This window comes from Stenotrophomonas sp. Sm2128 (assembly GCF_030985535.1).
Classification (GTDB): domain Bacteria; phylum Pseudomonadota; class Gammaproteobacteria; order Xanthomonadales; family Xanthomonadaceae; genus Stenotrophomonas; species Stenotrophomonas maltophilia.
Genome location: NZ_JAPTFQ010000019.1, coordinates 1 through 52,359 on the forward strand (window position 1 = coordinate 1; position 52,359 = coordinate 52,359).

The 52,359-nt window shown below is 66.8% G+C and carries 59 protein-coding genes, 9 tRNA genes and 1 riboswitch (1 of these 69 only partly in view); of the genes, 20 read left to right on the forward strand and 48 right to left on the reverse strand.

The features are described 5' to 3' along the window. Positions 1–98: 98 nt before the first annotated feature. A complete protein-coding gene (locus O0K41_RS07650) occupies positions 99–464 on the reverse strand; it encodes a DUF6164 family protein (protein WP_005412913.1) in 366 nt (121 codons plus the stop codon). Positions 465–534: 70 nt separating this feature from the next. On the opposite strand from O0K41_RS07650, the gene O0K41_RS07655 reads away from it, so the two are divergent. Further along, complete coding sequence (locus O0K41_RS07655) at positions 535–969, forward strand: FKBP-type peptidyl-prolyl cis-trans isomerase (protein ID WP_005408986.1); 435 nt, start codon at positions 535–537, stop codon at positions 967–969. Then, on the forward strand, positions 956–2,203 hold the full coding sequence (locus tag O0K41_RS07660; protein WP_088436363.1) for a TIGR03862 family flavoprotein: 1,248 nt from the start codon (positions 956–958) through the stop codon (positions 2,201–2,203). The genes O0K41_RS07655 and O0K41_RS07660 overlap by 14 nt, the downstream gene beginning before the upstream one ends. A gap of 52 nt (positions 2,204–2,255) precedes the next feature. Here the strand turns inward: O0K41_RS07660 and O0K41_RS07665 are convergent, their stop codons facing one another. The 4 genes from O0K41_RS07665 to O0K41_RS07680 all read right to left on the reverse strand — a co-directional run bounded on the left by O0K41_RS07665 (position 2,256) and on the right by O0K41_RS07680 (position 6,385). Beyond that, entirely contained in the window at positions 2,256–2,717 is a 462-nt protein-coding gene (locus tag O0K41_RS07665; protein WP_164223042.1) for a GNAT family N-acetyltransferase, read from the reverse strand. 126 nt (positions 2,718–2,843) lie between these two features. After that, positions 2,844–4,466, reverse strand: a complete 1,623-nt coding sequence (locus O0K41_RS07670; protein ID WP_109813829.1) for an FMN-binding glutamate synthase family protein — start codon at positions 4,464–4,466, stop codon at positions 2,844–2,846. A 55-nt stretch (positions 4,467–4,521) separates the two neighbouring features. Next, positions 4,522–5,808, reverse strand: coding sequence for a nucleotide sugar dehydrogenase (locus O0K41_RS07675; protein ID WP_005408982.1), 1,287 nt, complete (start codon positions 5,806–5,808; stop codon positions 4,522–4,524). A 142-nt stretch (positions 5,809–5,950) separates the two neighbouring features. Beyond that, a complete protein-coding gene (locus O0K41_RS07680) occupies positions 5,951–6,385 on the reverse strand; it encodes a BLUF domain-containing protein (protein WP_005408981.1) in 435 nt (144 codons plus the stop codon). A gap of 128 nt (positions 6,386–6,513) precedes the next feature. On the opposite strand from O0K41_RS07680, the gene O0K41_RS07685 reads away from it, so the two are divergent. Then, positions 6,514–6,600 (forward strand) — tRNA-Leu (locus O0K41_RS07685). A 23-nt stretch (positions 6,601–6,623) separates the two neighbouring features. On the opposite strand, the gene hemN is transcribed toward O0K41_RS07685, so the two are convergent. Further along, positions 6,624–8,033 (reverse strand): oxygen-independent coproporphyrinogen III oxidase, encoded by a 1,410-nt coding sequence (hemN, locus tag O0K41_RS07690; RefSeq protein WP_088436365.1) that lies wholly within the window; start codon positions 8,031–8,033, stop codon positions 6,624–6,626. A gap of 44 nt (positions 8,034–8,077) precedes the next feature. Then, entirely contained in the window at positions 8,078–8,515 is a 438-nt protein-coding gene (locus O0K41_RS07695) for a group III truncated hemoglobin (RefSeq protein ID WP_049449144.1), read from the reverse strand. Between the two features lie 178 nt (positions 8,516–8,693). Here O0K41_RS07695 and O0K41_RS07700 point away from each other — a divergent pair, with 178 nt between their 5' ends. Together O0K41_RS07700 and O0K41_RS07705 are read left to right on the forward strand one after the other, a co-directional pair. Continuing rightward, positions 8,694–8,981, forward strand: a complete 288-nt coding sequence (locus O0K41_RS07700; RefSeq protein WP_005408925.1) for a hypothetical protein — start codon at positions 8,694–8,696, stop codon at positions 8,979–8,981. Continuing rightward, entirely contained in the window at positions 8,978–10,021 is a 1,044-nt protein-coding gene (locus O0K41_RS07705; protein ID WP_108270446.1) for a 4Fe-4S dicluster domain-containing protein, read from the forward strand. The genes O0K41_RS07700 and O0K41_RS07705 overlap by 4 nt, the downstream gene beginning before the upstream one ends. 1 nt (position 10,022) lies before the next feature. Here O0K41_RS07705 and O0K41_RS07710 read toward each other — a convergent pair whose 3' ends face one another. Both O0K41_RS07710 and O0K41_RS07715 read right to left on the reverse strand, forming a co-directional pair. Continuing rightward, entirely contained in the window at positions 10,023–10,259 is a 237-nt protein-coding gene (locus O0K41_RS07710; protein ID WP_005408923.1) for a hypothetical protein, read from the reverse strand. Positions 10,260–10,611: 352 nt separating this feature from the next. After that, positions 10,612–10,821, reverse strand: a complete 210-nt coding sequence (locus tag O0K41_RS07715) for a hypothetical protein (RefSeq protein ID WP_005408922.1) — start codon at positions 10,819–10,821, stop codon at positions 10,612–10,614. A 111-nt stretch (positions 10,822–10,932) separates the two neighbouring features. Between O0K41_RS07715 and O0K41_RS07720 the strand changes: the two genes are divergently transcribed. Continuing rightward, the gene (locus O0K41_RS07720; protein WP_005408921.1) at positions 10,933–11,334 is read left to right on the forward strand and encodes a transcriptional regulator; all 402 of its coding nucleotides are present in this window, start codon (positions 10,933–10,935) and stop codon (positions 11,332–11,334) included. Between the two features lie 22 nt (positions 11,335–11,356). Next, positions 11,357–11,420, forward strand: a riboswitch (Fluoride riboswitch). A gap of 82 nt (positions 11,421–11,502) precedes the next feature. After that, the gene (gene crcB / locus O0K41_RS07725) at positions 11,503–11,895 is read left to right on the forward strand and encodes a fluoride efflux transporter CrcB (protein ID WP_005412844.1); all 393 of its coding nucleotides are present in this window, start codon (positions 11,503–11,505) and stop codon (positions 11,893–11,895) included. Between the two features lie 3 nt (positions 11,896–11,898). Here the strand turns inward: crcB and O0K41_RS07730 are convergent, their stop codons facing one another. Continuing rightward, positions 11,899–12,732 (reverse strand): AraC family transcriptional regulator, encoded by an 834-nt coding sequence (locus tag O0K41_RS07730; RefSeq protein ID WP_024956612.1) that lies wholly within the window; start codon positions 12,730–12,732, stop codon positions 11,899–11,901. 134 nt (positions 12,733–12,866) lie between these two features. On the opposite strand from O0K41_RS07730, the gene O0K41_RS07735 reads away from it, so the two are divergent. Beyond that, complete coding sequence (locus O0K41_RS07735; protein WP_164223036.1) at positions 12,867–13,361, forward strand: DUF6265 family protein; 495 nt, start codon at positions 12,867–12,869, stop codon at positions 13,359–13,361. A 58-nt stretch (positions 13,362–13,419) separates the two neighbouring features. On the opposite strand, the gene O0K41_RS07740 is transcribed toward O0K41_RS07735, so the two are convergent. Continuing rightward, a complete protein-coding gene (locus O0K41_RS07740; RefSeq protein ID WP_164223033.1) occupies positions 13,420–13,830 on the reverse strand; it encodes an SRPBCC family protein in 411 nt (136 codons plus the stop codon). A gap of 20 nt (positions 13,831–13,850) precedes the next feature. Beyond that, on the reverse strand, positions 13,851–14,870 hold the full coding sequence (locus O0K41_RS07745; protein WP_164223028.1) for an aldo/keto reductase: 1,020 nt from the start codon (positions 14,868–14,870) through the stop codon (positions 13,851–13,853). A 103-nt stretch (positions 14,871–14,973) separates the two neighbouring features. On the opposite strand from O0K41_RS07745, the gene O0K41_RS07750 reads away from it, so the two are divergent. Beyond that, positions 14,974–15,891: a LysR family transcriptional regulator gene (locus O0K41_RS07750; RefSeq protein ID WP_049449135.1), complete on the forward strand. Its 918-nt coding sequence runs from the start codon at positions 14,974–14,976 to the stop codon at positions 15,889–15,891. A gap of 10 nt (positions 15,892–15,901) precedes the next feature. Here O0K41_RS07750 and O0K41_RS07755 read toward each other — a convergent pair whose 3' ends face one another. Then, the gene (locus O0K41_RS07755) at positions 15,902–16,420 is read right to left on the reverse strand and encodes an ATP-binding protein (protein WP_123958401.1); all 519 of its coding nucleotides are present in this window, start codon (positions 16,418–16,420) and stop codon (positions 15,902–15,904) included. 261 nt (positions 16,421–16,681) lie between these two features. On the opposite strand from O0K41_RS07755, the gene O0K41_RS07760 reads away from it, so the two are divergent. Then, positions 16,682–17,758 carry a hypothetical protein gene (locus O0K41_RS07760; protein WP_108270450.1) on the forward strand — a complete coding sequence of 359 codons (1,077 nt, stop codon included), beginning with the start codon at positions 16,682–16,684 and terminating at the stop codon, positions 17,756–17,758. A gap of 259 nt (positions 17,759–18,017) precedes the next feature. Here O0K41_RS07760 and O0K41_RS07765 read toward each other — a convergent pair whose 3' ends face one another. Then, a complete protein-coding gene (locus tag O0K41_RS07765) occupies positions 18,018–18,287 on the reverse strand; it encodes a hypothetical protein (RefSeq protein ID WP_005408911.1) in 270 nt (89 codons plus the stop codon). A 124-nt stretch (positions 18,288–18,411) separates the two neighbouring features. Next, positions 18,412–19,116: a winged helix-turn-helix domain-containing protein gene (locus O0K41_RS07770; protein WP_049449167.1), complete on the reverse strand. Its 705-nt coding sequence runs from the start codon at positions 19,114–19,116 to the stop codon at positions 18,412–18,414. Positions 19,117–19,219: 103 nt separating this feature from the next. Between O0K41_RS07770 and O0K41_RS07775 the strand changes: the two genes are divergently transcribed. Beyond that, positions 19,220–19,861 (forward strand): flavin reductase, encoded by a 642-nt coding sequence (locus O0K41_RS07775; protein ID WP_164223025.1) that lies wholly within the window; start codon positions 19,220–19,222, stop codon positions 19,859–19,861. Positions 19,862–19,871: 10 nt separating this feature from the next. Here O0K41_RS07775 and O0K41_RS07780 read toward each other — a convergent pair whose 3' ends face one another. The 3 genes from O0K41_RS07780 to O0K41_RS07790 all read right to left on the reverse strand — a co-directional run bounded on the left by O0K41_RS07780 (position 19,872) and on the right by O0K41_RS07790 (position 21,581). After that, a complete protein-coding gene (locus O0K41_RS07780) occupies positions 19,872–20,417 on the reverse strand; it encodes a DUF4124 domain-containing protein (RefSeq protein WP_049449127.1) in 546 nt (181 codons plus the stop codon). A gap of 74 nt (positions 20,418–20,491) precedes the next feature. Further along, positions 20,492–21,040 carry a GNAT family N-acetyltransferase gene (locus O0K41_RS07785; RefSeq protein WP_049449125.1) on the reverse strand — a complete coding sequence of 183 codons (549 nt, stop codon included), beginning with the start codon at positions 21,038–21,040 and terminating at the stop codon, positions 20,492–20,494. A 43-nt stretch (positions 21,041–21,083) separates the two neighbouring features. After that, positions 21,084–21,581: a GNAT family N-acetyltransferase gene (locus O0K41_RS07790; RefSeq protein ID WP_049449123.1), complete on the reverse strand. Its 498-nt coding sequence runs from the start codon at positions 21,579–21,581 to the stop codon at positions 21,084–21,086. Positions 21,582–21,688: 107 nt separating this feature from the next. Here O0K41_RS07790 and O0K41_RS07795 point away from each other — a divergent pair, with 107 nt between their 5' ends. Further along, positions 21,689–22,093 (forward strand): NUDIX domain-containing protein, encoded by a 405-nt coding sequence (locus tag O0K41_RS07795; protein WP_049449121.1) that lies wholly within the window; start codon positions 21,689–21,691, stop codon positions 22,091–22,093. Between the two features lie 49 nt (positions 22,094–22,142). Here O0K41_RS07795 and O0K41_RS07800 read toward each other — a convergent pair whose 3' ends face one another. From O0K41_RS07800 to O0K41_RS07815, 4 genes are all read right to left on the reverse strand, one after another. Next, positions 22,143–22,496 (reverse strand): nuclear transport factor 2 family protein, encoded by a 354-nt coding sequence (locus O0K41_RS07800; protein ID WP_049449119.1) that lies wholly within the window; start codon positions 22,494–22,496, stop codon positions 22,143–22,145. Positions 22,497–22,600: 104 nt separating this feature from the next. Further along, positions 22,601–22,674: transfer RNA gene (locus tag O0K41_RS07805), tRNA-Cys, on the reverse strand. Positions 22,675–22,741: 67 nt separating this feature from the next. After that, positions 22,742–22,817, reverse strand: a tRNA-Gly gene (locus tag O0K41_RS07810). Between the two features lie 142 nt (positions 22,818–22,959). Further along, positions 22,960–23,035 (reverse strand) — tRNA-Gly (locus tag O0K41_RS07815). Between the two features lie 130 nt (positions 23,036–23,165). Here O0K41_RS07815 and O0K41_RS07820 point away from each other — a divergent pair. Further along, on the forward strand, positions 23,166–23,567 hold the full coding sequence (locus O0K41_RS07820) for a hypothetical protein (protein ID WP_088436351.1): 402 nt from the start codon (positions 23,166–23,168) through the stop codon (positions 23,565–23,567). Then, positions 23,560–24,009 carry a hypothetical protein gene (locus O0K41_RS07825; protein ID WP_005408902.1) on the forward strand — a complete coding sequence of 150 codons (450 nt, stop codon included), beginning with the start codon at positions 23,560–23,562 and terminating at the stop codon, positions 24,007–24,009. The genes O0K41_RS07820 and O0K41_RS07825 overlap by 8 nt, the downstream gene beginning before the upstream one ends. 2 nt (positions 24,010–24,011) lie before the next feature. Here O0K41_RS07825 and O0K41_RS07830 read toward each other — a convergent pair whose 3' ends face one another. The 19 genes from O0K41_RS07830 to O0K41_RS07920 form a co-directional block, all read right to left on the reverse strand. Beyond that, positions 24,012–24,932, reverse strand: coding sequence for an HlyD family efflux transporter periplasmic adaptor subunit (locus tag O0K41_RS07830; RefSeq protein ID WP_088436350.1), 921 nt, complete (start codon positions 24,930–24,932; stop codon positions 24,012–24,014). Further along, entirely contained in the window at positions 24,929–25,657 is a 729-nt protein-coding gene (locus tag O0K41_RS07835) for an ABC transporter ATP-binding protein (protein ID WP_049402552.1), read from the reverse strand. Before O0K41_RS07835 ends, O0K41_RS07830 begins: the two co-directional genes overlap by 4 nt. Before the next feature lie 10 nt (positions 25,658–25,667). Then, entirely contained in the window at positions 25,668–26,807 is a 1,140-nt protein-coding gene (locus O0K41_RS07840) for an ABC transporter permease (RefSeq protein ID WP_005412828.1), read from the reverse strand. Next, positions 26,804–28,267, reverse strand: coding sequence for a TolC family protein (locus O0K41_RS07845; protein WP_164222325.1), 1,464 nt, complete (start codon positions 28,265–28,267; stop codon positions 26,804–26,806). Before O0K41_RS07845 ends, O0K41_RS07840 begins: the two co-directional genes overlap by 4 nt. 369 nt (positions 28,268–28,636) lie before the next feature. After that, positions 28,637–28,712 (reverse strand) — tRNA-Gly (locus tag O0K41_RS07850). A 115-nt stretch (positions 28,713–28,827) separates the two neighbouring features. Further along, entirely contained in the window at positions 28,828–29,934 is a 1,107-nt protein-coding gene (locus tag O0K41_RS07855; RefSeq protein ID WP_108270459.1) for an NAD(P)/FAD-dependent oxidoreductase, read from the reverse strand. 138 nt (positions 29,935–30,072) lie between these two features. Beyond that, positions 30,073–30,148 (reverse strand) — tRNA-Gly (locus tag O0K41_RS07860). A 474-nt stretch (positions 30,149–30,622) separates the two neighbouring features. Continuing rightward, positions 30,623–31,249 carry a CDP-diacylglycerol--glycerol-3-phosphate 3-phosphatidyltransferase gene (pgsA, locus tag O0K41_RS07865; RefSeq protein WP_012510614.1) on the reverse strand — a complete coding sequence of 209 codons (627 nt, stop codon included), beginning with the start codon at positions 31,247–31,249 and terminating at the stop codon, positions 30,623–30,625. Positions 31,250–31,267: 18 nt separating this feature from the next. Next, positions 31,268–33,112, reverse strand: coding sequence for an excinuclease ABC subunit UvrC (gene uvrC / locus O0K41_RS07870; protein ID WP_164222323.1), 1,845 nt, complete (start codon positions 33,110–33,112; stop codon positions 31,268–31,270). Then, positions 33,109–34,521, reverse strand: a complete 1,413-nt coding sequence (locus tag O0K41_RS07875) for a hypothetical protein (protein WP_005412824.1) — start codon at positions 34,519–34,521, stop codon at positions 33,109–33,111. Before O0K41_RS07875 ends, uvrC begins: the two co-directional genes overlap by 4 nt. Beyond that, positions 34,518–35,006, reverse strand: a complete 489-nt coding sequence (locus O0K41_RS07880) for a low molecular weight protein-tyrosine-phosphatase (protein ID WP_164222321.1) — start codon at positions 35,004–35,006, stop codon at positions 34,518–34,520. Before O0K41_RS07880 ends, O0K41_RS07875 begins: the two co-directional genes overlap by 4 nt. After that, entirely contained in the window at positions 35,003–35,776 is a 774-nt protein-coding gene (gene kdsB, locus O0K41_RS07885) for a 3-deoxy-manno-octulosonate cytidylyltransferase (protein ID WP_164222319.1), read from the reverse strand. The genes O0K41_RS07880 and kdsB overlap by 4 nt, the downstream gene beginning before the upstream one ends. 74 nt (positions 35,777–35,850) lie before the next feature. Then, positions 35,851–36,870, reverse strand: coding sequence for a tetraacyldisaccharide 4'-kinase (gene lpxK, locus O0K41_RS07890; protein WP_164222317.1), 1,020 nt, complete (start codon positions 36,868–36,870; stop codon positions 35,851–35,853). Continuing rightward, positions 36,870–38,618 (reverse strand): lipid A export permease/ATP-binding protein MsbA, encoded by a 1,749-nt coding sequence (gene msbA, locus O0K41_RS07895; RefSeq protein WP_033833869.1) that lies wholly within the window; start codon positions 38,616–38,618, stop codon positions 36,870–36,872. The genes lpxK and msbA overlap by 1 nt, the downstream gene beginning before the upstream one ends. After that, positions 38,615–39,037 carry a biopolymer transporter ExbD gene (locus O0K41_RS07900; protein ID WP_004152323.1) on the reverse strand — a complete coding sequence of 141 codons (423 nt, stop codon included), beginning with the start codon at positions 39,035–39,037 and terminating at the stop codon, positions 38,615–38,617. The genes msbA and O0K41_RS07900 overlap by 4 nt, the downstream gene beginning before the upstream one ends. A 3-nt stretch (positions 39,038–39,040) precedes the next feature. Beyond that, the gene (locus tag O0K41_RS07905; RefSeq protein WP_005412819.1) at positions 39,041–39,703 is read right to left on the reverse strand and encodes a MotA/TolQ/ExbB proton channel family protein; all 663 of its coding nucleotides are present in this window, start codon (positions 39,701–39,703) and stop codon (positions 39,041–39,043) included. Positions 39,704–39,706: 3 nt separating this feature from the next. Beyond that, complete coding sequence (locus tag O0K41_RS07910) at positions 39,707–42,106, reverse strand: DNA internalization-related competence protein ComEC/Rec2 (protein ID WP_164222316.1); 2,400 nt, start codon at positions 42,104–42,106, stop codon at positions 39,707–39,709. Between the two features lie 59 nt (positions 42,107–42,165). Further along, complete coding sequence (locus O0K41_RS07915; protein WP_005408871.1) at positions 42,166–43,509, reverse strand: HAMP domain-containing sensor histidine kinase; 1,344 nt, start codon at positions 43,507–43,509, stop codon at positions 42,166–42,168. Between the two features lies 1 nt (position 43,510). Beyond that, a complete protein-coding gene (locus O0K41_RS07920; RefSeq protein ID WP_099480980.1) occupies positions 43,511–44,182 on the reverse strand; it encodes a response regulator transcription factor in 672 nt (223 codons plus the stop codon). Positions 44,183–44,327: 145 nt separating this feature from the next. Between O0K41_RS07920 and O0K41_RS07925 the strand changes: the two genes are divergently transcribed. Beyond that, the gene (locus tag O0K41_RS07925; RefSeq protein ID WP_164222314.1) at positions 44,328–45,095 is read left to right on the forward strand and encodes a MipA/OmpV family protein; all 768 of its coding nucleotides are present in this window, start codon (positions 44,328–44,330) and stop codon (positions 45,093–45,095) included. Between the two features lie 30 nt (positions 45,096–45,125). Beyond that, complete coding sequence (locus tag O0K41_RS07930) at positions 45,126–45,410, forward strand: hypothetical protein (RefSeq protein ID WP_005408868.1); 285 nt, start codon at positions 45,126–45,128, stop codon at positions 45,408–45,410. 42 nt (positions 45,411–45,452) lie between these two features. Here O0K41_RS07930 and O0K41_RS07935 read toward each other — a convergent pair whose 3' ends face one another. Then, complete coding sequence (locus O0K41_RS07935) at positions 45,453–45,593, reverse strand: hypothetical protein (protein ID WP_005408867.1); 141 nt, start codon at positions 45,591–45,593, stop codon at positions 45,453–45,455. A 162-nt stretch (positions 45,594–45,755) separates the two neighbouring features. On the opposite strand from O0K41_RS07935, the gene O0K41_RS07940 reads away from it, so the two are divergent. From O0K41_RS07940 to O0K41_RS07950, 3 genes are all read left to right on the forward strand, one after another. Then, complete coding sequence (locus tag O0K41_RS07940; protein ID WP_088436338.1) at positions 45,756–46,325, forward strand: TlpA disulfide reductase family protein; 570 nt, start codon at positions 45,756–45,758, stop codon at positions 46,323–46,325. Between the two features lie 112 nt (positions 46,326–46,437). Beyond that, a complete protein-coding gene (locus O0K41_RS07945) occupies positions 46,438–46,626 on the forward strand; it encodes a hypothetical protein (RefSeq protein ID WP_005408865.1) in 189 nt (62 codons plus the stop codon). Positions 46,627–46,883: 257 nt separating this feature from the next. Continuing rightward, positions 46,884–47,216, forward strand: coding sequence for a hypothetical protein (locus O0K41_RS07950; protein ID WP_123958394.1), 333 nt, complete (start codon positions 46,884–46,886; stop codon positions 47,214–47,216). A 94-nt stretch (positions 47,217–47,310) separates the two neighbouring features. Here O0K41_RS07950 and O0K41_RS07955 read toward each other — a convergent pair. The 3 genes from O0K41_RS07955 to uvrB form a co-directional block, all read right to left on the reverse strand. After that, positions 47,311–47,385, reverse strand: a tRNA-Val gene (locus tag O0K41_RS07955). Positions 47,386–47,483: 98 nt separating this feature from the next. After that, a tRNA-Val gene (locus tag O0K41_RS07960) sits at positions 47,484–47,558 on the reverse strand. Positions 47,559–47,665: 107 nt separating this feature from the next. Continuing rightward, on the reverse strand, positions 47,666–49,690 hold the full coding sequence (uvrB, locus tag O0K41_RS07965) for an excinuclease ABC subunit UvrB (protein WP_164222312.1): 2,025 nt from the start codon (positions 49,688–49,690) through the stop codon (positions 47,666–47,668). A gap of 129 nt (positions 49,691–49,819) precedes the next feature. Here uvrB and O0K41_RS07970 point away from each other — a divergent pair, with 129 nt between their 5' ends. Continuing rightward, positions 49,820–50,356, forward strand: a complete 537-nt coding sequence (locus O0K41_RS07970; protein WP_262091504.1) for a GspH/FimT family pseudopilin — start codon at positions 49,820–49,822, stop codon at positions 50,354–50,356. 48 nt (positions 50,357–50,404) lie between these two features. Here the strand turns inward: O0K41_RS07970 and O0K41_RS07975 are convergent. From O0K41_RS07975 to O0K41_RS07985, 3 genes are all read right to left on the reverse strand, one after another. After that, a tRNA-Asn gene (locus O0K41_RS07975) sits at positions 50,405–50,481 on the reverse strand. A 47-nt stretch (positions 50,482–50,528) separates the two neighbouring features. After that, positions 50,529–50,954 (reverse strand): type IV pilin protein, encoded by a 426-nt coding sequence (locus O0K41_RS07980; RefSeq protein ID WP_005408861.1) that lies wholly within the window; start codon positions 50,952–50,954, stop codon positions 50,529–50,531. Between the two features lie 13 nt (positions 50,955–50,967). Beyond that, positions 50,968–52,359: the final stretch of a PilC/PilY family type IV pilus protein gene (locus O0K41_RS07985; protein ID WP_049451346.1), read on the reverse strand. Its footprint extends 2,430 nt past the window's final position; the window shows 1,392 of its 3,822 coding nt (coding positions 2,431–3,822); its start codon lies off the right edge, out of view; its stop codon occupies positions 50,968–50,970.

A 52,359-nucleotide genomic window follows, 5' to 3' on the forward strand; every position in this document is an offset into this window, starting at 1 on the left:
TGTCCACACCGCCCCGCCCTCCCACTGAAGCCCGGCTTTTGACGTTGCTGTTGCCGTTGCGTCTGCGGGTGCCGGGTGCAACCCGGCCAGAAGCCCCATTACCCCCGCAACAGCACGAACGGCAGCAGCACCAGCGCCGCCGCACCGGCCATCCCCAGCAGCACCAGCACCACGTAGACCGGCCGCCGCCGGAACAGGCTGCCGAAGGTCTCCGCCGTGCCATCACGCAATGCCTGCTCACGCTCGGCACGGATGCGCGGCCCGCGTTCGGCCTGGTATTCCGCCATCAGCGCCTTCGCTCGTGGATGATCAGCGTCCTCGCGCAGCCACAGGCCACCATTGGAGATGCCCCAGGGGCTGGGTTCGGTGCGATACCAGGCGATGTCGTGCTGGTCGAGCAGCGTGCAGACATCGGCATATTCGTCGTCGCCGACATTGCGCAGATTGAGCAGGAGTTTTGCCATGCCCCCATGATACCCGGCGCCGATGCGCTACCCTTGCCGCCCTCGCCCTGCGCCCTTCCGGAGACGCCCGATGCGCCGCCTGCTGCTTCCCCTGCTGCTGTCCCTCGCCGCCGCTGGCTGCACAACCGAACCGTCCGGCCCACCGCCCGGCGGCACCCTGACCACCTTCGAGCGCATCGATACCGTGCCCGGCACCGGCACCGAAGCCGTTGCCGGCAGCAAGGTCACCGTCCACTACACCGGCTGGATCTACGACAACCGCACCGAAACCAAGCACGGCAAGACCTTCGACAGCTCCTTCAAGCACGGCGAACCGTTCACCTTCGCACTCGGCGCCGGCCAGGTCATCCGCGGCTGGGATGAGGGCGTGGCTGGCATGAAGGTCGGCGGCAAGCGCACCCTGATGATCCCGCCGGATTACGGCTACGGCGACCGCCGGGTTGGCCCGATTCCGGCCGGTTCGTCGCTGGTGTTCGATGTCGAGCTGCTCGATGTCAAACCGTAATGCCGCACCGCTTCCGCGGGTCGCCGTCATCGGCGGCGGCCCGGCCGGCCTGTTCGCCGCCGAGCGCCTGCGCGCCGCCGGTCTGGAGGTGGACCTGTACGAGGCCAAGGGTTCGCCCGGCCGCAAGTTCCTGATCGCCGGCAAGGGCGGGCTCAACCTTACCCATTCCGATCCGCGTCCGCTGTTCGACAGCCGCTACCGCGAGCAGTCCACGACCGTGGGCCGCTGGCTGGATGGCTTCGATGCGCAGGCATTGCGCGACTGGGCCGGCGGTTTTGGCGTGGAGACCTATGTGGGCAGCTCCGGCCGCGTGTTCCCGGTCGACCGCAAGGCCGCGCCGCTGCTGCGTGGCTGGGTGCGCCGGCTGAAGGAACAGGGCGTGCGCCTGCATGCCAACCACCGTTGGATCGGCTGGAGCAACGACGGCGCGCTGCGCTTCGCCACCGAAGCCGGCGAGATCGATGTCCACGCCGATGCCGCCGTGTTGGCGATGGGCGGCGGCAGCTGGCCGCAGCTGGGCAGCGACGGCGCCTGGGTTGCACCACTGCAGGCCCGTGGCGTGGACATCGCGCCACTGCAGTCAGCCAACTGCGGCTTCGACGTGGACTGGACCCCGTTCTTCGCCCAGCGCAATGCCGGTGCACCGTTGAAGCCGGTGGTCGCGCACTGGATCGACCTGGCCGGACAGCCACAGTCGCTGCAGGGCGAATGCGTGGCCAGCGAGTACGGCATCGAAGGCAGCCTGATCTATGCGTTGGCGGCGGACCTGCGCGAGACCATCAACCGCGATGGCCACGCGATGCTGTGGCTGGATCTGGTGCCGGGCCGCGACGAGGCGCGCCTGCTGGCCGATCTGTCACGCCCGCGCAAGGGCCGCAGCTTCGGCGAGCACCTGCGTCGCCAGGCGGGCCTTGATGCGGTGAAGGCCGCACTGGTGTTCGAGATTCTGGGTAAGGAAGCCGGCAACGACCTGCCTGCCGTGGCGGCTACGCTCAAGCGCCTGCCGCTGCGCCTGCTGCGTCCCCGGCCGATGGCCGAGGTGATCAGCACCGCCGGCGGCGTGCGCCTGGATGCGCTGGATGATGGCCTGATGCTGCGGGCCGTGCCCGGCGTGTTCTGCGCCGGCGAGATGCTGGACTGGGAGGCGCCGACAGGTGGCTACCTGTTGACCGCGTGCTACGCCAGTGGCCTGCGCGCCGCCGAGGGCGTGATCGGGTGGCTGGCCGGGCGGTGACGCCTGCATTGTAGAGTCGAGCCATCCTCGACTGCCTTACAGTCCCCGGCGCTCACCATGGCCTGCGCATGCTCACCGAAGCCAGCGCCACGCCGCTGGGATGCGGGTAGACCTCTTCGCGCACGCTGATGAATCCCTGCCGTTGGTAGAACGGCACCGCGTTGAGCGAGGCCGACAGCACCACCTCACGCTCACGATCGGCCATTGCCAGCAGGCGCTGCATCAGCGCCTGGCCGATTCCCTGGCCGCCACGATCAGGATCAACGAACAACGCGTCGACTTCATTGGCATCGGCATCGAACACACCGAAGCCAAGAAGGCCGCCCTGCCCATCCTCGGCCACCACGCAGCCACCCTGCCCCAGCAACCGCGCGTACTGCGACGGCGGTGGCGAGGCCGACCAGGGCGCAATCACTTCGGGCGGATAATGGCTGCTGCAGGTCCCGCGCACGCAACGCGTGCGCAACGCCCACAGCGTGGCCACGTCATCCGTGGTGCCGGTCCTGAACCGCATGGCATCTCCTTGCAGCGTCGAGCCATGCTCGACGGTTCTTCGTTCCAACATCGCGATGAGAGAAGCAGCCGAGCATGGGCTCGGCCCTTGCCTAGGCGAGGGCGACACGGTATCTACAGCAACACCTTATCGCGACTTGCTGGCGCGCAGCGCCTGGATCTTCGGCGGCGGCTGGAAGGAATCGCTGCGCGCATCGGCCCAGAACGCATGGAACACGGCGTGATCCGGTACCTTGTGCAGCAGCTCGCCCGGTTCAAGGTAACGGTACAGCGAGGCCAGCGAACGGATCTCAACAGGCGAAACCCGACGCAGGATATGCTCCGGGCCCAGTTCCGCCGGGTCGTTCAGGCCCGCAGCACACAGCAGTTCCTTCAAGGCATGCAGCGTGTGCTCGTGGTAGCTGTACACACGGGTGGCCTTGTCCGGTGCATCCAGATGCTTCCAGCGCGCCGGGTCCTGGGTCGCGATGCCGGTGGGGCACTTGTCGGTATGGCAACTCAACGACTGGATGCAGCCCAGCGCGAACATGAAGCCGCGGCCGGCATTACACCAGTCGGCACCCAGCGCGATGGTGCGCGCGATGTCGAACGCACTGGTGATCTTGCCGGCTGCACCGATGCGGATGCGCTCGCGCAGATCGAGGCCGACCAGGGTGTTGTGCACCAGCAGCAGCGCTTCGTGCATCGGCACGCCGACATGGTCGACGAACTCGGCCGGCGCCGCGCCGGTGCCCCCTTCGGCACCGTCCACCACGATGAAATCCGGTAGCAACCCGGTTTCCTGCATCGCCTTGGCAATGCCGAACCACTCCCACGGGTGGCCGATCGCCAGCTTGAAACCGACCGGCTTGCCACCGGACAGCTCGCGCAGGCGGGCGACGAACTGCAGCAGCTCGACCGGTGTCGAGAACGCCGAGTGACGCGACGGCGACACGCAGTCCACGCCCATCGGCACGCCACGGGTCACCGAGATTTCGGCAGTCACCTTCGGCGCTGGCAGCACGCCGCCATGACCCGGCTTGGCACCCTGCGACAGCTTGATCTCGATCATCCTGACCTGGTCATGGGCGGCATTGGCAACGAAGCGTTCCTCGCTGAAACCACCCTTCTCGTCGCGGCAACCGAAGTAGCCCGAGCCGATTTCCCAGACCAGATCGCCGCCCATCTCACGGTGATAGGGCGAGATCGAACCTTCGCCGGTGTCGTGGTAGAAACCACCACGCCGTGCGCCTTCGTTCAGTGCGCGGATGGCATTGGCCGACAGTGAACCGAAGCTCATCGCCGAGATGTTGAACACGCTGGCCGAATAGGGCTTGGCACAGTTCGGACCGATCAGCACGCGGAAGTCATGCTTGGCGATGGCGGTCGGCGCCAGTGAATGGTTGATCCATTCGTAGTCCACCGCATAGGTGCTGCGCAGGGTGCCGAACGGTACCGTGTCCATCTCGTTCTTGGCGCGCTGGTAGATCAGTGCACGTTGCTGGCGCGAGAACGGCACGTCCTCCAGGTCACTCTGCACGAAGTACTGGCGGATCTCCGGGCCGATCGATTCCAGCCCGTAGCGGAAGTGCGCCATCACCGGATAGTTGCGGCGCAGCGTGCTGCGTTTCTGAAGCAGGTCCCAGGTCCCCAATGCCACCATCGCGGCAGTCAGGCCGACGCCCCAGTACCAGGCCGGCCAGATCGTGGCCAGCCACAGGCATATCGGGAACATCAGGATGGCGAGCAGGTAGACGATGTACCGGTGCATGGCTTTCCTCGGTTGCAACTGTTCCCGAGTCTACCGCGCCGCTCGCTGCCAAGGCTTACAAACGATCGTCAACCACGTTGCGCGGCCAGGCCGATTTGACGTCGTAGACCAGGCCGCCTGGCGCCAGCAGCGCCCGGATTGCGTCTTCATCCATTGCCTTGAAACGGGCGTGGGCCACCGCCAGCACCACCGCGTCGTAGCGCCCTGCCCCGGGTTCGGCCAGCCAATCCAGGCCCTCGCCGGTCAATGCCGCCGGGCCGACCCACGGGTCGCTCACCTCCACCTGCGCCCCCGCATCGCGCAGGCGCTGGGCCAGTTCCAGCGCGCGGCTGTTGCGCAGGTCGGGGCAATCCTCCTTGAAGGTCACGCCCAGCACCAGGATGCGTGCCTCCGCCGGTGCACGGCCACGCTCGGCCAGCATCGCCAGCACGCGCGCCGCCACGTGCTCGCCGACGCGGTTGTTGACCTGCCTCGCGGTGTGGATCAGGTCCGGGTGGTAGCCCACGCTTTCGGACTTGTGCAGCAGATAGTACGGATCGACGCCGATGCAGTGACCGCCAACTAGGCCTGGCCGGAACGGCAGGAAATTCCACTTGCTGCCAGCGGCGTCCAGTACGTCCTGGGTATCGATGCCGAGCCGGTCGAAGATCAGCGCCAGCTCGTTGACCAGCGCGATGTTGACGTCGCGCTGGATGTTCTCGACCACCTTGGCTGCTTCGGCCACGCGCATCGACGGCGCCGGGAACGTACCGGCGTCGATGATGCGCTGGTAGAGACCATCGATCACCGCAGCGACTTCCGGGGTCGAACCAGACGTGATCTTGCGGATGTCGGCCAGGCGCCGCTGGCGGTCACCTGGACTGACCCGTTCCGGGCTGTAGCCGCAATAGAAGTCTTCGTTGAATCCCAGGCCCGAACCCTGTTCCAGCAGCGGCACGCACACTTCCTCGGTGGTGCCGGGGTACACCGTGGACTCGTAGATCACCAGATCGCCGGCGCGAAGATGACTGGCAATCAGCCGTGTCGCCGAACGCAGGGGCTCCAGGTCGGGCTGCTCGTATGCATCGATCGGGGTCGGCACGGTGACGATATAGACGTTGCAGGCATCGAGCAGCGAAGGATCGCTGCCGTACTGCAGATGCGTGGCTTCGGCCAGCTCGTCGGCCTCCATCTCCAGCGTGTGATCGCGGCCACCGCGCAGCTCCGCGATGCGGCCGGCATCGATGTCAAAGCCCAGTGTCGGCCAGTGCCGGCCAAACGCCACCGCCAATGGCAGGCCGACGTAACCCAGGCCGATCACGGCGAAACGCGGCGTCACCGCCGCCGCAACGGGCACGCTCATCGGCATGTCCCGTGCACCGGGTGAAACCGGATGCGTGCCGCCATGGCTTGGGCCAACCCACTCATTCGCTGTACCACTCCGGGAAACCCGCACCAGAAAGGCTACAGCCTACCGGCCCCGATACCCCGCCGCCAAGGCGGGCTCAGGAACCCAGCGCGACCGCGGCGGGTTCCAGCTCGCCGTCGGCACCGGTCCAGGCCTGCAGCAGGCGCTCGAAACCACCGCTGCCAAGCAGGAAACCCGGCCACGCCGCGTCAACGATCTGGGTCAGCAGGTCCGCATCGATCCGCCGCGTACCCATCGACCAGCGCGGGAACGCACGCTGCACCACCGGCGCGCGGCACAACAGCCTCATCTGCGCGTGGCTGCGTGCATTGAAGATGCGCTGGAACACCGAATCGATGCCATCTTCGGGGCCTTCCAGATACTGCAGGAAGCGGCTGCCGTCGAACATCAGGACACCGGTGACACCGGCTACACGATTGAATGCCGTGGCGTCGGCCAGCAGGCGATCAAGATCGGTTGTCCGCAGATCGGCGCGGGCCTCACTGGCATAGGCAATCGCGTGCAGCGACATCGGGTGGCTCCCCCCCTGGGAACGGTGGCTGGGACTATGACATGAACAGGGATAACAGTTAAGCACGTCGCTCTCGCGCAATCCGGCTGCAGCGACACGGGTAGGCTACAATCGGCGCCGCGCTGCAGGCCCGGATGGCGAAACTGGTAGACGCATCGGACTTAAAATCCGCCGGGGGCAACCCCATGCCGGTTCGATCCCGGCTCCGGGCACCACACGCACGCAGCACATCCCGCTTTCAGATCGCCCGCGAGTAACGTGGCTGCTCATGTGCGGCACGCAGATACGGGTCGAAGCACATTGCCAGCAACCGCAGCAACGGTCGCCCGGGTTCGCTCGCACGCACCACGCCATCGCGGTATTCGGCCAGGCCATCCTCCTGCAGCCGCTGTACCGAACGCAGGTCCTCGGCGAAGTACTGCTGGAAATCCACGCCGTGGCGCTGCCCCAGCACCGCACCATCCACCTCGCCCTGGCACATCAGCTGCTGGATCAGCTCCGCGCGCAACTGGTCGTCGGCACTCAGCGCGACACCGCGCCAGACCGGCAACTGCCCCTGGTCCACCGCGTCCTCCCAGGACGCCAGGTCACGTGGATTCTGGCTGTAGGTGGCGCCGATATGGCTGATCGCACTTACGCCCAGGCCGAGCAGATCGGTATCGGCGTGGGTGGTGTAACCCATGAAGTTGCGATGCAGCTGGCCGGCACGCTGCGCGCGTGACAGATCCTCTTCCGGCAATGCGAAATGATCCATGCCGATGTACTGGTAGCCAGCCGCGGAGAGCTTCTCCACCGCCAGGCCCAGCAGCGCCAGCTTGTCTTCCGGCGACGGCAACCGGCTTTCGTCGATCTGCCTCTGTGCCCGGAACAGATGCGGCAGGTGCGCGTAGCCATACACCGCCAGGCGGTCCGGGCGCAGCGCCAGCACCCGTTCGAGGGTGCGGCCGAATCCTTCCAGGCTCTGCCCGGGCAGGCCGTAGATCAGGTCGACGTTGACCGAACGCATGCCGCTGTCGCGGCAGGCGCGCAGGATGTCCAGTGTCTGCTGCACGCCCTGTATGCGGTTGATCGATTCCTGCACCTGCGGGTCGAAATCCTGCACGCCCAGGCTGGCCCGGTTGAAGCCCAGGCGCGCCAGCATGGCCACGTCACGGGTGTCGATGAAGCGTGGATCGAGTTCGATCGAGAAATCGCGCTGCGGTGAATCGCTGAAATCGAAGCGCCGGCGCAACCCTTCCACCAGTGTGGTCATCGCCTCGGCATCGAGGAAGTTCGGCGTACCACCGCCCAGATGCAGCTGGATGACCTCGCGACCGTCCTCGAACTGTGGTGCCAGCAGATCGGCCTCGGCCAGCACGCGCGACACATAGCTGTGGCCACGGCCGCGATCGCGGGTGATCACCCGGTTGCAGCCGCAGTAGAAGCACGGGCTGGAACAGAACGGCACATGCACGTACAACGACAGCGCGCGGGCCAGCTGGTTGCTGTCGGCGATCGCCTGGCGCAGCGCCGGCGCGTCGAACCCATCATGGAAATGCGGCGCGGTCGGGTACGAGGTGTAGCGCGGGCCCGGCCGGTCGTGCCGGCGCAGAAGGTCGGGGTCGAAGGTCCAGGCCAGGCCACCAGCGGCGGGAGAGAACGTGTCCATGGCGCCAGCATCGCGCCGGGCGGCCTGCGCCGCCTTGACCCAGATCAATCCTTGGCGGGCATCGCCAGCACCGGCAGGCCGACCTGCGGCCATCGCAGCATCTGGTAGCGCTTCCAGAAGGTGTCACCGATGCGCGCGGCCACGTCGTTGGCCAGCTCCTCCATCGGCGGGTTGTCGCATTCGGCGGTGGTGATCCGGAACAGCACCAGCCAGCGGTCGAACAGATCCTTGTCCAGCTCGATGGCCATGTGCTTGGACATCGGCGAACCCTTGAAGCGCCGGGTGCCGCGCAGCATCGCCGACCAGAAGTCGACCAGCTGGGCCAGATGCTCCGGCCAGTCGTGGACGTGGGCCTCGAACACCGGCCCCAATCGCTCCTCCTCGCGCACGCGGGCGTAGAAGTCGTGGACCAAGCGGGTCACTTCCTGCTCGGTGCACAGCTCGGGCGAGGCGACAGGAAGGACAGGCGGCGTTGCGTTCATCGGGGTACCCAAAGCGTGCCGGCAGTGTGCCGCAGCCGGCCGGCACCACCGTTGATCCAGATCAATGTCGGCGCAGTCCGCTGCACCTAGGCTGGCACGCTTGCAGGAAGCATGCCCTGCGGATGCCGCGCCAACCCAGGCGAGTATACGCGCCGCCCACTTTTCGATCCGGGACAGCATGAACAGACCCTCTCCCAACCGTCGCCAGCAGTTGATCCAGCAATGGGGCGCGATCCTCTGGCCCAGCTTCATCGCTGCCGGCCTGGCCAGCGTGGTGTTCTTCGCCTTCGTCGACCCGCTGCGGTTGCAGGCCATCAGTTTCCCGGGCACGCAGATCAGCCGTGAAATGGGCTACACGGCCGGCTTCTTCATGTTCTGGACGGTGACGGCGCTGTCCAGCGCGATCACCTGGTACTTGCAGCGACCGATGCCCAGCGGCGACGACGACGAGCTGCCGCTGGGATGAGTACGACCTGCACACCGAGACCACGGCACTGGCGCGGCACGCTCAGCGCCGCCTTGCTGGTGCTGTTCTACACATTGCCATGGCTGCGCTGGGACGGCCGCCAGGCCTTGCTGCTGGATATCAACGCCCGCCGCTTCGATCTGTTCGGCTGGACGCTGTGGCCGGGAGACGTCGGGGTGCTGGTCGGCCTGCTGGCGGTGCTCGCGGTGGGGCTGGCACTGCTCACCCACCTCGCCGGGCGCATCTGGTGCGGCCACGCCTGCCCGCAGACACTGTGGCGCCGTGCCTTCGACTGGATCGCCGACGGCGTGGCCCGCGCGCTTCCGGCACGCGTTGCGCGCGCGGCCACACAGCTGGCCTGGGGGCTGCTCTCGCTGTGGACCGGCATCACCTTCGTGGGCCTGTTCAGCCCGATCGCCGAGCTGGTGATCGCAGCGCCGCGCGCCGGCTGGAGCGGCTGGGAAACGTTCTGGGTGCTGTTCTATGCCGCCGCCACCTGGGCAAACGCCAGCTTCCTGCGCGAGCAGGTCTGCCGTTCGCTGTGCCCGTTCGCACGCATGCAGCCGCTGCTGACCGATCCACATACGCCGCGCATGCTGTACGACGCCCGCCGCGGCGAGCCACGCGGACCTCGCCCATCCGGACTGGGCGGCGTGCTGGGCCGTGGCCGCGGCCTGCTCGACCCGACCACTGCACAGGACTACGTGTTCCGCGCCGCGCATCCGCTGCTGGCCGGACCGATGCCGACCTTCGGCGCCGACCGTCTTGGCGACTGCACCGATTGCGCGGCCTGCATCAGCGCCTGCCCGATGCAGTTGGACATCCGCCAGGGGCCGCAGGCCGACTGCCTGGCCTGCGGCGCCTGTCTGGAAGCCTGCGCACAGCAACAGCACCGGGCCGGGTTCGGTCCGGGGCTGGTGCGCTACTGCAGTCCGCAGGCGATGGCCGGACAACCGAAGCGCTGGTGGCGACCCCGGACCCTGGCCCTGCTGTCTTTGCTGCTGGCGCTGCTTGCCTGCGGCGCCTGGCGCCTGCTCTGAATCAACGCGGCCCGTCGGCGTGCGGTGGTACCAGCTGCGCGCGTCGGACAATGCCCAGCTGCTCGATGATCAGCGCCATTTCGTTGGTGAACTCGGTACGCTCGGTCCCCTGCGGGACGAGCCGGTCCAGCACCTGCTGGTAGGTATCCCAGAACGCCGGACCGCATCCGTGTTTGTGATAGCTGGCTTCCAGTTCGCGGCGTACCCGTTCAGCCAAGCCATGCATGCCGTATTCCATACGACCTCCGTTGGACTTGTTCTGCATCGTTGACGGTCTACCGACTCACTTGCGTGCTACTGAAAGACTCCCAGGCTTCACGCCCGGTTGATCCAAATTAGTCACAGATTTCACGACAGGTCAATTACATGCAGCGACTTTCGCGATTGAAATTATTAATCGTTCACGAAACCACATACGGGACCCCGCCCCTCCCGGATGGGGTGAAGCCGACAACGCGCCCCAGGCACCTGTCCGGCAGCCGGTAGGCCTCGACAATAGGTACTGCCAAAACGATCAGTTTTTCCTATTTTGCTAAATGAACTTAACAGAATGCGCTTAGCATGCTAAATGCGACAAAAGGCGGCGCAATTCAGGCGGATTCGACTTCGGCGGCGCCCGTTGCGGGGAACAGGTTCGGGTAGCGCTGATGCAGGATGTACTGCCGCAGAGCGGGGATCGGGAAGTCTTTCGGCCATTGCGATACCGCGGAACGGCTGATGCCGAAGAAGCGCGCCAGCTCCGCATCGGTCTGGAACCCCAGCCGCGTACGCACCTGCCGCTTGTTCCAGAATTCGGTCATGGTCTGCCCTTTTGTTAACCAGACTTATTCTTGCGGCAAGGATTCTTCGCATTCCACGCGTTAAGCTGGCTTGCATAGATGAATACTCTCGGCCAACGACTCGCCGCCGCCATGAAGAAAGCCGGGCACCCCCGCCCGGCCGATCTGGCCCGCGCCGCCAAATCCACCACGGCAACCATCAGCAACTGGCTCAACGACCATGTCAGTGCGTCCCATGTGAAAGCCGAGCAGCTGTTCCGCATCGCCGATGCGGCCAAGCTGGACGCACGCGAGCTGCTGTATGGAGTGAACGGGCGTGGCGTCGGGGAGCCGGGTAACGCCTACATTCCCAGCCAGGCCCACCTTGACGTCTGGCAGGACGCCTATGAGCTGGTCAGTCACCTGGTGGCCGAGAATGGCCTGGAGATCGACCACCGCCGCCACGCGGCGCTGGACCTGCTCGCGTTCGAACTGCTGATGGATGGCTTCAGCCGCAGCAAGGTGGCCCGCGTGCTGACGACCTCGATGACGTGAATGCACCGCCGCTGGTAGCATGGACCGCGATGGGGATGGGGCTCCCCCGATAACCGCCTGAGAAGGCTGATGGCTCCTGCCAGGACGAACCCGGTGTTCGTCGACGGCAGGTCGTGCCTGCCCTCGGCGTTCGCCATTGACCCTGCGAACCCGCATTCGAGGCACGCCATGCAAGCATTGAACAACTATTTCCTGGTCTTCGTCGGCGGCGGTATCGGAGCCTGCCTGCGCCACGCCTGCAACCTGATCGGCGCCCGAGTGGCCGTCGGCAGCCCCTGGCCGTGGTCGACCTTCCTGATCAACATCAGCGGCGCCCTGCTGATGGGCGTGGTGGTCGAGGTCTTCGCGATGCGCAATGGTGCCTCGCCGCAGCTTCGCCTGTTGCTCGCCACCGGCATCCTTGGCGGCTACACCACGTTCTCTACCTATGCGCTGGAGATCGGCCTGCTGCTGCAGCGCGGGCAGCACGGACTGGCCGCGCTGTATGCCGGTGGCTCGGTGGCGCTGGGCCTGGCCGGCCTGTTCGGTGGCATGAAGCTGGCCCGGCTGGTGCTGGGCTAAGGCTCAGGCCGTGCCAGCACGCGCCTGTCCGCGCCATTCGCGTGGTGACTGCCCCGTGTGCGCCTTGAACGCGCGCGAGAGTGCCGCCTCGCTGCCATAGCCCACCTCGTCGGCAATCCGCTTCAGCGGCCGGCCCTGGCGCAGCGCCTGCTGTGCCAGCCCGACCCGCCAGCCTTGCAGGTACTGGCCCGGGGTGGTCCCCATCGCTTCGCGGAAGCTGGCGGCGAACACGCTGCGTGACATGCCGGCCACCTCGGCCAGATCTTCCAGCGTCCACCCCTGCGCCGGGGCTTCGTGCATCGCCACCAGCGCCAGCCGCAATCGCGGGTGGCCAAGCCCAGCGAACAGACCGCCGCGCATTTCGCCACCTTCCATCAGCTGGCGCAGCACCTGGATCATCACCACCTCGAACAGGCGGTTGACCATCGCCGCGCGCCCGCAACGCTGCTCGAACGCTTCTTCGAACAACAACTCCAGCGCTGCGTTGCCGCCATACAGCCCAGCCAGCGGCAGGCAGATGAAATCCGGCAACGCGGCGCTGATCGGATTGAGCCGGCCGCCTTCGAAATGCAGGTTCGCGCAGGCCATGTCGGCGCCCTGCTGTGGGTCGGTACTGAAGCGGTGCGGCATCGGCCGCGGATACAGCAGCAGGCTGGGCACATCCACCTGTACGGTCTGCTGGGCATGACTGACCTGCAGCGGGCCACGTCGCACCAGGTGCAGCTGCCCGGCTTCATCCTCACCCTCCAGCGTGTTGATGCCGCACAGCGCACCGGCATGGAACACCGAGGCGGTGACCGCGAAGCGTTCAAGCAGAATGGCGAGACGGTCGACCATGACGGGACTTCGGGTCAAACGAGACAAGCTCAATGTGACAGATCGTATCGGAATCAGCACTGGAAAGGACGGCACTGGCCGTGTGATCTGGCGGGCGCTATACAGGCCGCACATTCCCGCGCATGGAGGCACCGATGTCACTCCGCATCGCCCTGGCCCTGTTGTCGCTGCTGCTCGCGGCCCCGCACGCGCTATCCGCCTCACCCTCGAAGATCGAACACCTGGCCTGGCTGGCCGGTTGCTGGCAGCTTGATGGGCAGCCACCCGGTGCCGGCGAGCAATGGACCAGCCTGGCTGGAAACACTCTGTTCGGCAGCAGCCGCAGCCTGCGTGACGGGCGAACCGTCGGCTTCGAGTTCATGCAACTGCGCCAGCACGATGATGGGCGCCTGGTGCTGACTGCCCTGCCCTCTGGCCAGAACGCCACGGACTTCAACGCCACCCGGGTCGATGCCAACGAGGCGGTCTTCGAGAATCCTGCCAACGACTTCCCACAGCGTATCCACTACCGGCGCCTCGACAACCAGCGCGCACATGCGCGCATCGAGATCGCGCAGGACAATCCGAAGCAGGCAATGGACTTTCCCATGCATCGCGTCGCCTGCGGTGGACCGACGCCCGCACCCTGACACGCAGACGCCCCGGGCCGGCCGGGGCGCCTGCATGCGGTCAACGCCACACGGGCATTCACCCGGCCAGCGTGGTTTCCAGGGCCTTCAGGCCATCGCGATAGATGCCCTCGAACAGCGCGGACGCTTCTTCATTGCTGACGCCCACCGGGGTGAAGTCACCGGACCAGTCGATCCGCGAACCGTCGCCCTGCTCGACCACACGCAGGGTGGATCGATAGCCGCTGACCGGGAACGGGGCCTGCAGGATCGAGTAGGTGTAGCTGCGATCGGCCTGGTCGAAGGCTTCCAGGCGCTCGACGATGGCATCGCCATCGGGATTGGCCAGATGGCGCACGCGACCGCCTTCGCTGAGCGTGCTCTGGGGAATGTACGGAAGCCAGTCGGGCAATGAATCGAAGCCGCCGATGAGGTTCCAGACCTGGTCGGCCGGGGTCGGCACGGTGATGGATACAAAAGCAGTTGCCATGGGAATGTCTCCTTCGGGACTCAGATGTTGTCGATCGGCAGCGGGGCGTTGGCCGCGACCAGGTCCTGGGCGCGCAGCGCCTGCCAGAACCCGGCCGGGATGATTTCCTTCAGTGCGGCGTAGTCTTCGGCGATGCGCTCGGGACGGCTGGCGCCCGGAATCACCGCAGCCACTGCCGGGTTGGCCAGCGAGAACTGCAACGCGGCCGCCTTGATGCTGATGCCGTACTCGGCCGCGATGGCCTTGATGCGCTCGACCTTGGCCAGGATCTCCGGCGACGCCTTCTGGTACTCGAAGTGGCTGCCACCGGCCAGCACGCCGGAGCTGTACGGACCGCCGACCACGATGCCGGTGTTGCGCTCGGCCGCCTTGGGCATCACCCGCTGCAGCGCACGCTCGTGGTCGAGCAGCGAGTAGCGGCCTGCCAGCAGGAAGCCATCCGGACGGGCTTCGTCCAGGTCCAGGGTCAGCTCGATCGGCTCGACACGGTTGACGCCCAGGCCCCAGGCCTTGATCACGCCCTCCTCGCGCAGGCGGGTCAGCACCTTGAAGGCGCCGCGGCGTGCGGTCTCGAAGTACGACAGCCACTCATCGCCATAGAAGTCCTGTGCGATGTCGTGCACCCAGACGATATCCAGGCGATCGGTCTTCAGGCGCTTGAGGCTGTCGTCGATCGAACGCAGGGTGGCATCGGCCGAGTAGTCGTTGACCAGCTTGTTGGGGCGGCCGGCGACGAACAGGCCGCCCTTCTCGCCAAGGTCGCGGGCGCTGGTGTCTTCCACTTCGTCCAGGATCAGGCGGCCGACCTTGGTGCTGAGCACGAAGTCATCGCGGTTGCGCTTGGCCAGCGCGTCGCCAAGGCGGATCTCGGCCAGGCCTGCGCCATAGAACGGGGCGGTATCGAAGTAGCGGGTGCCCTGTTCCCAGGCCGCGTCCACCGTGGCCTGGGCCTCGGCTTCCGGGATGTCACGGAACATGTTGCCCAGCGGCGCGGTACCGAAGCCGAGGGTCTTGCCAGCCAGCAGCGTGTTGATGCTCATGGATTCCCCCTTGGGGAGGTTGTTGAAGTTGAGGCACAGGCTAGGCTTGCCCGATAAGACTGTCCAAGACATAATTTAATTATCTTGAGTCCCACAAGGTCTTATGCTCGACCTCCGCCAACTGCGCTACTTCGTGGCCGTCGCCGAAGATGAACACGTCGGCCGCGCTGCCGAGCGCCTTCACATCTCCCAATCCCCGCTCAGCCGGCAGATCGCCCAGCTGGAGGAACGGCTGGAACTGCAGCTGTTCGAACGCTCCCAGCAGCGCATCCGGCTGACCGCCGATGGCCGTACCTTCCTCGCCGAGGCGCGGGCCCTGCTGACCCATGCCAACCGGCTGGAATCGCTGGCGCGCCGGCTCGGCCGCGGCGACGAAGGCGGCCTGTGCATCGGCTATCTGGAGTACGCGATGCACTCCGGCGTATTGCCCACCGCCCTGCGCGAACTGCGCGGCGATCGCCCGGCGGTGCATATCGCGCTCTACAACCAGCAGTCGGACGTGCAGCTGGAAGGCCTGCGGCAACGCAGCCTGGACATCGCCCTGGTCTGCGAACCACCGGCATTCAACGATCCGGACCTGGAAGCCACGCAGGTGCTGAACGACCCGATGCTGCTGGCCGTGCCGGCCGACCACCCACTGGCCAGTGCAGAGACCATCACGCCAGAGGATCTGGCCAGCCAGCAGTGGATCGGCGTGATGCACAGGGAAAACGCACTGCGCCACGACACCTTCATCGCCGCGTGTGCGAAAGCCGGGTTCACCCCGACCATCGCCATGGAAGCGACCGAGCCACTGGCCGCGCTTGGCCTGGTTGCCGCCGGCCTGGGCCTGACCACCGTCCAGCAGAGCCTGGATCACCAGGCGCCGGACGGCGTGGTGCTGCGCGAGCTGCCGTGGTTCAGCTACCGCACACCGCTGTGGGCGGCCTGGCACCGCATCAACCTGCGCCCCCTGGTCGAGACCTTCCGCAGGACGCTCGTGCGCACCGCCACCGAAGGCAAGCCGGCATTCGGCGACTGAGCCGACCGCGCTATGCCGAGCCTGCCTCGGTGTAGCGCATCACCATGAAACCCTCTTCTGCTGCCGGTGCAACGAAGTGGCGGGTGATCTGCTCGAATTCCTCATCGCTGGCCTGGAAGGGATGCTCGCCGCATGCATTGCGTGCACGCAGCCGCGCCTTGCAGACCTCGTCGGCGATATCGAGGAAGTGCAGTTGATGCGCGGCGCCCACTGGCGAGAACACCGCACGTGCCCACCCGCGGGTGGCGGGCGTGTTGAAGGGGAAATCGAGCACCACCGAGACGCCGGCCTGCAGCAGCGCACGCAGATGATCGGTCAGCACGCTGCGCAGCGTGGCTGCGCGCTGCAGATAATCGGCGACGGAGTGGATTTCGCCCGGGTGCAGCGTGGCCAACCAGGCATCTTCGCTGATCAATACGTGGCGAGGCTTGGCCGCCAGCTGTTGCGACAACGTCGATTTGCCTGCGCCGATCTTGCCGCACAGCAGGTGCAGGGTTGCGCCGCCATCGGCGGATGAAGGGTGTTGCATCTGCGATCTCCTCGGTGGATTCCAGTTCCCGGGAGAGCGCTGCATGCAATCCGCCTTCCCGGGCGGGTTGCAGGGCCGTGACGACCGCGCGCTACCCCGCCTTCCCTTGGGGAATGCGGATAATCGACGCGGTGACGTGCGGAGCCATGCCACCAGCGTAGAGCGCCGCCTGTACGGCCCGCAATCCCCTGCGGCAGTGCAGCGCGCGCAACATTCCGCTGGCATCTATGCTCTGCGCCATTCCCGCATGGAATGACCACGATGCGCCCCTTGCTTCGATGTGCCCTCGCCCTTGGCCTGCTGCATGCTTCGACGGCATCGCTGGCAGCACCAACCTCGGCACCACGCACGCTCAGCGGCGAGCTGCAGGGCGCCCCCTGGCGGCTGGATGTACCGGCAGACTGGAACGGCGACCTGGTGATGCTGGCCCATGGCTATGAGCCCGTGGGCGTGCCACGCACCACGCCGATGGCCGCCGGTGACAGCACCGCAGCACTGCTGGGCGCGGGCTACGCCGTCGCGCAGAGCGCGTATTCCAGCCAAGGCTGGGCGGTGGCCGAGGCGATCACCGACATGGAACACCTGCGACAGCATGCCCTGGGTGAACTCAAGCGCGTGCGACACACCTGGATGCTGGGCTTCTCGATGGGTGGTGCCGTAACCATTGGCAGCCTCGAGCGTTTCCCGCAGCACTATGCCGGTGGTGTGTCGCTGTGCGGCGCCAATCTCAGTGGCGAACAGATCGCGGCCGACCTGCTGACCACACTGGTCGCGTTCGATTATTTCTTCCCCAAGGCTGAGGGGCTGCCGGTCACCGGGTTGGCGTCGCGCGAAGCAGCCACGCTGCCCCAGAGTGAGCTTTACCAGGGCATCGCCACCGCGCTGCAACGCGACCCGGCGCATGCCGCGTTGCTGGCGCAGCGGCTGCAGGTTTCCCCCGATGAAGTGGCCGGCACGATCAGCCTGCACGCCCTGGTCCTGCACGAGCTGGCCACACGCAGCGGTGGCATGCCGGTCGGCAACAGGGGCATGGTCTACAGCGGCTTCGGCGATGACGCCGCATTCAACGCCGGGGTGCGGCGCATCGATGCTGTACCTGCCGCGCAGGCCAGGGTGCGCGCGACGCTGGCGCTGACCGGCGCACTGCAGCGCCCGCTGGTGATCCAGTTCAACCACAACGACCCGACCATCGTGCCGCACATGCAGACGGTGTATCCGCAGTTGGCCGCACACGCCGGTGCGCGGCCAGCGCCACGGGTACTGCCATCGGTGGGCGAAGGACATTGTGGCTTCTCTGAGGCACAGGTTGTCGATGCCTTGAAGACAGTGCAACACTGAGTCCATCGCATAGCGAAACGCGTCCGCCACGCTGGCAACGCTTACGGTGCAGGGACCCGCGCAGCATGTGCCGCCTCCCCTCGATCTGACCGCGCACCTGTTCGGCATGTCCGAAGGCGAGTGGCTGGGCTTCGACATGTCGGTGCCGTTTGGCCACCCGGGTGTCGGCCGACCAGCACAGTGCCGTTCGATGCGCGCGGTCAGATCGGCGCGATCGGCCAGGTCTTGGCCGTGCGCCCGCAGCCGCAGCAGGCGGGGATCAGCCGCCCAGCGTGCCCATCGTGAAGGTGTAGCCCGAGCTCATCAGGAATTCGCGCATGCGCATTTCCGCGCGCCGCGGTGAGGCCAGGTTGGCCGGCGCATACAGGGCGTACACCAGGCCCGATCCCTCGATATGTTCGCGGCGGACCTCGCAGCGGGCGGTTTCCGAGGCAATCACCCATCCGTCCTTCAGCCGCTCCGGCCCGATGGATTGCCCGTTCTTCAACCGAAAGGTCAGCCAACGCACATCTGCCATGATTTTGCTCATTTCCGATTCGCTCCGTGCCCGAAGCGACCCGTGATGTCCTTGCTCGCCATTGCAGCTCCCTGAGACGTGGAACTCGACCATAACGCCTTGCCATGTCGCGGGTGGCTGAGACTGGCCGCGCCGCTCAGGTCGCCAGGTTGAAGAGCCGCCACAACGCCTCGCGCCCGGGTGGCGTCAGCCGCAGTTCGCGCCGGCCCTCGACGCGCCGCAGCCAATCGTTGTTCACGAAACTGTCCAGCATCGCCTCACCGACCAGCCCTGCCAGGTGTGGCCGCCGTTCGGTGCAGTCCAGGCAGCCACGGCAGTAGCGCGCCGGGTTGGCCGCCACCGGCTGCTGCAGGAGCTCGCGCAACGGCAGGCCCAGTCCGGCAAGGAATGCGGCGCCTCCAGCGCTGATCTGCCAATGCCCTTCGCATGGCAGTACATGCCCCGCCTGCAGCAGGCGATCGGTGATGGCGACCGCGTGCACGCCGGCCAGGTGCCGATAGCAGGAACGCGCCTCGCGCAGTGCAGGCATGCTGCGCGCGGCCGCAGCGGTACAGGAAGGGGTACGGTCGGCCACGCGCAGGATGCCTTCGAGCATCTCTGCCACCTCGTTTGATGCCAGCCGGTGGTAGCGATGACGCCCCTGCGCCACCGCCACCAGCAGGTCGCCCTCGACCAGCCTGCGCAGGTGCGTGCTCGCCGTCTGCGGCGTTACCCCGGCCACGCGCGCCAGCTCCATCGCGGTGTAGGCCCGTCCATCCATCAACTGCAGCAGCATGGCGGCACGCGCCTGGTCCCCGACCAGGGCACCGACACTGACAAGGGAACCGGAGGTGTGGACCATGCCCCATTGTGGCATGCCGTCATCTGCCAACAGTTCGATGCAGGCCGAAGCGTCAGCAGCCGACTGCGCGGCACAGTGCTCGCCCGCAACCGCGAGACCTGCCATGAAGACCGCTTCGATCCATCGCCGCCGCATCACCCCTTCGGTCCTGTACCCAGGCACGCCCGTGCTGCTGATGACCACGTTGAATGACGATGGTAGCAGCAACATCAGCCCGCTTTCTTCGTTCTGGGCGCTGGGCAACCGGGTAGTGCTGGGTCTCGGTACGCAGGGCCAGGGCTATCGCAACCTGCAACTGCGCAACGAGTGCGTGCTGAACTTCCCCTCATCCGCGCAGGCCGCACAGGTCGAGGCAATCGCGCGGGCAACCGGCTGTAACCCGGTGCCGACCGCCAAGCAGGCGATGGGCTACGTGCACGTGCGCGACAAGTTCGCACTGGGCGGATTCACTGCCGTCGTGTCGACGCATGTTGCTCCGATGGCCATTGCCGAGTGCCCGCTGCAGGTGGAGGCCACCGTCATGGCGATGCATTCAGCCGGCGAGGATGATGGCCAGGGCTTCGTGATCGTCGAAGGCCGCATCCGCTGCGTGCATGCGCACGAAGACATCACCGTGGACGGCACCCAGCACATCGATGTGGCGCGCTGGAAACCGCTGATCTACCTGTTCCGGCACTACCTGGGCGTGAGCGCGCCGGTCGGGCGCAACTTCCGTGCGGAGACACCCATGCGCCTTCCCGCCTAGCGGGAACGACTCATGGCGTACCCGCGGGTACGTTGCTGAACTTGTCGCGCACCGAGCGCTCGCGTTCACGCCGGGTCGAGGCGCACTGTTCGCGCGCACTCGCCATCTGTGTATCCGCCGCCATCCGCTCGGCACTCAACGATTGCTGCAGGCTGGCAATCTGCGTACGGATGCCCGAGTCACGGGTTGCGCCGGCCAGGTTGTTGCTCGACGCGGCCATCTGCCGGTTCAACTCGGCGATCTGCCGACCGATCTGCTGGCTGCGCGACTCCAGCGGACCGTAGATGCGCGAGCGCTCGCCCTGCACGCAGTTGCGCTCGGCGATACCAGCGTCGGCCAGTTCGGTGTTCTGGTACACCGCCGCGCGGTTCGATGCCTCCCCCGCCGTTTCCATGGAGGAACGGCTGGAACGCAGCTTCATGGGTTCAGCGCCGGCAGCACAGGGATTCTGGCTGTATACCGTTTCACCGGAAGCGCCCTTGCACTTGTAGACCTGGGCCGATGCCAGCGGGAAACACCCCAGCAGCATCATCGCCATCACTACCTTCCCCTTCATCCTGCACCGCTCCCTGGTTCATTGGACAACCGCCACGATACGGTGGTTTGGTGGCGACTGCACGCTGGCGCCGTTCAGACCGTTTCGCCCTGCAGATCGAGCAAGGCCGTGGTCCAGCGGCGCGCTCCCAGCGTGGCCACCATGCCGCCGCGGTAGACGAACCTGCGTACGTGGCCGTCTTCAATGAAGCAGGTCTCGTTCTGCATCGGTACATAGCCCGCAGAGGCATAGTGCCGATGATCCAGGGCGAACAGCACGGCGAAATCGATACCGTGCCGGCGCAGCTCTGCATGGGCCGCTTCGATCAACCGCGAGGCAATGCCCTGCCGGCGAACGTCGGCACGCACCACCACGCCGCCAATCAAGCCCATGCGTTCCGGCTCGCCGTCCAGCAGTACGTTGCGTTCGTACAGCGCGAGATGTGCGACAACGTGATCACCTCCCATCGCCAGGACCAGAGCGACCGGCCCCGGGATGGCGTAGCCCTCGCCCTGCATGTCCGGGAAAGCCTGGCGAAGCAGATCCACCGCCTGCTGACGGTGTTGCGGCCCTACGCTTTGCCAGCGGCATACCTGAACGTGCATTGCCCTATCTTCGTCGAATGAATGTGTGTCCAGGCCCATCGTGCCAAGGAAACATGACCGGGCTCGCAGTAACGTTTCACTGTCAGTGCAATGTGATCCAGTACGAGACGATATCCGTGTAGATGCCCTCGCGCTTGACTGCGCGCGGCTCCCTGCCGAGTACGCTGAAACCCAGCGATTCATACAGCCCGCGCGCAGCAGCATTGTCCTCCAGCACCGTGAGGGTGAGCGATTCAATGCCCTCGGCGCGCGCAAATGCAAACGCAGCAAGAAGAAGCTGGCGGGCGATACCCTGGCCACGGTGGCCGGTGCCCACGTGGACACTGTGCACTTCCGCCGTATGCCGTCGCGCCATTCGCACCGGGCGCACGAAACGCAGGAAACCCACCAGCATGCCGTCAACGAACGTGCCGAAGTAGCGCGTACCAGGATCAGCAAGCTGGGCGCGCATCACGTCCGCCGAGTCATTCTGCGCTTCGGCCAGCGTGGACAGGAACGCAGCGGGCGACTCGCGAAGCGCCTGCAACCGTGCTTGCCAGAGAATATCGGCGTCGTCAGCGCTGAGTTGCCGGATAAGCATGCGACACACCCGTGAAGTTCTTGATGCGCAGGTGCCCAGCCTAGCGCGGGTTCGCTTGACACGGCGTGCATGCAAGAATGAAGACAACCCCTTCTTCATTCACCGCCATGACTGAACTGCAGATTCCCCGCCTTGGATGCGGCGCCGTCGTCCGTGATGCCGGCGGCCGCATCCTGCTGATCCAGCGCGGACGCGATCCGGAGCGCGGGTATTGGGGCCTGCCTGGCGGCAAAGTCGACTGGATGGAAACGGTGGAGGCTGCCGTGGTCCGCGAAGTCCGCGAGGAGACGGCGTTGGAAGTGACGCTGTTGCGCCTGCTGTGCGTTGCCGATCATTTCGAGCCGGCGCTTGCGCAGCACTGGGTCGCGCCGATCTTCGAGGCACGGGCACCTGCGGGTGCCGAGGCTTCCATCCAGGAGCCGGGTGTGCAGACTGGCCTGGACTGGTTCACGCTGGATGCCCTGCCCCAGCCGCTCACGCAGGCCACGGTGCAGGCGCTGGCCAGGCTGTAGCCCATCAGGCCACGACCAAGGCGGCACGGATGCCGCCCGGCCTTGCGGCTCACTCGATCGGAAGACCGTGCATCTTCAGGAACGAGAGTTTGTCCCAGTAGCCGCGCTGGAACGTGATCAATCCTCCGTCAACCGTGAAGAAGCCGCATCCACGCAGGCCAAGAGGGTCGCGCCATTCCAGCGCAGCGACATTGCCGGCCTCATGGATGACTTCGGGAATGCAGACCATTTCAGCAGTGCTGAATTCACGCTCGAAGGTGGCACGGATCGCATCGCGGCCCTTGATCGGGTCCTGGGTGACCTGGTGATTGATCGCGTCGGGGTGATACAGCTCCGCCAGGCCAGCAGCATCGCCTGCGTTGAAGCGCTCGATCCAGGTTTCCACGATGCGTCGGGGAGTCATCCGCATGAAGTCCGCTAAGGCCCAGACCCGATCATAGCGCTCGTACAGCACATTCCAGATCGCAGAAAAACAAAAAGCCCTGACCGGAGTCAGGGCTTTTCAATTGGAGGCCTCAAGCGGAATCGAACCGCTGTAAACGGATTTGCAATCCGGTGCATAGCCACTCTGCCATGAGGCCAACGTACTGCGCGCCAGGAACTGGCGCCCTGACAAGACAAAACCCCAAGATGGGGCCTGTCGGAACATGGAGCGGGAAACGAGACTCGAACTCGCGACCTCAACCTTGGCAAGGTTGCGCTCTACCAACTGAGCTATTCCCGCGTAAGCCGACATGCTACCGGAAATCCGGAAAACACACCAGCGATTTCACCTTTCTGACTGCGCGCAAAGCCTTGTTGCCCAACGTGCCCCGCCTTGCCATGGCGGGAGAAAAACAAGGCCCCTGCCGGGGCCCTGTAGAATCTGGAGCGGGAAACGAGACTCGAACTCGCGACCTCAACCTTGGCAAGGTTGCGCTCTACCAACTGAGCTATTCCCGCAGATTCCGTTCGACCTGCGTCGAAGGAGCGCTATTGTGTCCAAATTCCTTCACGCCGTCAACAGTCTTCACATCATGCGGTCACGGGCGTCCGCAGTGGGGTACGCTGCCCCGCCCGGCCCCGTTCGCCCATGCTCCTTCGCGGCACGCCTCTGTTGATCGCCCTGCTGCTGCATTTGCTGGTGGCCCTGCTGTACTGGGCGCTGATGCCGATAGGAATGAACTGGTATCGCGACCATTTCGGCTTTGCTTCACATCGTGACATCGGCCTGGGCATCGCCCAGTTCTATCTGTTCTGGATGTTCATTGGCGCCCAGCCGCTGATCGCGGTGCTGCGGCCACTGTTTGCCAAGCTGCTGGTGCTGGCGATTCCCCTGGCGTTCGCGAGCTGGACACTGATGCACAACCATCCGCTGCGCCTGCTGTACTTCACCCTCGGGCCCGGCCTGCTGGCACTGGCCGCGATCGCCATTTCCGCGTGGTATGCATCACGCAAGCGCCTGCCTGCCGCCACGGACACCGCCGATGCCTAGACGCTACGTCCGCCTGTTCTGGTTGCTGGTTGCGTTGACCTGGCTGGCGCTGATCGCCGCACTGGTCAATGCCGGCTTCACCCCGGACTACTGGCTGCTGCATCACCTGGAGGGCGCCGAACTGCCCTACCCGACCAGCACTGTCATCGTGTTCGCGTTGCTGGGCACCGTCGAACTGGTGGTGGCCGCCTTGATCGTGCGGCCGTGGCGACTGAAACGACTGTGGCTGCGCCTGCTGATCGCCTTCGCCCTGCTGCTGGCATGGTCGGTGCCGTGGATGCTGTCAGCCATGCACCAGCCGCCGGTACACGGCATGCATCTGCTGTGGTTGTTGCTGCTGGACGTGGGACTGCTGCTGGCGCTATGCATGGTGTCGGCGGTTAGCGCATGGCGGGTGCTCAGGCGTCGAGGGCGCGCGGATGCGCCCCCGCCGCAGCACTAGGCTTACTTCCGGAACTCCACCCGCACATGCTGGCCGAAGCGCGCCTTGGCCTCGCCATCGAACTCCAGTACACACTCCACCACCTTGGCCACGCCACGCCCTGCATCTTCAGGCAGGCGCGCCTGCGCGAACACCGGGCTGATGCGTACGACGCGTGCAGGCGGCAGCGTGCTGGTGTTTTCGGCACCGTCGCTGTCCGGCACCACGGTGGCCTGCATGCCAACCTGCACGGCATCGGCGTAGGCCGCGCTGAGTTCGGCACGTACCTGCAGCGGGCGCGCGGGCAGCAGGGAGATTGCCGGCTTGCCGGCCTGCACGAACGCGCCAACGCCCGGCACCTGGCCGACCACGGTGCCGGCTTCCGGCGCGCTCAGCGACATCTGCTGCAGTTTCAGCCTGGCGTGTTCCAACTTGTGCTGGGCCATGTCGACCTGCGCACTGGCCACGTCGACATCGGCGCGCACACCCGCCAGCTGCTGCTTGGCCGCATCGGCCTGCTGATTGGACGACACGCCTTCGCTGGCCCCCGTGGACAGGCGAGTAGCGTTGCGCTCCAGTTCGCGCAGCTGCGCCTGACTGCCCTTCAGGCGGTCATTGGCCAGGGCGAGATCGGCGCTGGCCATCGCCACCTCCTGCTGCAGCAAGGCACCATCCAGCGACAGCAGCAGCTGCCCCTTCTTCACCGTGGCGCCTTCCTTCACCGGTGCGGCGGTGATCGAGCCATCCACCGGCGGTGCCAGCGCGATCAGGCCACCCTCGACGTCGATGATGCCGCGCGCCACCGCGACCTTGCCGACGGCGGTTGCACCGGCCTTGCCCGAAGGCGACTGTGCAGGCGCAGGCGCGTCCCTGGAACAGGCGCCGAGCAGCAGTGCCGCGGACAGGGCCAGGCTGAGGGGAAGCAGGTGCGACGTCTTGGTCATGGGGCGGACTCTACAGTTTCGTTCTGGCGGCGGTCGTCACGGACCATGCCGTCTTCCATGGCGATCACCCGATCGGCATGCCGGATCAGGCGCGGATCGTGGCTCACGCACAGCACGGTGGCGCCATGCGCACGTGCGTAGCGATGCAGGATGTCGATCACGCGCTGGCCGTTCTCGGCGTCCAGCGCGCTGGTGGGTTCGTCGGCGAAGATCAGCGTCGGCGACTTGGCGAAGGCGCGGGCAACGGCCACACGCTGCTTCTCGCCGCCGGACAGCTGCGCCGGGCGCATGTGGCTGCGGTGGCTGAGGCCCACTTCTTCCAGTGCCTTGCGCGCCAGCGGTTCGCTTTCGCGATTGCGCATGCCGCGGTAGCCCAGCGGCAGCTGCACCTGTTCCAGCGCAGTCAGTGCCGGGAACAGGTTGAAGCCTTGGAACACGAAACCGACATGGTGCAGGCGGAAGCGCTCCACCTCGCTGCGGGTCATGTGCCCCACATCCTGGCCAAGTGCGTGTACCCGACCACCATCGGGCGCGGACAGGCCGGACAGCAGCGACAACAGCGTGCTCTTGCCGCAGCCGGATGGGCCGGATACCAGGGTCAGCTCGCCGGGATAGATGTCCAGCGACAGGCCACGCAGCACCGGCACCTGCACATCGCCGGACATGAAGCCCTTTTCCAGTGCGTCGGCCTGCAACGTGGGGGCGACGGCATGTTTGGAGGTCATCGGCCGGTCCTCAACGCAGCAGCAACGATGGATCGGAACGGACCACGCTGCGCACTGCCATGATGCTCGACAGCATGGCCATCACCGCAACCAGCGCCACGCAACCGAGGATCACCATCGGCGTCAGCTGCACCGGCACGCGCTGGGTCTGCGCGATCAACAGCACCACCGTGCTGAAGGCCGCCGCCAGCAACATGCCCACGCCACCGATCAGCAACGCCTGCTCGAACACCACCCGTGCCAGCGCATAGCGGCCTGCACCGAGTGCATTGAGCGTGGCGTACTCGCGAACCGAGCCAGCCACCACCGACGCGAACGACTGGTTGGTGATCACCGCGCCGACGAAGCAGACGATGACGGCCATGAACAACACCGCGATGCCGGCACCGGTGTCGAACAGCCAGTACTGCTGCGAGCGGCTGGCGAACTCCGGCGCGGTCCAGAACTCGACCGGCGTAGCTTGGCCCATTGACGCGGCCAGGCGATCGCGCACGCGGTCGGCCAGGTCCGGCGAGCGCAGGCCCGCCACGAAGTAGGTACTGCCCTCATGTGGGTCGGTACCGGCGATGGCGCGCGCGGTATCCAGCGAAGCCAGTACGTTGACACCACCAAGGCCACGCAGGCCTGGCTGCGCGGCGACCACGCGCACCGCCTTGCCATTGATCCAGGCACGGTTGTTCTGCAGGTCCACGCCGAGCGTATCCAGATCGGCACTGTCGACGATCACCGCACCCGGCTCGCGCAACTGCGCGCGCAGGTCGGCGGGCAGGATGCGCGCGAACATCATCGCGTCGTCCTGGGTGGAGATGCCGGACAGGTACACCGACACGTTGCCGGTGCCCTGCGCGCCTGAGCGCCATTCGCCATCGACCCATTCGTAGGGCTCGACGCGGGTGACATCCGGATCCATGCGCAGGTGGCTTTCCACATCGGCGCTGATCGCATGGCCGTAGTTGACGCTCTGGGTACCGGGGAAACCGGCCCAGATATCGGCCGAAGATGCCTTCACATAGATCGCGGCGGTACCGAAGATGCCCAGCACCAGCGCCGCCTGCACGATCAACAGCACGCCGGCGAAGCACATCGCCAGCACCACCGGCAGGAACCGGCGCCACTCATAGGCCAGGGTCTTGCGGGCCAGCGCGATCATTGCGGTTCGCCCTCAGCCTCGACCGGCAGCGGTGCGCCACCAAGGGCGCGGTACAGCGACGCAAACGCCAGCACGCGCGCGCCCTGCGCACCGATCAGATCCGCCTGCGAAGCGAGCGCGGCACGTTGCGTGTCCAGCCCATCGAACTCGCTGGACAGGCCCAGCTGCACCTGCCGCACCTGGCGCTTGACCTGCTGGTTGGCGGCATCATTGGCCGCACGGAGCGATTGGATGCTGCTGTCCTGGCGCGCCAGGCTGCCCAGCGCGCCTTCCACTTCGCTCACGCCTTCCAGCACGGCCTTGCGATACCCGAGCAGCGCGGCGTCCAGTTGCTTCTCATCGGCATGGAAACGCGCACGGCGTTGGCCCCAGTCCCACAGCGGAATATCGACGTATGGACCGATCGACGGACTGGAGTCGGAATTGGAGCGCGCGTTCTGGGTGAGGTTGTAGGCATACAGAATGGAGCCGCCGAGGCTGATCCGCGGGTACATCGCGGCGCGCGCCGAGCCCTTGCTGGCGGCGGCCTGCATCACCTCCGATTCGGCCAGCAGGATCTGCGGACGATGGCGCAACAGGTCCGCTGGGACCTGCTGCAACGAGAACGTGCCCAGCGTCGGCGGCGTTCGGTACGCACGCCAGGCCGGATCCGGGCCATCGCGGCCCAGCAGCAATGCCAGGGCGCGGGCCGCGTTGTCGGCGTTTTCCCGGGCCTGTGCCGTGGCGGCGCGGGTCGCCGCCTGGCGCGCACGCAGGCGTTCCAGCTCGCCCGGCTCATCCAGGCGCAGACGCTGGCGGACCAGGGCCAACTGTTCGCCGCGGTCATCCACGGCCTGCTGGCGCATCAGCAGATCCTGCTGGGCCTGCGCCACGGTCAGGTCCAGATAGCTGCGCACCACGTCGGCAATCACCGCGACCTGCGCGGCATTGCGCAGCGCCTCGGCATTGCCGGCCGAGGCCTGCGCGCTCAGCTGCGCACTCTCGGCGGCGCCGAACAGGCCCAGGTCCCAGATCGCTTCAATGCCGGCATGGAAGTAGGTATCGACCGCAGCGGCGTCCTGCACCTGCTTGGCGCTGGCGGAGATTTCCGGCAGGAAACGCGAGTCGGACGTGCCAGAGACGATCCGAACGGCCTGCAGGCGCAAGGTGGCCTGCTGCAGGTCGAGATTGCCGGCGACCGCCTGATCGACCAGGCCATCCAGCGCCGGGTCGGCCAGCACCTTCCACCACTGCCTGGCGTCCACCGCCACGCCCTGGCCCTGCGGTACCTGGGTCCAGGCGCTGGGTGTGCGATCAGGCAGGCCCGGGACGGGCACCGACATGCAGCCGGCCAGGGCAAGGGTTGCCAACAACGCACCGGGGCGCAGCACTGCCTGCAGGGAGAGTCCGCGCCCTGTCCTGGGCACTGCCACTGAAGTGATACGCCTGACCACCAGCCCGCCAACGTGTAGAAGGAGCATGAAGGCTACCGTGCGATTGTGGAGCGAACATGGAGAAATGGTCCGAAAAAGGTCACAGCACGCATGCGGTTCAGGCAACGATGGCGTTGGCCTTTCGCCAGCCTTTCACTGCATGCGACGCACGGAACGCTGGTGCGACATCCGGGTCATTGCGTCTTGTTGCCACCTTCCCCGAGCCCCGCGCCTGCGGTCATCCCCACGACCGATACGCCCCGCCATTCCGATTGCGACACTAACGCTGGAATCGTCCCGCCAGGCCGTCGATATCACGCCCGCCATGACGATGCCATGGCGCGACTGTAGCGCCCCGTGCCGCCAACGTCATGACAAACGAAAAACGCCCCCTTTCGGGAGCGTTCTTCTTGAATCTGGAGCGGGAAACGAGACTCGAACTCGCGACCTCAACCTTGGCAAGGTTGCGCTCTACCAACTGAGCTATTCCCGCAGATTTCGTTCGACCTGCGTCGAAGGAGCGCTATTGTGTCGATATTGCTGCACGGCGTCAACAGGAATTTTCGCCTGCATTGCGGGGAGGCGTTCAGGCCCCCAGGACCGATACCTCAGGTTCGCAGGCCACGGCGGTGGAAGTAGACCTGCTCGGCGATGCGCCGCGTGGCCGCCGTGTGCAGCAGTGCATTGAGCGGCCAGTCCGCCTGCAGATGGTCCATCGCCCAGCGCAGCAGGCGCTTGCCATGGAATGCCGGCGCCACCCGCCGCGCCACCCGTTCCGCTTCCGGCCCTTGCCCACGCAGATGGCGGGCAATCGCCTCGCCGACCGCCCAGCCGTGCCGCCACGAGGAGTGGATGCCCCCGGCGGACAGCGGCGAGACGATGCCTGCCGCGTCGCCGGTCAGGATCACGCGTTGGCCGGTGAACGGCCCATCCGGCCGGCCGCACGGGACCAAGCCGGCGCGGGTGGCCGAGGGACGCGCCGAAGGCGGAATGCCGACCACATCGCGCACGTGGTCGAGGAAGCCATCGATATCCGGCGGCCGTGCCTGTTGCGGGTCATGACGCAGCGCCAATCCCACCTGCAGCCCGGTCGGATTCTGCGCGACCCAGCCGATGTAGCCCGGTGCGTAGTGCTTGCTGACGAAGCAATGCAGCGCGTCGCCCTGCGACACCTGCAGGCCGGCGAACTCACGCTCGACGCCGTAGAGGGTGTCGCGCACCTGGCCAAGCCCGGTGCGTTGTGCCACGCGTGAGCGTGCGCCGTCGGCGCCGACCAGATAGGCGCAGCGCCCTGCCCCTTCCACCTGCCAGCCGTCACCACAGCGACGAGCGTCGGTGAAGGACTGCTGCAGGCGCAGGTCGACACCGTTCGCGCGCAGTTCGCTGGCCAGCCAACGCATCACGTTCGGCGTATCGGTTGTGAGGAAGTAATAGCCCGGCGCGGCCAGCAACACGCTGCGCAGGTTCGGCGCATACAGGCGCACGTTGGCAACGCGCTGCACGAGGTGCTCGGGCATGCGCCCCAGCCAGGTCTGCTCCATCGCTTCCTTCACCACGATGCCGGTGGTGTGCAGGCGCTCACCGGGGTCGGCCTTGCGTTCCAGTACGCAGACGCGCAGGCCATATTGGGCAGCGGCCAGTGCACAGGCGGCACCGGCGAAGCTGGCGCCGACGATGACCACCTCGTGGTCGTAGGCGGAAGGAGTTTGGGACATTGCGACATCGCCGTGGAGAGTCGGAGATGCAGCTTCGAACTGCCGCGTGGTGAGGCGAAGGAGTGGCGGTGAAGTGAGGATGAAGCGTGGAACACGCAAACGAAAAACGCCCCCTTGCGGGAGCGTTTTTCTTGAATCTGGAGCGGGAAACGAGACTCGAACTCGCGACCTCAACCTTGGCAAGGTTGCGCTCTACCAACTGAGCTATTCCCGCTTGGGAGGCGAAATTCTACCTATTCTGGAAAGGGCGTCAAGCGGTTTTTTCAGGGGGCTTCGCGAAGCGACCGACATGTTGTATCCATGTCGGTGTACATCCAGCCGAGGCTCGAACATCAACACCAAACCAACTGAGATCTGGGTCTTCCACGGCGCAGGCGCGCGCTTCGCCGGGGGCGTCTTCGGCAATCGTGAGGCAGGCTTGTCATGGGCAGCCAAACACGCGCTGACGGGTGTGCTCACCTGCTATCCGTTGAATGAAGGGGCGTACGACTGGGCGCTCCGATCAGGCGCCTTTGCACCCAAGCGCCCAGAGCATCGCGAAGCGCATTTCATTGGCGGATTTACATCCGCATCAATGGACCATGTGCACGTCGAAGACGGCATACCCCAGTAGATCCAGGCCATGCGTGAATGGCGGCGGCCGTGGGGTCAGCGCCCTTTCCTGCGGAAAGGGATCCGACCCCGGCGCTCAGTTGCCCAGCTTCTTCTGCCGCGCACGCTCACGCGCGGCGCGCTCGTCATCGCGCAGGCTCGGCCAGGCGGCGTGCAGGTACTGCAGGCCCGACCACAGGGTCAGCACCGCGGCAATGGCCAGGGTCCAGTCGCCGATATGGAACACCGGCCAGCCCATCCAGATGTCTTCCACCGGCACGTTCGGGGCCACCGAGTACAGCAGGCACAGCAGCGCGACCATCTGCGCGGTGGTCTTGACCTTGCCGATCATCGCCACGCGCACCTTCGCACGCTGGCCCAGCTCGGCCATCCATTCGCGCAGCGCCGATACCGCGATCTCACGGCCGACGATGACCGCCGCCCAGAACGCCATCCACGGCGTCGGATGGCCCTGCACGATCAGGAACAGTGCCACTGCCACCATCAGCTTGTCCGCGACCGGGTCGAGGAAGGCGCCGAAGGCCGACTCCAGCTGGTAACGGCGTGCGATCCAGCCATCGAGCCAGTCGGTGATCGCGGCCAGGCCGAAGATCGCCGCCGAAGCGAAGTTGGTCCAGGTGTAGGGCAGGTAGAACACCAGCACCAGCACCGGGATCATCACGATCCGCAACAACGTCAGCCAGGTGGGCAGGGTCAACTTCATGCTTGCGTGCTTCTCTCTCTACTCGGCCGCATCAGGCGTGGCCAACCCGTGCAGGTTAGCGTAGATACGTGCCGCGAGGGCGTCATTGATGCCTTCCACCTTGGCGATTTCCGCTTCGCCAGCGGCTTTCAGGCCCACCAGGCCGCCGAAATGCTTGAGCAGGCTGGCGCGGCGGCGCGGCCCGATACCGGGGATGTCCTCCAGCTTGCTGGTCATCCGCGCCTTCTGCCGGCGGCCGCGATGGCCGGTGATGGCGAAACGGTGCGCCTCGTCGCGCACCTGCTGGATGAACTGCAGCGCCGGGTTGGCCGCGCCCGGGCGCAGCTCGCGGCCGTCGGGCATCACCAGCGCCTCGTGGCCGGCGCGGCGCTCCACGCCCTTGGCCACGCCCACCAGCAGTACGCCCTCCACGCCCAGGTCGGCCAGTGCGGCCTGCGCCTGTGCCAGCTGGCCGGCGCCGCCGTCGATCAGCAGCACATCCGGCAGCACGCCCTGCTCTTCCACCGCGCGGCGGAAACGGCGGTCGATGGCCTGGCGCATGGCGGCATAGTCGTCGCCCGGCTCGATGCCGCTGATGTTGAAACGGCGGTACTGCGCGCGCACCGGACCGGCGGCGTCGAACACCACGCATGAGGCCACGGTGGCCTCGCCCAGGGTGTGGCTGATGTCGAAACACTCGACACGCTTGACCGGCTCGGCCAGGCCCAGCATGTCGCGCAGTGCATCACTGCGCGCGTGCTGCGCGTTGCGGCTGTTGAGTTCAGTGGCCAGGGTCAGCTGCGCGTTGCGGCTGGCCAGTTCCACGTAGCCGGCACGCTCGCCGCGCACGTTCCACTTCAGCTGCACCTTGCGCTCGGCCGAGGCCGACAGCGCGGCAACCAGCAGGTCGGCGTCGGGAATCTCGCGGTCCAGCAGGATCTCGCGCGGCGGCTCGAATTCGATGTAGTACTGCGAGACGAACGCGGCCAGCACTTCCTCCGGGCTCTCCTCGCCATTGGTGCGAGGGAAGAATGGGCGGGTGCCGAGATTGCGGCCATCACGGAAGGCCAGCAGCAGCACGCAGGCCTGCGAGCCCTGCATGGCCACCGACAGCACATCCAGATCGGCAGCACGGCCATCCACGTACTGGCGGGTCTGCATGCTGCGCAGCGAGGAAATCAGGTCACGCAGGCGCGCGGCCTGCTCGAATTCCAGTGCCTCGCTGGCGGCCTGCATCTGCTCGCCCAGCTCGCGGGTCAGTTCGTCGCTCTTGCCTTCCAGGAACAGCGCGGCGCGACGCACCGATTCGGCGTACTCGGCAGGCGCCACCAGCTCCACGCAGGGCGCGCTGCAACGCCCGATCTGGTACTGCAGGCACGGTCGCGAACGGTTGCGGAACACGCTGTCCTCGCAGCTGCGCAGCTTGAACAGCTTGTGCATCAGGTTCAGCGTTTCGCGCACCGCAGTGACGCCGGGATACGGCCCGAAATAGCGGCCGGGAATGGCGCGCGGGCCGCGATGCAGCGCGATGCGCGGCCAGTCCTCGCGGGTCAGCAGCACATGCGGATAGGTCTTGTCGTCGCGCAGCGAGACGTTGTAACGCGGCGACAGCGACTTGATCAGCTGGTTCTCCAGCAGCAGCGCCTCGGCTTCCGAGCGCGTCACCGTCACGTCCATGCGCACGATCTGCGAGATCATCGACATGATCCGCGCATTCTTCGGGCTGCCGTTGAAATAGCTGCCGACTCGGTTACGCAGCGCACGTGCCTTGCCGACATACAGCAGGGTGTCGTCGGCCGCGTACATGCGGTACACACCGGGGGCGGTACTGAGCTGGGCCGCGAAGGCCTTGCCGTCGAAGGCCGGGGCGGGAACGTCGGTCATTCGCTGATCGGCACTTCGCTGAGCACGCCGCTTTCGGGGTCGAATCGCAGCACGGCGTGGGCATCGGTCTCGGCGATCCACACCGCACCGGCACCCACGGCCAACCCGGCCGGGCCGTGCAGGCGGCGCGGCAGCGGCTGGGTGGTCAGTTCGCCACCGCCCAGCCGCAGCGTGCGCAGGCGACCATTGCCAGTATCGGCAATCCACAGCAGCGGCGCATCCGGACTCAGCGCGATCGCCTGTGGGAACTGCAGGCTGGCCTGCGCGCGCGGGCCATCTTCGTCACCGAAACGCCAGGGGCCCTGCCCGACCAGCGTCTGCACCAGATCCCCGCGCAGCTGCAGTGCACGGATCGAGGAGCCCAGCGCATCGGCCACGTACAGCACCTGCTGCACCACGGCCAGCGCAGTCGGTTGGGCAAAGGCAGCCAGGTGGCCGCTGCCGTCACGCTCGTCGATGGCACCGCTGCCGGCGCGCCACTGCAGGCTGCGCTGACCCAGGTGGTAGCTCCAGATGCGGTTGTCGCCGGCCATGGCGATGTGCAGCTGGTTATCGGCGATGGCGAGGCCGACCGGGTGGTCCAGCGAGACCTGCCGCGCCTGTGCTACCGGGCCCTCCACCGGCGCACCGGGGCGGCCATTGCCGCACAGCGTGTCGACGATGCCGGTCAGCAGGTTGATGCGGCGCACGGCATGGTTGCCGGTGTCGGCCACGTACAGCGCGTCGCGCTCAAGCACCAGCGCCTGCGGGCGATGGAACGCCGCTTCGGCGAGGTTGCCGTCCATGAAATCGGCCGTCCCCAGCCCGAACTGGCGCAGGATGCGGCCGCCGTGGCTGCATTCGAGGATGCGGTGATGGCCACTGTCGGCGATGTACAGGCGTTCGGTGCTGACCGCCAGGCCCAGCGGAAAACGCAGGGCCTGCCGCGGCTCCGGATGCAGCTCGGTACCGCCGCGCGGCGGTGCCGACGGCGCGCCGTGGCACAGCGCATTCAACGCACGCTCAAGCTCTCCCGGAGCACCCAGCCCGACCAGCCGTTGCTGCTCGCGACCCTGCGCGTCCAGCAGCACCACGGTCGGCCACGATGTGATGCCGAAGCGACGCCAGCCATCCCAGTCGGCATCGAGCAGGACCGGCATTGACAGCCCCTGGCGGCGCAGCAGTTTGAGTGCGGCGCCGGCGTCACGCTCGAAATCGAAGCGGGGTACCTGCAGGACCAGCGGCTGCAGCATGCCAGGGTGACGCGACAGCCATTGACTGAATTCGGCCAAGCGCTGCGCGCTCCAGGCAGAAGCGGCGTTGACGAACAACAGGGCCACCGGCCGACCGCGCAGTTCGGTCAGGGTACAGGGGGCGGCATTGAGCCAGGTGGCGAACTCGGGCAGGTCCGGGACGGGCTGGACGTTCATGGCCCGATTATGCCGGAGTCGGCGTCATGCAACAGTCGTGCCACTGCACGTTTTGCAGCATTGTCGACCAGCGTCCAGACCTGTTCGAAGTGCTCGCTGCCGCCGGTGTAGGGATCCGGGATGGCCGCCTGCCCCTCCCCGCCCGACCAGGGCAGGTACAGCGCCAGCCGCTCACGCTGGGCGGGTGCCACCAAGCTTCCCGCGTCCCGCAGGTTCGCCTCGTCGGCGCACAGGATCCAGTCGAAGCGGTCGAAATCAGCGGCATGCAGCTGGCGCGCACGCAGGCCGCCGATGTCCACGCCGTGCCCGGCCGCGCAGGCGATCGCACGCCGGTCCGGCGGCTCGCCCACATGCCAGTCACCGGTGCCGGCCGAATCCACCTGCACGCGCCCCGCCAGTGGCGAAGCGTCCAGGCGTGCGCGGAGCGCGCCTTCGGCCATCGGCGAACGGCAGATGTTGCCGAGGCAGACGACCAGCAGCTTCATCGGGCAGCCAGCGTGTGCAGCAGTGCTTCGGCGCGCTCCAGGTCCTCGGGCGTGTCGATGCCCGCCGGGAACGGTTCAGGCGAGATCGCCACGCTGATCGGGTAGCCGGCCTCGAGCACGCGCAGCTGCTCAAGCGATTCGACCTGCTCCAGCTGGCCCGGGGGCATCGCCGCGAACTGCTGCAGGAAACCGGCGCGGTAGCCATAGATGCCGATGTGGCGCAGCCAGGCATGCCCTTCCGGCAGCGTGTCGCGGCTGCGCGCGAAACCATCTCGGTGCCAGGCAATCGGCGCGCGGCTGAAGTACATCGCCTCGTCGCGCACGTTGCGCACCAGCTTGACCACGTTCGGATCGAACAGGGTTTCTGCATCCTCCACGGCGGTCGCCAGGGTCGACATCGGCGCATTGCCTTCAACCAGCGCCTGGGCCACCGCACGGATTCCCGCAGCCGGCGCGAACGGTTCATCACCCTGCAGGTTGACCACCACGGTGTCGTCGGCCCAGCCGGCGATGCGCGCGCACTCGGCCAGGCGGTCGGTACCGGAGGCATGCGAGGTGGCGGTCATGGCCACCTTCACCTCGGCCAGCCCGGACAGCGCGTCGGCAATGCGTTGATCGTCGGTAGCGACCCAGACCTCGCCAGCGCCGGCCTGCAGCGCGCGGCGCGCCACGTGCAGCACCAGCGGCTCACCGCCCAGCAGGCGCAGCGGCTTGCCCGGCAGCCGCGAGGCGGCATAGCGGGCCGGAATGGCGACGACGAATTCGGTCATGGGGCAATACTCGGCAGGCTCGTTACAACGGGGATGCGGCCGGCGGCGCATGAATGCAAGCGTCGCCGCGCCGCTCAGTTCGGTCGCAGCTTGTCCAGGCGGTCGGTCAGCGCCACCCAGAACGCGGCAGGCAGCTCGGCACGCAACGGCACCGCGTAATGCCAATCGTTGCCGAACGCGCGGCATTTCACCGCATCCTTCTCGGTCATCAGCACCGGCAGCTGGCTGCCGAACGACAGGTCCTGCGGCTGGTAGGCCTGGTGGTCGGCGAAGGCATGCGGCACCACGCCGATGCCACGCGCGCGCAGCATGTCGAAGAAGCGCTGTGGATGGGCGATGCCAGCCACCGCATGAACACGCTGGCCCTTGAAGTACGACAACGGGCGCGCGCGGCCACCGGCCAGCGGCTGCGCACTGTCGATGTGCAGGGCCATCGGCCACTGGCCGAAACCGCAGGCCTGTGCCGCGCTTTCCTCATTGGCCTGGCCCAGGTTGACCACGCGGAAATCGCATTCGCCGGCACGGCTGACCGGCTCGCGCAGCGGTCCGGCGGGAATCATCCGGCCGTTGCCGTAGCGCCGCTGAGCATCGACCACTTCGATCTCGATGTCGCGCGCCAGCCGGTAGTGCTGCAGGCCGTCATCGCAGACGATCACGTCGCAGCCGGCCTGGATCAGTGCCCTGCCTGCGGCCACGCGGTCGGCGTCCACGCGCACCGGCACGCCGGTCTTCCAGGCGATCAGCACCGGTTCGTCACCGCCCTTGGCGGTCGGCGTGTCGGCCTGCACCCACAGCGGCTTGTCAGCGTCTTCACGGCCATAGCCACGGCTGGCGACGCCCGGCTTCCAGCCGGCCGCGCGCAGGCGCTCGACCAGGGCGATGGTCAACGGCGTCTTGCCGGTGCCGCCGGCGGTGATGTTGCCAACCACGATGACCGGCACCGGCAGCGCGTAGCGCTTGCGCCATCCGCGCCGGTAGGCACGGCGGCGCAGCGCGGTGACGCCGGCATACAGCGGCGCCAGCAGGCGCATCGCCCACGGAACCGGGCTGCCGTCGTACCAGTACGGCGGGGTCTGGGTACCCTTGCCAGCCATCAGTCCTGCCTTTCGCGGAACTGCATGCTGTGCAGATGCTGGTACAGGCCACCCATGGCAAGCAGCTCCTTGTGGGTACCCCGTTCAACGATGCGGCCGTGGTCCATCACCAGCACCTGATCGGCATGCTCGATGGTCGACAGGCGGTGCGCGATGACCAGTGTGGTGCGTTCGGGCATCAGGCGCTGCAGCGCATCCTGCACCAGTCGCTCGGATTCGTTGTCCAGCGCGGCAGTGGCTTCGTCGAGGATCAGGATCGGCGCGTCACGCAGGATCGCGCGGGCGATCGCCAGGCGCTGGCGCTGGCCGCCGGACAGCAGCGCGCCGTTCTCGCCGACCGGGGTCTGCAGCTGCTGCGGCATGCGCGCGATGAACTCCCACGCATTGGCCGCTTCGGCCGCCGCACGGATCTGTTCCTCGCTCGCTTCCATGCCATAGGCGATGTTGGCCGCGATGGTGTCATCGAACAGCATGACCTTCTGCCCGACCATCGCCACCTGCCGACGCAGGTCGGCCAACGGATAGTCATCCAGCGCGACGCCATCGAGGGTGATCACACCACCGCTGGGCTCATAGAAGCGCGGCACCAGCCGGATCAGGCTGGTCTTGCCACTGCCGGAACGACCCACGATGGCGGTGACCGTACCCGGCTTCGCCACGAAACTGATGTCGTCCAAGGCAATGCCGCTGTCCTCGCGGTAGCGCAGCATGACGTGGTCGAAGGCCAGCTCGCCGCGCACGCGCTGCACGTTGTTGCGGCCCTCGTCACGCTCGACCTGCATGTCGAGGATGCCGAACAGGCGTTCGGCGGCGGACACACCGCGGGAGATCGAGGACTGCACGCTGGTCAGGCGGCGCAGCGACGGGATGATCGCTGTCATGGAGATCATCAGGCCCATGAACTGGCCGGCATTGAGGCGGCCTGCCAGTGCTTCACGGGTCGATACCCAGACGATCACCGCCAGCGCCAGCGCGGCCAGGAACTGGACCACGCTGGATGCACCGGCACGGGTGATTTCCACCTTCATGTTCAGCGCCAGCATGCGGTTGGCCAGGCGCGAATAGCGCGACATTTCGTGTTGCTGGGTGCCGTGCACCTTCACTTCCTGCTGGGCCGCCAGCGACTGTTCGGCGGTCTGCGCCATCGTGCCCATGCCGTCCTGGATGCCGCGGCTGATACGGCGGTAGCGCTTGCCAACATAGGACACGATCACGCCGATCATCGGCACCACCACCAGCATCGCCACGGTCACCTTGACACTCATCTGCAGCATCACCGCCAGCATGGCGATGATGGTCAGGGTGTCGGCAACCACGGTCTTGAGCGCATCGGCACTGGCCTGGGTGACCTGCTCGGTATCGAAGTTGAGGCGGCTGACCATCACCGGCGTCGATTCGGTATCAAAATGCGAGGACGGCAGATGCAGGTACTTGGCCAGCACCTGCTCACGCAGGTCGCGCACCACGCTGCGGCCGGTCTTGGCCAGCGCGTAGTCGCTCACCCAGGTGGCAGCGCTGCGCATCAGGAACAGGCCGAGGATGGTCAGCGGCAGGATCACCGCCATTTTCGGTTCGGGATTAACGAAGCCACGGTTGACGAGCGGCTCCATCAGCTTGGTGAAGTGGTAGCCGGCCACCGACTCCACCGCCATGGCAATGACGGCGGCGACCATCATGCCCCAGTAGGCACGGGTGTATCCCAGCAGACGTTTGTAGATCGGCCACACCGGCGCGTGTTTGGAACTCATGGACGCACCTCGGGTGCTGTTGCAATGGCAATACGGCGGAAGCCGAGCTGACCCAGCGCGTCCTGCGCGGTCACCACGGCCTGGTAGGGAGTGCGTGCGTCGGCACGCAGCAGCACGGTCTGCTCGCGATCGCTGCCGGCCACGGCGGCGATGGTCTGCTTGACCGACTCTACGTCGCTGCGCAGCACTTCCTGGTCGTTGATGAAGTAACGGCCTTCGGCGTTGATCAGCACGCTGAGCGAGCGCGGCGGCTCGTTGGTCTGCTGCTGGCTGGCGGTCGGCAACTGCACCTGCAGCGTCGAACGCGCGTCGAAGGTGGTGGTGACCACGAAGAAGATGATCAGCACCAGGATGACGTCGATCAGCGGCACCAGGTCGATATGCGGCTCATCCTGGGATCGGTCGTTGCCGATACGCATCGATCAGGCCTTCGCCGTGGCGGCGCCGGACTGGCGCGCGGCCGGGGCCGGGTTCATCACCCCGGGGCGGCCGTCGAGCGTATCCAGCAGGGCGCTGGCTTCCTGCTCCATCTCCACCACGTAGCCGTGGATGCGGCCCTTGAAGTAGCGATGGAACATCAGCGCCGGAATCGCCACGATCATGCCGGTGGCGGTGCACACCAGCGCCTTGCCGATGCCGCCGGCCAGCTGGTTCACGTCGCCCACGCCGTGGTCGAGGATGCCCAGGAACATCTGGATCATGCCGATCACCGTGCCGAGCAGGCCCAGCAGCGGGCCCGCCGAGGCAATGGTGCCCAGTGCGTTCAGGAATCGCTCCATGCGGTGCACCAGGTGGCGGCCGGTGTCTTCGATGCGCTCGCGGATCTGGTCGCGCGGGCGGTTGCGGGCTTCCAGTGCGGCAGCCAGCAGCGCGCCCAGCGGCGAATTCGCCCGCAGGGTCTGCAGGTGGGCCGGGTCGAGCTTGCCGCGAGCGGCCCAGTTGCGCACTTCCTGGCCGAGGCCGGGCGGCAGCACTTCAGTCCGCCGAAGGGACCAGAAACGCTCCAGGATGATCGCCAAAGCCAGTACGCCCAACAGCAGCAGCGGCACCATCGGCCAGCCACCGGCCTTGACCAGTTCCCACACGTTTCAACCCTCCGGCCCAACGGCCGCTTGTTCGATCGGCGATAGGATAGCAGCCGACCGCGCCCGCCCAGCGGCATCCCACCACCGGGATGCATGGATGCGCTGTTCACGCAGCTGCAGGCCTTGTGCGCCAAGCCATACGCGGATCGCCCCGGAGTCGGCCGTGGCCAGCACCTCCGCGCCTTGCGCCTGCCAGCGCTGGACCACCTCCTGGCGCGGGTGGCCGAAGCGGTTCCGGTGCCCGGCCGAGACCACCGCCAGCCGCGGCGACACCGCCGCAACCCACGGCGCACTGGAGCTGCCGCCGCTGCCATGGTGCGGCACCAGTACCACGTCCGCCCTCAGCGCGTGCGGGTACGCCTGCAGCAGCGCCCCCTCGGCCGGTCGACCAATGTCACCCGGCAGCAGGACCACGCCGTGACGGCTGGCGATGCGCAGCACGCAACTGTCCTCGTTTTCGGCTTGCCGGCTGCCCGGCGCCGGGTGCAGGACCTGGAAATCAACCCCGTCCCACTCCCAGCGCATCCCCTGCTGGCAGGGCGTGGCGCCGCCGATGGCGCTGCCCGGTGGCGCCAGCAGCTGCAGCCCGGGCAACTGCCGTCGCAGGCTGGGCAGGCTGCCGGTGTGATCCAGGTGGTCATGGCTGAGCATCACCTGCCGGGGCGGCCCCTGGCCGAGCGCGCGCAGGGCCGGGACCAGGATGCGTTCGTGGCCCTCGCCGCCAGTCGGCGGCCCCACGTCGTACCAGAGCGCGTGCCGCGCCGTGCGCACCAGCACCGCCGTGCCCTGGCCGACATCGTGCACCAGCAGCTCCAGTTCCCCCGCAGCCGGTGCATGCCGGGCCGGCCACAGCAGCGGCAGGCACAGCAGCAGGCCCGCCAGGCCACCGCCGGCGCCGCGCGGCAGCAGCCACCAGAACACGCCCAGCAAGGCCACGGGTAGCGCCCAGCGCGGCGCCTCGGCCAGCCACCACATCGCCTGCGGATGCAGTGCCAACGGCTGCAGGGCCTCCCAGCTGAGCTCGAACAGCCAGGCCGCGGCACGCCAGGCCCAACGCCCCGCGCCGTCATGCAGCACGTGCAGGCCGGTACCGAGCAGCGACAGCGGAACAACCAGCATTGTCCACCACGGGATGACCGGCAGGTTGACCAGCGGCCCCAGCCGCGCGGTCCCGCCGAACAAGGCGATGCACAGCGGCAGCAGCCCAAGGCTGGCAACACCCTGCGCGGCAAGGAACCCGCGCAGCCCGCCACCGATTCCCTCCGGCCCCGTCCTCGGCAGGCACCAGAGCAGCCACAGCACGCCACCGAAGCTCAGCCAGAATCCAGCCGAGAGCACCGACAGCGGCGCAGGCAACAGCATCACCATCGCAGCCAACGCCAGCCCCTGCCCTGCGCCCACCGGGCGACGCCCGGCCCTGGCCAGTGCAACCAGCCCGATCATCAGCCCCGCGCGCACCGTCGGCAGCGCACCACCCGCCGCCACGGCATAGGTGGCTGCGGCCAGCGCCGCTCCCCATGCGGCGGCCTGCGGCCGTGGCCAGTACCGTCCCAGCAGCGGGCACAGCCACCACCACAAGCGGCACAGCAGTACACCGAAGCCAGCCACCACGCCCACGTGGAAACCGGAGATGGCGACCAGATGGGTCAGGCCCAGCGCGCGCAGGTGTTCCCAGTCGGCATCGGACAGGCCACGGGTATCGCCCAGTGCCAGCGCCTGCACGAACCGCGCGGCAGGATGTGCCACCTGCACGGCGATCGCCGCACTGCTGCGTTCCCGCCAGGCCTGCAGGCCCTGCGCCGGCAGCCACTCCCGCGCACGGGCCGGATCACGCACCGAGGCATTGCCGGAGATGCCCCGCAGCACGGCGTGGCGCTCGCCATCGAAGCCGCCGGGATTGATCCGCGAGCGTGGCGCGCGCACGCGCAACGACAACTGCCAATGCGATCCTGCGCGAACCGCATGGCGCCCGCCCTCCGCCTCGTGCGCTGGCGATCCGCGCCACGGGTCGCTCCAGGTCACCTGCAGGCGCTTGCCACGCAGCGATGGCAGCGCGCCGGCATCTTCGACATGCAGTACGAAACGCGTGTAGCCGGGCCCCTGCTGGGGAAGGTCGGCAACCCGGCCCCGCACCTGCACATCCTGCGGTGGCGCGCCGGGTGGCAGCTGGCCATGCAAAACCCAGTGCCCGTGCACCGTTGCCCAGGCCAGGCCGAGCAGGGCCGCGGCCCAGGCACGGCCGCGCCAGGGCAACAGCCAGCCGCCGGCGCCGGCGATCGCCATCGGCACACTCAGCCACAGCGGCAGCAACATCGGCATCTGCACGCAGGCCAGCGCCCCCAGCACCAGGCCTGCAGCGCAGCCAAAGCCAAACAGGGCCGGGGCGGATCGATCGGGAACCATTTCCCCAGCCTGCCGCTGGAGGCCGCAGGCTGCCTATCGGGCCTTTCCCCGTGCGCCTGTCAGCGCCGTACGGTACCGCGGTGGAAATTGACTCTGAAGCTGGCGCCGCCGCCAGCCGCTTCGCCAACGCTGACCGAGCCACCGTGGTGCTGCACGATTTCCTTCACCAGGTGCAGGCCCAGGCCACTGCCGCTGCCGGCTGCACGCAGGCGGTGGAAGGGCTCGAAGATCGCTTCGCGGTCGCCGACCGGAATGCCGGCGCCCTGGTCGCTGACCTCCAGCAGGCCGCGTGCATCGAGGCGCACGCAGATCGTGCCGCGCCCGCCGCCATGGACGATGGCGTTGTGCACCAGGTTGGCGATCACCCGCCCCAGCGCCAGGCTGTCGCCATGGATCCACACGGGCGACTCCGGCGCATCCACCTCGAAGCCATAACCGGCGCCGACCACCAGCGGCGCCAGATCGGCGGCCGCCTCGCGCACCAGCAACGCCAGGTCCAGCCGCTGCAGCGCGCCGACATTGCGATCGAGACGCTGCAGGTCGAGCAGGTGCTCAGCCACGTTGCCGAGGCGGGCGACGTCGGTCAGCAACTGCGATTTCAGTTCACCCTGCGGCAGCTGCGACAGGCGCGCCTGCACCACCGCGATCGGTACGCGCAGCTCATGCGCGGCATCGGCGAGGAACTTGTCGCGCGCTGCATAGCCCTGCTGCACCTTGTCGATCGCATCGTTGAACGCTTCCACCAGTGGTGCGACCTCGGTGGACACCAGCTGCGCATCCAGGCGCGCGCCCGGCTGGCCGATGTCCAGTTCCTTGGCCTGCTGCGCGGAGCGGCGCACGCCGCGCATCGCGCGATGGATCACCGTCGGCATCACCAGCAGCGTGACCACGATCAACGGCAGGAAGAACCACAGGCCGATCAGGCGCAGCACCATCAGCGCGCCATCCAGCAACCCACCCTTTGGAGCACCACCGACCATCACCGTGATGCGGCGTCCATCCTCGTTGCGGATCATCACCCGCGCCACGTCCAGATAGGGTGGCACCAGTGAACCCAGTTCGGTGGCACCCACTGTCGGCAAGCGTGCCAGCAATGGCGCGTGGACCGCAGGAATCGTGCCGCGCTCCAGCCACGTGCCCCTGTCATCAACCGCCGCGAACCAGAGGTTGCCGCCGGCCCCGGCATTGAGCTTGTCCCAGCGCGCCTGGTCCAGTTCCAGCCGGCCGCCTTCGCTGTGCACGGCTTTGGCCACCGCCTCGGCCGTGAACATGTCCATGCCCCAGGAGTCCTTGTCACCCCAGGTCAGGATCAGCGCGACCACCGCGAACAGCACGGTGAACGCCTGCGCAAGGAACAGGCGCCAGGCCAGGCCCAGGGTGATGGAACGGATCGGGCGTGCCATCTCAGGCCTCCGCCAGCAGGTAGCCGACGCCGCGGATCACATGGATCTCCACGCCGGCCCCGGCCTGTTGCAGCGCCTTGCGCAGCTTGGAGATGTGCGCGTCCAGTGCATTGGACTGGATCTCGTCATCGAAGCCGTACACCGCCGCCTCCAGTGCACTGCGGGTGACGGTGCGCCCCTGCCGCATCGCCAGCGCCTGCAGCACCAGCACCTGGCGCCGGGGCAGCGCCAGCAGCTGGCCATCGACCTGCGCCTGCAGCGATTCGAAATCGAACTCCAGCCGGCCCAGTCGCAAGCGTGGTGTCACCATTGCCGAGGGCCGTCGCGAGACCGCACGGATGCGCGCCATCAGTTCCTCGATCGCCACCGGCTTGACCAGATAGTCATCGGCGCCGACATCCAGGCCCTCGACCTTGTCCGACAGCGTGCCCTTGGCCGTCAGCATGATCACCGCCAGGTTCGGACGCAGGGCCCGCGCAACGGCAACGAAGCCAGCGCCATCGCCATCAGGCAACTGGCGGTCGAGCAGCATCAACTGGTGCACCGGTTCGCGCAGCGCGACGGCCGCTTCGGCCAGGCAACCAACCACATCGGCGACCACGCCCTGCCGCTCCAGCCCCGATTGCAGGGCACGGGACAGGTCAGGATCGTCTTCGACCAGGAGGATGCGCATCAGGGGCTCGGCTACCGGAAACGGTGCCGATCATAGTGCCTGGCGCCCACTTTTTCCGCTTCGGCCTGCCGGATGCGCCGACGCAATGTTCTGACAATGTTGCTCCCCCATCATGCGCAGCCATCCTCCGCAACGTCGTTGACCGATGCCGCCACTGCCCTCGACCCTGCTGCGCCCGCTGCTGTTCTCCGCTGCCTTTGGCCTGCCGGTGTTCGCGCAGGCCGCCGACAGCAACCCGGGCGTACAGGCCGGCATCAGTGCTGGCGCGACCTCGGGCGCGTATGCGCACTACGACGTCAAGCCACTGGTGGTCCCGTCCATTGCCTGGCAGGGCCAGCGCTTCTTCGCCAGCCCGGGCTCGCTGGGCATGTACCTGTACAAGCGCGAGGGCCTGCGCCTGTCGGCGGCGGTCACGCCCTACACGCTGCGCTTCAAGACCGACGACGTGAACGATCCTCAGCTGCGTCTCCTGCACAGCCGGCAGATGTCCGCCATGGCCGGCATCAATGGTGAATACAGCGCCGACTGGGGCATCGTCGAGGCCAGCGTGATGCGCGAGGTCACCGGGCACGGAGGTGGCATGGAGTCGCGCCTGCACTACAGCTATCCGATCCAGGCTGGTCGCTTCACCTGGGTCCCGAAGGTCGGCGTGGTCCACTCCAGCGCACGCTTGCTGGATTACTACTACGGCATCAGCGATGAGGAAGCGCTGCGCTCGGGACTTGCCGCCTACAATCCGGGCAGCGCGACATCACCGAGCCTGCAGATCGCGGTCAGCACGCCCCTGGGCACGAAGTGGCGCGCGACCGGCGTGGTCGCCAACCAGTGGCTCGGCGATGCAGTAAAGGACAGCCCGATGGCACGACGCGGCACTCAGTCATCGGCCTTCATTTCCCTGATGCGCTCGTTCTGAACGAGCACCCGCTACGGACAAGGACTCCCCATGGCCTCCGTCTCCCCCACTTCCGAAGCACACGCGATCCTGCGAGCCCCCGATCTGGACAGCGCCGAACGCGTCTACCTTGGCCTGATGCCCGACCTTGAGCACGTAAGCGCGCTTGCACGTCGCGCGCTCGGCCAGTCGCGCGTTGCCGACGCGGCCCGGGGATACGCGCTTTCGATGACGCTGGTCGGGCTGCGCCTGCAGGAACTGGAAATGGGCGAGGCCAGCGCGAAAGAGCACCGGCAGGCCACCCTGCGCAGCCTGCGCCAGGCCTTCAGCGCCTGAGCACCGGCCTGCCGCAACGCGGCGGCAGTGCCGCGCCCCCGCTCAGCGGAACGTGGTCCAGGCCAGCACAGCGGACAACAGGGCGACCCAGATCACTGCCTTGAACGTACCTTCCAGCATGTTGCCGCCGAACAGCAGTTCAAAGAACGGATTGGGCCTGGAAACCGGCACATGATCGCTCATCGTTGAAAGATCCTGGGGATGGGTGGAGGGCATGCACGCATGCCTGCGCGGGCACAACTCTAGTACATGCGCTCCGTCGGAGGATGTGCCGGGAACATCCGCTTAACAACCTGCGCGCCAGTTCGGGTATGTTCGACCCAACGCTGTGTTCAAGGATGATCGATGCTCAAGCGCGTCCTGTTCCCCGTTGTCGCCCTGCTGCTGTCCGTGCTGGTCATCGCGCTCGGATGGCAGAACCGCCAGCTGCGGCAGATCAATGAGCAGATGGCCACGCAGCTGCAGGACATGCGTCTTGCAGCACATGGCCTCGAACTGGGTAGTCGCCCGGATGCGCTGGCGCTGCGCACCACGCAGCAGACCTTCGTCGATATCGGCGGTGCCCGCGAGGTTCCGCAGATCCTCTATTTCTTCTCCACCGCATGCCGCTACTGCCTGGCCTCGGTACCGCAGCTGCAACAGATCGCTGCGGCCCGCGGCAACAGCGAACTGGTCGGTGTCGGCATGCCGCCATACGACCAGCTGGCGGACTACGCCGGCAAACATGCACTGCGCTTCCCGATCGTCATCGACAACGAAGCCGCCGCGTCCACGCGCTATCGCGCCACCGTCACGCCGATGCTGATGGTACTGGCTGCCGATGGCCGCGTTGCCTACAAGCATGTCGGCCAGCTCGACGCCCAGGTCGTGCAGGCTGCCGTCGCGTCGCTCGCACCGAAGCCGGCGCTGCCCTGATCCCGCGTGCCGCGCATTGCGTCGCGGCCCCCTGTTACCGCATTCGCGCCACAACCGGCACTCCCGTGCCTTCGGCAACTGCAACTCCACAACGCCAACCAAGGAGATACACATGATCGGAAAGAAAGTGCTTTCGTCCGTCGCCGGTATCGTCGTTGTCGCGGCCATGGCCTTCGGCGCCAGCCAGGCCTTCGCCGTCTCGCCCAAGACCGGATATGCACCGGGCTGCGAACCACACCCGCAGTGCCCGTTCGGCAACGCAGGCAAGCACGGCCAGCTGCTGTGCTGCGATCCGTTGTAACCGGATCCGTGCATGGGGTCGGCATCGCTGACCTGCCACACCCGCCGCGGAGCTGAGCCAGCGCCGCGGCCATGACCGGGCCACGCCGCAGTGGCCCACCACGCCGGGCCGCCTTGAAGCGCGGCCCGGCACTTCCTGGCCCGGATTCATCCTTCCCGCAGCGACTTGGCGGGCGCTTTTCCGGCTTTCGTCGCATACCGGTTTCACAGCGCAGGGGGCAGTGCCACGCTGGACTCCCTTCTCCGGAGCACCGTGCCATGCCGATGCTTGCCCTGCTGCTGTTGTGCGCTGGCCTGTTCGGCCGCGATGCCGACGCCGGGGATGCCTCCCTGCGCAGCCAGATCCTGCAGGCCGACGCCGGGCATGCGGGCGTGCCCCCGGCACATGACCAGACACCGGAGCCGACGGCCCTGCAGTTGTACCGGCTACGCCAGGATCGCGTATTGCGCGTAGGCAATCAGCCGCTGCAGGCCGACGCCCCGCAGCGGCAAGCCGGCTCGGCGCGCTTCGCGCAGGTCTGGGAACGCGTGGACGGGCACTGGCGGCTGCAGCGCATGATCAGCATCGACGAATGGGTTGCCCAGCGCTGACGCTCGACACCGGCAACCGTCGTAAACGAAAAAGCCGGCCCAGGGCCGGCTTTCATCGTGATCCACCGCTGCACCGGCAATGCCGGGAGCCAGGTGGTGGGCGGTACAGGGTTCGAACCTGTGACCCCTACCATGTCAAGGTAGTGCTCTACCGCTGAGCTAACCGCCCATCTTGTTCCTGCCGCCCGAAAGCTGGCCTTGCTACGTAAAAACCCGGCGCCAGGGCCGGGCTCTTCAGTTCACGACAGCCTCCTTCCGGAGACTTCGTGGTGGGCGGTACAGGGTTCGAACCTGTGACCCCTACCATGTCAAGGTAGTGCTCTACCGCTGAGCTAACCGCCCGTTTTTGCTTCTGAACGTCCGCGATTGCGTCGGTGCAGGCCGCGTATATTACGGATGCCGGCCGTGAAGCGCAACACTTTTGTGAAGAAGATGCTGCACCGCCGCGTTCAGCCCAGACTCGCTTCCTTCAGCTGCCGGATCTGGTCACGCACCCGTGCGGCATCCTCGAATTCCAGGTCCTTGGCGTGCTGGTACATCTTCTGTTCCAGCGCCTTGAGACGCGCCGCCAGCTGGGCCGGACCGAGCGAACGGTAATCGGCTCCGTCCTCGGCAACACCCGCCCTGCCCTTGCCCTTGCCCTTCTTGGCTTCCTTCTCCGCCGCATCCGAACGCGCACCTTCGAGGACGTCGACGATCGGGCGCGCGACCGAGCGCGGCACGATGCCATGTTCTTCGTTGTACTCGACCTGCTTGGCGCGGCGGCGGTCGGTCTCGTCGATCGCTGCCTGCATCGAGCGGGTCACCTTGTCCGCATACAGGATCGCCTTGCCGCGCACATTGCGGGCGGCGCGGCCGATGGTCTGGATCAGCGAACCGGTGGAGCGCAGGAAGCCTTCCTTGTCGGCGTCGAGGATCGCCACCAGCGACACCTCGGGCATGTCCAGGCCTTCACGCAGCAGGTTGATGCCCACCAGCACATCGAACTTGCCCAGGCGCAGGTCGCGGATGATCTCCACGCGCTCGACCGTATCCACGTCCGAGTGCAGGTAACGCACGCGGATACCGTGTTCGGTCAGGTATTCGGTGAGGTTCTCGGCCATGCGCTTGGTCAGCGTGGTGACCAGCACTCGGTCACCGGCCTTGATGCGCGCGTTGGCCTCGCTCATCAGGTCGTCGACCTGGGTGCCCACCGGGCGGATCTCCACCACCGGATCGATCAGGCCTGTCGGGCGCACCACCAGCTCGGTGATCTCGTCGCCGGCCTCGCGGTACTCATACGGGCCCGGCGTGGCGGACACGTAGATCGCGCGCGGGCAACGCGCCTCCCATTCCTCGAAACGCAGCGGTCGGTTGTCCAGTGCCGACGGCAGGCGGAATCCGAACTCGACCAGGGTCTCCTTGCGCGAGCGATCGCCCTTGAACATGGCGCCGATCTGCGGAATGGTCACGTGCGATTCGTCGATGACCAGCAGCGCGTCCGGCGGCAGGTAGTCGAACAGCGTCGGTGGCGGCTCGCCGGCGTTCTTGCCGGTCAGGTGCCGCGAGTAGTTCTCGATACCGTTGCAGAACCCGACCTCGGCCATCATCTCGATGTCGAACTGCGTGCGCTGTGCTAGGCGCTGCGCCTCCACCAGCTTGTTTTCCGCGTACAGCTGCTCAAGCCGCTCCTTCAACTCCACCTTGATCGTTTCCACCGCGGCCAGCACGCGTTCGCGGGTAGTGGCGTAGTGGGTCTTGGGGTAGACGGTGAAACGCTGCATGTTGCGCATCGTCTCACCGGTGAGCGGGTCGAACAGGGTGATCTTCTCGACCTCGCCGTCGAACAGCTCGATGCGCAGCGCTTCGCTGTCCGACTCGGCCGGGAACACGTCGATCACTTCGCCACGCACGCGGAACGTGCCGCGCTGCAGCTCGTACTCGTTGCGCGTGTACTGCAGCTGGGTCAGGTGATTGATCAGGTCGCGCTGGTCGATGCGCTCGCCCTTGGACAGGATCAGGCGCAGCGACAGGTAGTCCTCCGGCGCACCCAGGCCATAGATCGCCGACACCGTGGCCACCACGATCGCATCCGGGCGCGACAGCAGGGTCTTGGTCGCGGCCAGCCGCATCTGCTCGATGTGCTCGTTGATCGAACTGTCCTTCTCGATGAAGGTGTCCGACGAAGGCACGTAGGCCTCCGGCTGGTAGTAGTCGTAGTAGCTGACGAAATACTCGACCGCGTTGTGCGGGAAGAACGCCTTGAACTCACCATACAGCTGCGCCGCCAGCGTCTTGTTCGGCGCCATGATCAGCGTCGGTTTCTGCACGTTCTGGATGACGTTGGCGATGGTGTAGGTCTTGCCCGAGCCGGTGACGCCCAGCAGGGTCTGCTTGGCGATGCCCGCCTCGAAGTTGCTGGTCAGCTTCGCGATGGCATCAGGCTGGTCGCCTGCCGGCGAATACGGCGAGACGAGTTCGAAACGGTCGCTCATGGTGTTGCCAGTTCCCGGGAAGGACAAGTATACGGGGCAAGGGGTGACGGCCGGCTGAGGGCTTTCCGGGCAGGCGGGCGCGGCAGTGCCTGATGGCGGCCGCCCCGCTGCGGCGCGAGGCTTGATGCCATGCATCGCACTCCCGCCCACTGTCGTTCAGCATCACGCGGCATGCATCTGGTCGAGATGCTGGTGGTGATCGCCATCCTTTCCGTTCTGCTGGCCGTGAGCTGGCCGGCCCTGCGCCCGGTGCTGTTGCGGCAACGCGCCGACGCCCTGCAGCTGACCCTGCATGCCAGTCTTTCCAGCGCCAGAAGCGAGGCCCTGAAGCGCCGCGAACTGATCGGGCTGTGCGCCAGCGACGACGGTGAGCAGTGCTCCCGCGACTGGAGCGCAGGGTGGATCATCTATCGCAGCGGCAGGCACCGGGGGACACCAGCATCCGCCCAGGACATCCTGATCCACCATCAAGGCCGGACCGACATCGCCATCGTCGCCCAGGCCAGCGGTGGACGGCCGCTGCTGTTCTTCCAGCCTGACGGGCGCAGTCCCGGTGCCAATCTGACGCTGCGCATCTGTGCAGGAGACCGGCTGCATGGCAGGTTGGTCATCAACAACGGCGGCCGCATCCGCAGCGAGCGTGTCGACCGCACCCTTCCCTGCTGACGGGCCAAAACGACAAAAGCCGCGATTTCTCGCGGCTTTTGCAGTATCTGGCGCCCGAAGTTGGACTCGAACCAACGACCCCCTGATTAACAGTCAAGTGCTCTAACCGGCTGAGCTATTCGGGCGGGGAGGCGCATTGTACTGGGCGTTCAGAGGAAGATCAACACCTGATTTACCAGCAATCGGAAACCGTGCCGCTGGCCGTTTTGCGGTTGGCCTGGTCCACGCTCAGCGTCCCGCAGCTGTCCTTGGTCTGGTTGCCCTGGGGCGTCGCAGTCAGCGTGAACGAGGACGCCTTGCCATCGAACGTGATGGCGTACCGTGTGGTCCCGCCCTCGCGCGGCGACACCTTGCTGGGCAGCGCGAAACCCGAGTAGGTGTTGTTCACCGAGTAGTAGCGCTCAGCACGCTGCGCGTATTCCACCAGGTCCGCCTTGGCCACGCCCCGGTGCGACTGGCGGATGTACTGCTGGTATGACGGAACGACAATCGCGGCCAGGATGCCGAGCACGATCACCACGATCATCAGTTCGATGAGGGAGAAACCGTGCTGTTTGCCGGGACGACGCAGGGTACGGGAAAGAGTGTTCAGGCTCATGGGCATGTCTTCGTTACTGGATCTGGCGCCAGGATTGGCGACCGCAGGGATAAGGCACGTACATCGTCGGAGCACCCGCCACGTTGACCGCCATCCAGCAGGCACGTCCGCCTCGATCGGCACCCTTTGCCAGGCGTGGCATCACCGAGACATTGACGTCCTTCACCGGTGCGGTGCCGCCGGTGTCGAGACTCACGCCAGCCGTGCCCGCTCCGTAGGGCGTGCCGGTAATGGACCCGACCCGCGCCTGCTCCAGCGATGCAACACCCGAGATCGGATTGAGGCCAAACAGCCAGTTGCTTCCCTCGGTCGAACAGCCACGGCCACCCGCGGTAGGCATGTAGGTCGGCATGAACACCGTTCCCGACGCCACGGCAGGATTACCAACAAAGCGTTCACCTGCGCCGGGCAGTGCAATGCTCCATCCGCGCGCCGCCCCGGAGAAGGGCGTGGCCGTGACCGTGCGCAACTTGTTGGTGGTGGTCACCGTATAGGCCACCAGATTGGCGGGCACGATCGTGGCCTCCGGCTGGTCCTTGCTGGTGTCGTTGACACCGTACAGCGATTGCGCGGTGAGATCCTGGGGGTCATTGTCGAAGGAGAAGCTGCCGGTACCCAGCACCAGCATCACGCCACCACCGGGTCCGGTCACGGCGGTCATGCCACCGGTAATCGGCTGGCGATACACCTGGTTGTTGTTGTTGGTCTGGCGCGCCGTGGTGAACACCGGCGTGGTGACCGAGGTCGCCGTGCTTTCCAGGTCGAACTTCCACAGCGCGCCGCGCTGGTCGGCCGCATAGATCGTGTCCGCCAGGCCGTCACGGCCACGTACACGCCCCGTCCCACCGGCGCTGTCGGCGCGCCAACGGTCGACAGCCACGATGTTGCCCAGGCCATTGTCACCGGCGGGTGCGGTTGCTGCGGCCTCGGTAGCAGTGATCATCCGCACCGCGCCCGATCCCAGGTCGACCACGAACAGCACGGCCTTGCGGCTGAGGCTGTTGTAACCGTTGCCGAAGATCGCTTTCCACGCCACCCCGGTCCCTTCCTTCACCGGCACGATCACCGGCTTGCCAAGGACATGGCCGATGTTCGCCTTTATGGTGCTGTCGAGCCCCGGCGCCACGTCACTGATTTCCCACAGGCGATTGCCGGTGCCGAAGCTGGACGGCGTGGTTACATCCAGCGCGAACACCGAGCGCCCACCGGCGCCCGCCGTACCGACGAGCGCCGTGGCCCAGTTGCCACCGATCTGTGCATCCGCCACCGCGATCGGTCCATCCACGTAGTAGCGATGACGGAAGCGCTGGTCGGACTTGTTGGCCGCCACGTAGGGATACAGCAGGTTGGCCATGTGGCCCAGCGCGGTTCCAGGGATGTAGGCGAAGGTCTCGCTGCCTCCGGC

What these genes read in the sequence shown, in the direction of transcription:
- O0K41_RS07830 (WP_088436350.1), bottom strand. Translation starts at nt 24,932, where the DNA reads ATGACCAAGACGTCGCACCTGCTTCCCCTCAGCCTGGCCCTGTCCGCG.
- O0K41_RS07730 (WP_024956612.1), bottom strand. Translation starts at nt 12,732, where the DNA reads ATGGTCGACCGTCTCGCCATTCTGCTTGAACGCTTCGCGGTCACCGCC.
- O0K41_RS07710 (WP_005408923.1), bottom strand. Translation starts at nt 10,259, where the DNA reads ATGGAATACGGCATGCATGGCTTGGCTGAACGGGTACGCCGCGAACTG.
- O0K41_RS07970 (WP_262091504.1), top strand. Translation starts at nt 49,820, where the DNA reads ATGCATCGCACTCCCGCCCACTGTCGTTCAGCATCACGCGGCATGCAT.
- O0K41_RS07765 (WP_005408911.1), bottom strand. Translation starts at nt 18,287, where the DNA reads ATGAGCAAAATCATGGCAGATGTGCGTTGGCTGACCTTTCGGTTGAAG.
- O0K41_RS07770 (WP_049449167.1), bottom strand. Translation starts at nt 19,116, where the DNA reads ATGGTCCACACCTCCGGTTCCCTTGTCAGTGTCGGTGCCCTGGTCGGG.
- O0K41_RS07740 (WP_164223033.1), bottom strand. Translation starts at nt 13,830, where the DNA reads ATGGCAACTGCTTTTGTATCCATCACCGTGCCGACCCCGGCCGACCAG.
- O0K41_RS07925 (WP_164222314.1), top strand. Translation starts at nt 44,328, where the DNA reads ATGCCGCCACTGCCCTCGACCCTGCTGCGCCCGCTGCTGTTCTCCGCT.
- O0K41_RS07900 (WP_004152323.1), bottom strand. Translation starts at nt 39,037, where the DNA reads ATGCGTATCGGCAACGACCGATCCCAGGATGAGCCGCATATCGACCTG.
- O0K41_RS07715 (WP_005408922.1), bottom strand. Translation starts at nt 10,821, where the DNA reads ATGACCGAATTCTGGAACAAGCGGCAGGTGCGTACGCGGCTGGGGTTC.
- O0K41_RS07775 (WP_164223025.1), top strand. Translation starts at nt 19,220, where the DNA reads ATGAAGACCGCTTCGATCCATCGCCGCCGCATCACCCCTTCGGTCCTG.
- O0K41_RS07650 (WP_005412913.1), bottom strand. Translation starts at nt 464, where the DNA reads ATGGCAAAACTCCTGCTCAATCTGCGCAATGTCGGCGACGACGAATAT.
- O0K41_RS07945 (WP_005408865.1), top strand. Translation starts at nt 46,438, where the DNA reads ATGATCGGAAAGAAAGTGCTTTCGTCCGTCGCCGGTATCGTCGTTGTC.
- O0K41_RS07655 (WP_005408986.1), top strand. Translation starts at nt 535, where the DNA reads ATGCGCCGCCTGCTGCTTCCCCTGCTGCTGTCCCTCGCCGCCGCTGGC.
- O0K41_RS07845 (WP_164222325.1), bottom strand. Translation starts at nt 28,267, where the DNA reads ATGCTCCTTCTACACGTTGGCGGGCTGGTGGTCAGGCGTATCACTTCA.
- O0K41_RS07915 (WP_005408871.1), bottom strand. Translation starts at nt 43,509, where the DNA reads ATGGCACGCCCGATCCGTTCCATCACCCTGGGCCTGGCCTGGCGCCTG.
- O0K41_RS07745 (WP_164223028.1), bottom strand. Translation starts at nt 14,870, where the DNA reads ATGAGCATCAACACGCTGCTGGCTGGCAAGACCCTCGGCTTCGGTACC.
- O0K41_RS07760 (WP_108270450.1), top strand. Translation starts at nt 16,682, where the DNA reads ATGCGCCCCTTGCTTCGATGTGCCCTCGCCCTTGGCCTGCTGCATGCT.
- O0K41_RS07910 (WP_164222316.1), bottom strand. Translation starts at nt 42,106, where the DNA reads ATGGTTCCCGATCGATCCGCCCCGGCCCTGTTTGGCTTTGGCTGCGCT.
- O0K41_RS07800 (WP_049449119.1), bottom strand. Translation starts at nt 22,496, where the DNA reads ATGACTCCCCGACGCATCGTGGAAACCTGGATCGAGCGCTTCAACGCA.
- O0K41_RS07935 (WP_005408867.1), bottom strand. Translation starts at nt 45,593, where the DNA reads ATGAGCGATCATGTGCCGGTTTCCAGGCCCAATCCGTTCTTTGAACTG.
- uvrC (WP_164222323.1), bottom strand. Translation starts at nt 33,112, where the DNA reads ATGACCGACGTTCCCGCCCCGGCCTTCGACGGCAAGGCCTTCGCGGCC.
- O0K41_RS07920 (WP_099480980.1), bottom strand. Translation starts at nt 44,182, where the DNA reads ATGCGCATCCTCCTGGTCGAAGACGATCCTGACCTGTCCCGTGCCCTG.
- O0K41_RS07785 (WP_049449125.1), bottom strand. Translation starts at nt 21,040, where the DNA reads ATGGGCCTGGACACACATTCATTCGACGAAGATAGGGCAATGCACGTT.
- O0K41_RS07950 (WP_123958394.1), top strand. Translation starts at nt 46,884, where the DNA reads ATGCCGATGCTTGCCCTGCTGCTGTTGTGCGCTGGCCTGTTCGGCCGC.
- O0K41_RS07930 (WP_005408868.1), top strand. Translation starts at nt 45,126, where the DNA reads ATGGCCTCCGTCTCCCCCACTTCCGAAGCACACGCGATCCTGCGAGCC.
- O0K41_RS07705 (WP_108270446.1), top strand. Translation starts at nt 8,978, where the DNA reads ATGAGTACGACCTGCACACCGAGACCACGGCACTGGCGCGGCACGCTC.
- O0K41_RS07795 (WP_049449121.1), top strand. Translation starts at nt 21,689, where the DNA reads ATGACTGAACTGCAGATTCCCCGCCTTGGATGCGGCGCCGTCGTCCGT.
- O0K41_RS07660 (WP_088436363.1), top strand. Translation starts at nt 956, where the DNA reads ATGTCAAACCGTAATGCCGCACCGCTTCCGCGGGTCGCCGTCATCGGC.
- kdsB (WP_164222319.1), bottom strand. Translation starts at nt 35,776, where the DNA reads ATGACCGAATTCGTCGTCGCCATTCCGGCCCGCTATGCCGCCTCGCGG.
- crcB (WP_005412844.1), top strand. Translation starts at nt 11,503, where the DNA reads ATGCAAGCATTGAACAACTATTTCCTGGTCTTCGTCGGCGGCGGTATC.
- hemN (WP_088436365.1), bottom strand. Translation starts at nt 8,033, where the DNA reads ATGGACACGTTCTCTCCCGCCGCTGGTGGCCTGGCCTGGACCTTCGAC.
- lpxK (WP_164222317.1), bottom strand. Translation starts at nt 36,870, where the DNA reads ATGGCTGGCAAGGGTACCCAGACCCCGCCGTACTGGTACGACGGCAGC.
- O0K41_RS07980 (WP_005408861.1), bottom strand. Translation starts at nt 50,954, where the DNA reads ATGAGCCTGAACACTCTTTCCCGTACCCTGCGTCGTCCCGGCAAACAG.
- O0K41_RS07820 (WP_088436351.1), top strand. Translation starts at nt 23,166, where the DNA reads ATGCTCCTTCGCGGCACGCCTCTGTTGATCGCCCTGCTGCTGCATTTG.
- O0K41_RS07675 (WP_005408982.1), bottom strand. Translation starts at nt 5,808, where the DNA reads ATGAGCGTGCCCGTTGCGGCGGCGGTGACGCCGCGTTTCGCCGTGATC.
- O0K41_RS07720 (WP_005408921.1), top strand. Translation starts at nt 10,933, where the DNA reads ATGAAGAAAGCCGGGCACCCCCGCCCGGCCGATCTGGCCCGCGCCGCC.
- O0K41_RS07825 (WP_005408902.1), top strand. Translation starts at nt 23,560, where the DNA reads ATGCCTAGACGCTACGTCCGCCTGTTCTGGTTGCTGGTTGCGTTGACC.
- O0K41_RS07855 (WP_108270459.1), bottom strand. Translation starts at nt 29,934, where the DNA reads ATGTCCCAAACTCCTTCCGCCTACGACCACGAGGTGGTCATCGTCGGC.
- O0K41_RS07750 (WP_049449135.1), top strand. Translation starts at nt 14,974, where the DNA reads ATGCTCGACCTCCGCCAACTGCGCTACTTCGTGGCCGTCGCCGAAGAT.
- O0K41_RS07695 (WP_049449144.1), bottom strand. Translation starts at nt 8,515, where the DNA reads ATGAACGCAACGCCGCCTGTCCTTCCTGTCGCCTCGCCCGAGCTGTGC.
- O0K41_RS07875 (WP_005412824.1), bottom strand. Translation starts at nt 34,521, where the DNA reads ATGAACGTCCAGCCCGTCCCGGACCTGCCCGAGTTCGCCACCTGGCTC.
- O0K41_RS07700 (WP_005408925.1), top strand. Translation starts at nt 8,694, where the DNA reads ATGAACAGACCCTCTCCCAACCGTCGCCAGCAGTTGATCCAGCAATGG.
- O0K41_RS07665 (WP_164223042.1), bottom strand. Translation starts at nt 2,717, where the DNA reads ATGCGGTTCAGGACCGGCACCACGGATGACGTGGCCACGCTGTGGGCG.
- pgsA (WP_012510614.1), bottom strand. Translation starts at nt 31,249, where the DNA reads ATGAAGTTGACCCTGCCCACCTGGCTGACGTTGTTGCGGATCGTGATG.
- O0K41_RS07735 (WP_164223036.1), top strand. Translation starts at nt 12,867, where the DNA reads ATGTCACTCCGCATCGCCCTGGCCCTGTTGTCGCTGCTGCTCGCGGCC.
- msbA (WP_033833869.1), bottom strand. Translation starts at nt 38,618, where the DNA reads ATGAGTTCCAAACACGCGCCGGTGTGGCCGATCTACAAACGTCTGCTG.
- O0K41_RS07790 (WP_049449123.1), bottom strand. Translation starts at nt 21,581, where the DNA reads ATGCTTATCCGGCAACTCAGCGCTGACGACGCCGATATTCTCTGGCAA.
- O0K41_RS07755 (WP_123958401.1), bottom strand. Translation starts at nt 16,420, where the DNA reads ATGCAACACCCTTCATCCGCCGATGGCGGCGCAACCCTGCACCTGCTG.
- uvrB (WP_164222312.1), bottom strand. Translation starts at nt 49,690, where the DNA reads ATGAGCGACCGTTTCGAACTCGTCTCGCCGTATTCGCCGGCAGGCGAC.
- O0K41_RS07880 (WP_164222321.1), bottom strand. Translation starts at nt 35,006, where the DNA reads ATGAAGCTGCTGGTCGTCTGCCTCGGCAACATCTGCCGTTCGCCGATG.
- O0K41_RS07940 (WP_088436338.1), top strand. Translation starts at nt 45,756, where the DNA reads ATGCTCAAGCGCGTCCTGTTCCCCGTTGTCGCCCTGCTGCTGTCCGTG.
- O0K41_RS07670 (WP_109813829.1), bottom strand. Translation starts at nt 4,466, where the DNA reads ATGCACCGGTACATCGTCTACCTGCTCGCCATCCTGATGTTCCCGATA.
- O0K41_RS07835 (WP_049402552.1), bottom strand. Translation starts at nt 25,657, where the DNA reads ATGACCTCCAAACATGCCGTCGCCCCCACGTTGCAGGCCGACGCACTG.
- O0K41_RS07840 (WP_005412828.1), bottom strand. Translation starts at nt 26,807, where the DNA reads ATGATCGCGCTGGCCCGCAAGACCCTGGCCTATGAGTGGCGCCGGTTC.
- O0K41_RS07680 (WP_005408981.1), bottom strand. Translation starts at nt 6,385, where the DNA reads ATGTCGCTGCACGCGATTGCCTATGCCAGTGAGGCCCGCGCCGATCTG.
- O0K41_RS07780 (WP_049449127.1), bottom strand. Translation starts at nt 20,417, where the DNA reads ATGAAGGGGAAGGTAGTGATGGCGATGATGCTGCTGGGGTGTTTCCCG.